The following is a 56,576-nucleotide window of genomic DNA, read 5'->3' as shown; positions in this document are numbered from 1 at the left end:
GGACCGTCGTCCCGGCACGGCCTCCCGATTGCCTCGCCGCATCCAGCGCGGCCTGGTCCGGCTGGGCCAGAGGCCCGGCTGTTGCCGCCAGGACCATCCCCGGCAGCAGGACATTAACCGTGGCGGCGATACTTCTCCACCATCGCCTGGATCGCCTCGACATAACTCAACCCTCCCTTCACCATCATCTCGATTTCGGCAATCTCGTCCGCATCGGACGTGTAGGCGTAATAACTGAACGGATCGACCACCAGCCGGCTCACGCCGCAGCCGAAGGGCGTGTCCATGAAAATCTCCGAATAGACCTTCTTCCGGCTCCTGATCCCCTTCAGCATGTTCATCGTGAAGGAGTCGTAGGTGATCAGCTTTTCCGATTCCGCCCGGCTGAAATCACCCGACTCCAGGAAGAACTTGAAGGCGCTGTTCGCCCAGATGACATCCCCGACCGGACCGAACTGCTTGATGTCCAGAATCGACTGGGTGACGATGTTGAACGACCCCTTGAACTTCCGGGCACGGCGGTAGCCCTCCTCGATCACCTCCCGCAGATGGGCCGACCTGCCGAGAAACTTCCACGCCTCGTCGAAGATGATGAAGCGCGGGTCCTGGCGGTTGGAGAGGTAGAGGTCCTTGGTCACCGCGTTGATGATCTGCAGGGTGACCACCTTGAACAGCTCCTTTTTCTGCTCCAGGTGTTCCAGTTCAAGGACCACGAAATCGTCGTCGGAGATATTGAAGGTCGAAGGACCGTTGAAGAACCGTCCGTAGGGTCCTTTGCTGGTGAAGTCGGTGATGTTGAAGGCCAGTTTCTCCGCAGCCTGGGCAATCTCTCCGTTGGTCCTGCCAATCTGTTTGAAGTGAGCGAGGTAATGGTGGATCTGGTCCACGCCCGCCCCTGTACCCTCCTGCTGCCAGGCCCAGTTCACGGCGTTTTTCAGCAGGCTCATCTCCGTTTCGGTCGGTTCCTCGTCGGTCGAGGAATAGACCATCTGCGCGATGATCGGTGCGATCACCGGGATGTCGTTCTCCGGTTCGATGATGTTGGTGAACGGGTTGATGCAGATATTCGTCTCGTCGGAGAAATCAAGGAACCGCGCCCCGGCCAGGCGGGTCATCTTCTTGTAGGAAAAACCGATGTCGATAATGCGGATCTTTGCCCCGCTGGCGAAATAGTTGGTGACCAGGTAGTTGATGAGGAACGACTTCCCCCCGCCGGAAGTCGCGGCCAGGTAGGCGTTGTGGTTGGTGGCCCCCGGGTCGAACATGTCCAGGGCGGCCACCTGCCCCTTGCGGGCGAGAAAGAGCATTTCCGGCCTGCCCATGCCGGAAAAATCCCCCTGGTTCGGCACGACCACCGAGATCGTGTCCACGGGCACAATGTAATCCCGCTCCAGCTGATCCACGTTCTTGCCGGTATCGTAGAGACCGAAAGGCAGTGACGAGATCAGCAGGATGGGAAGAATCCCCCGGTCCTCCTGCATCAGGTAGTTCTGGTCCTCCCACAACCGGCGGGCACGGTCGAGAGAGCGCCGGCACCTCGAAGGCTCGTCGTAGACCCACAGCACGGGGATGATCCGGAAAAACCGGGTGCCCTTGTCGGCCTCGCCCGTCGCCCAGGTATACTCCTCCTTCTTCCGGGCCAGGGACGGGGCGAAAGACCCGGCCCCCTGCTGGATCAGGATGGCGTTGCACTTGGCGTGAAGTTTTGTCTTCTGGTCCTCTAGCAGGACCGTCAGGGAATAGAGAAACGGGCTGGGAATCTGGTCGGCGTCACTCGAAGCCCCTTCCACACCACCGAACAGCCTGTTGGTCCGCAGCGGACCGACCTCCTGCGGATAGCTCTTCGGCGTCAGGCTCCGCCACTGTTTTTTCCCGATCCGCAGGTGGTCCATCCGTTTCTGGATGACTGTTTCGGACAGGATCGCCTGTTTGCGGATCGGCACCGTGTCGTCGTACAGGGACAGGTTGCCGGTCGGGTCATCGTTCAGCAGCCGTCGCAGCCATTCCAGCAGCTCCTCCGGCCTGACATCACGCGGGGCCAACCCCGCACCGGTCAGGGCCTCGGAACACATGCTGCCGATTTCCCCCAGGTTGCCACCGTTTTCACGCGGCCATTTGGCAGCCACGAACAGGCGGAAATTCCGTAGAATCTGGCCGGTGGCCCATTCCCCTTTCGCTCCCTGCCGGAAATGGTCCGTGAGCGACTGGGCGACTTTCCGGAACAACTCGCCGTCCCGTTTTTTTGTCTCCTGGAAGGCATCGAGAATCGGCTCGATGTACGGGTCGGCATGGAGGATGAACTGGAGGATGGCCCCCTTGGGAAACGCCACCCGCAGCAGCCCCTCCATCGACAGGATCGTTTTCTCCCCGGCAAAGACCGCCGGAACGCACTCCCAGAGCATCCCCACGGTGTCGTCACTGTTCAGGTAGAGCTTCGTCTCCGGGTCATAGGCAATGTAGGGGAGATAATCGGAGAGCTTGTTGCGCCGCGCGGCGGCCTCCACCTCCTTCTTCCGCAACCCGCCATCACCAAACAGAAGGGAGATCAGGGCCATGCTACTTCCTCCCCCGTGAAAGCGGATCGGTCAGGACCCAGCGCGGCCTGTCAACGAAGATGTAGGCGTAACGCAGCATGTAGAGCTCGTTGTCCTCGCCCTCGTAGGGAAGCATGAGAACCCGCATCACCCTGGGCGGGACAACGACGGGAGTGGACGGGGCCTGAAGCAGATCCCGCACCCGTCCATAAAGCGCCTCTTCGTAGTCCGAACTCGACGCGCTCGCCGTTTTTCCCGCCGGATTCCTGGCCTCCTCATAGGCCCCGGTGACATCGATGCACTTGCCGCTGTCTCCCCCCGGACAGCGGAAATTCTCTTCGTAGGGGTTCAGAACCGAGCAGCCCGACAGGGCCAGGGCCAGCGGAATCAGAATCAACAGTTTCTTCATTTCGTGCCCTCCTCGTTCGGATCACGCAGCACCAACATGGTTCCTTCCTCGACAACCAGCGTGACCTTCTTTGTCGGGCCGATTTCGATGACCGGAACAGCCTGCTTCGCCAGGTCCAGGTAGAACTTCTGGATGTCCTTGAATCCGCTCGAAAGACCGGCTCCAAGGCCGTATTTCGCCGCGTCGCCGGTATCTATGGTAGTCGTTGTGCCAAGGGCGCTGGTGGACGTGACCTGGTTCTGGGACGAGATGTAGTCGCCCATGCCGCCGAAGAACCCGGCGGTCATCGACCGGGCGATGGCCCCCCCCATGCGCGAAACCACCCGGCCTTTCAGTCCGATCTTGCCGTCCTGGTCGACCAGGAAACCCTTGATCTTCTGGTCGATAACCGCCTCCCCCCTGTTGGTCAGGCAGGACAGGGATACCGCCTGCATGTTGGCCCGCTCGGTCGCCAGGTTGCCGTAGCCCGACACGATGGCGAAGCAGCCTTTCAGGTCGGCTTTTACGTCGTTCGGGAGAACGGCCAGGTCCTGGATGCGCAGCAGGGCCGGAACCGGGTTCCCTTTGCCCATTTCAGCGGTAGGCGCGTCCAGGCCGGAAAGAAGGGTCGCCGCCATGAACGAGGGAGGGAGATAAATCCGCCGGTTCCTGTCTTTTTTTTTATCCTGGCCAGGTGCGGCTTCCGCCGGCGCGGACACGGTACCGATCTCTCCGATCAGCACCACTTCTTCCGGAGCCGGAGGCGGCCCCGGAGGACCGGGAGGCGTCTGCCCGGTGATGCCCCGGGAAGGATAGACAGATCCGGGCGGTGGCGGCGGATAGGCCGGCAGCACCGGCAACTCATTGTCCGGGCCGGACACCTTCCCGCCGGGAGTCTTTTCACCGTCTGGCTTCGACAGGGCCGCATCCCCGCTCCTTTTCTCCTCTTCTTCCTTTTTCATCAGCGCATCAAGGCGCCTTTTCAGCTCGGCCATCTGCTGGTCCCTTTTTTTCAGTTCCCTCCTGCTCTCCTGATAGAGGGATTTCTGCAGGGTCCTGGTGTCGTCCAGCAGATCAACCGGCTTGCCCTTCCTGGCCGGCGCCGGGGCCGGCTTCGTGCGGACCTGATAGGCAAACAGGGCGAAGACGAGAACCCCGGCGATGCACAGCGCCCTGACCGCCTTTTTCTTCTTCGCCGGGTCCAGGTTTTTCCAGGTGTCCTTGAAACTCATCGTTCCTCCTCGCCGGTGAACCGGTCTTCCGCCACCTTTTCTCCCGCCGGTTCCTGTTCCAGCTGGACAGGTTCGGTGACCAGGGGGTTGCGCCGCCCGTCCGGATTGCGCCGCTCGACGATGAACACGCGGGTGATGTCCCCTGGTTTCAGCAGCGGCTCCTCGATGGCAACCGCCAGGGGAGCGTGGGTCAATCGGGGATTCAGAAAGTCCGCTTCGGACAACCGCCATTCCTTCTGGCCCGCCTTGAGGGAAACGACATATTCGCGGACCCCAAGCCCCTCCCCTTCAACTTCGATGTCACGCTTGGCGGTCAGCCAAAGCTGGTCGAAGATGTTGACCTGTTTCCATACCGGGCGCACGGTGTAACTCTCCGGAAGGTCCCCGGTGTACACCTGCCTGATGAGCTTCAGGACCTTCTTCTCCAGCGGCAGACCGTCGAAGATGGACAGGTTCTTTTCGATCTTCTTCTTCCGCCCGCTGGAGAGATGGAGCGTCTGGGCCGGAATCTGCTTCGGCATCCCGATCATCGAGTAGACATCGCCGTCGCAGATGACGTAGAACTCCGAAGGGGTCCTGGTGTACTGGATCTCCTGCCCCTTCTTCAGCGCCTGGAACTTCACAAAGGCATTCTCCCCGGAGAGCTTGACCTTGATCCCCTTGTCCTGACTGAACACCACGTCCTTGATCGGTCCCGGGCAGACAAAACGGTTCACGTCCGTGCTGGACAGGTTGACCCTGGTCGTGTGCTCCGGAAAAACCACCACCAGGGGATCTTCGTCCCTGTCCGCGGCCAGGACTGGAGCCGCCAGCAGCGCCGGCACCAGGGCCAGCAGCAATCCCTTCCGCACGTTCATCGCAAATCCCTCCCGCTGAGGCTGGTCACGTAAAACCGTCCGCCACGAACGGAGAACTCGATGCTGTAGAGCTTCTGCTTCTCCTCCGTCTTCTGGTCCTGAACGAAGGTCTTTTCGATCCCGGTCACCTCGATGATGTTGTCCGCCGGCCTGAGCCGCATCCCGGTCGTGTAGAAGACCTTGGAAACCGACGACAACTCGACCGTATCCACGGTTTCGAGAAGCCGGGACTGGAACTCCGAAATCTTTTCCGGGGCAATCAGCGTCAACGCCTCCTCGAACTGCTTGCGGACTGTTCCGGGGTTGTAGACCAGCAGCAGGTCGACCAGGTATCGCGCCATTTCACGGGCGTAGCTCTCGTCGATCGTCCCGGCGGTCAGACGGACCTTTTCCTTGAATCCCGGCGGCACCAGGATCACCGCCTGCCGGTTCAGGGCCGCCTGCAGCATGAGGGAATTGAACAGCGTCAGACCGCCGATCAGTGTCACGATCACCATCAGCAGCCGGTTCCTGGCGAACAGGTTGCTGGATTTCTGGACAAACAGGTCAAGCTTCACAACGCGCTCCTTTACTCGATGAATTCATCCTCGAAATAGTCCGGGTAGCCCTGCATGTCCGTCCATCCGAGCATGTAGAGGCTGTGACGGAGAAAGCCGCGAGGGTGGTTGCGTTTGAGCCGGGAGTAGATCGTCGGCAACACGATCAGCATCAACCACCAGAACCAGCCGCCGAAAATCATGGCCATCAGGTAGGCCAGTACCATGACGGCCATATCGTCCGGCTCGAACCAGAGAAGCTGATAGGGTTGGGTCAGGTATTGCGGCATCCGCCGCGTCGTCGTGTTCCGCATCGGGTCACCAGAAGGAAAAGCGGGGAGCGGGGGACTCCCCGGAAGGTCAGATCAGCATCCCGAAACCGGTGACGATCTTGTCGGCGGAGAGGATGACTCCGCCGGAGACAATGGTGATAAGGGCGGGGATGTATTTGCCGGCGGGCAGCATGGACGCTCCCCAGACCACGATGCACAGCCCGGCGACGAAGCCAATGGCTCCCTGGAGTCCCTTGACGACCACGTAGTCATAGAACAGGTAGCCGAAACTGTTGGGGTCGGTCGGGGCGGTGATTGCAAACGCGCTGCCGGCAACCATGAGCAGCGCCAGCACCATCATCAGAATAAAAACCCTTTTGTTCATTGGACTTCTCCCTTCTGGTTGTCGAGAAAGGTGGAGAGTGCTTTTGCGTCCCCCAGAAACCGCCTGCCATTGATCCAGATGGTCGGCGTCCCCCGCACGCCTACCGAACCCCCGGCTCGCAGGTTTTCATCAATCAGGGTGTCAGCTTCGCAATCTCCAGGTTGAGGTATGGGCCGGTTATCCAACCCTCCTTGGTAAACCTCCCGCATGGCCCTGTTCGGGTCCTCGTTGCACAGGATGTACTTGGCCTTGTCCCGTGCGGACCTGTGAATCGACTCCAGCGGGAAGAAAAAGATGTGACGGGTGATGTCTGCACGTTCTGCCAGGACCTGGTCGACCTGGCGGCAGAAGGGGCAGTCGGGGTCCGTGAATTCGACCACCTGGACCGGCCCGTTGCCGATGGTCAGGGCTTTGTCCATCGGCAGCCTGTCGAAGTTGGCCCGGATGATTTCCTCGCGGGCCTCGGCGGTCATGTTCCTGCCGTCCTGGCTCCAGATCTCTCCGAACACCAGGTAGCCCTTGGGCGAGAAGTAGAAAACCTCAGGGCCGGCTCCAACCTGGTACAGACCGGGAACCGGAGAGGGCTTGAAAGTGTCGATTCCTGTCTTCGGCAGGGTTTTGGAAAACTGCAGCAGGGCCTTGTTCAGAGCCTCCTTCGGCGTCTCATCCGCGAGGACCCGCACTGACAGGAAGACCAGAGCCAGCAGGGTCAGGACAATGCGGTTCATTTCGCGACCTCCGTTTCCACGACAACGGCCCGACGGTTCAGGGCCAGGTTCGTATCCGACACCGGGGCGTCCTCTCCATGCCCGGCCCGGGACAGGACGTTCACTCCTCGCTTTTCGAGGTAATCGGCAACAGCAGCGGCCCGACGCTCCGAAAGACCCTGGTTATAGGCTTCGGGACCGAGCCGGCAGGTGTAGCCGTCCACCCTGACCGTGATGTTCCGGGGCACCATGTCCAGAATCGACCTGTCCTGCCCATCCAGGTCCGACCTGTCCAGATCGAACAGAACCCTCCAATGGGCGGGAAGACCGGGGGCCGGTCTTTCATCGCCCGCCGTGAGCCGGATGGTCAGTGGAGGCCTGAGCCGCGCGACCGGATGGTTCTCCGGGCAGCCCTTCTGGATAAGAAACGCGTTGGCCGGCGGACTTGAGACAACTGAGCCGAAGTCGGCGACGGGGATCTCCCGGCAGACGGTAGACGCTATTGCGGGAGTTGCTGTGAGGATTGCCAGACAAAGCCAGGCCAGTTGACGCATAGGTGCGACCTCCGGGTATGGGTTTGTCTAGGAAATGTGGAAGGGGGGAATCTTGGCAGGAAAGAGTTGAACGCTCACAAAGTTGGCAGGCACCTACAAACTTGCGAATTTTTATCTAAAGGCTTTGGGAAGAAATCAAAAAAGTGATAATTCGTGACCGCGCCTACGTATTCAGCCTAGTAACACAGCACGCATGAGAATATCAAAGGATTCTTACGTTTCTACTTCCCCGAAGAAATGAACTTAAAACGAATATCGGAAAAGGCGTTGGCTAGAATGATCCATAAGATCAACAATCATCCAAAAAAGAGTCTCGGCTACCATACACCCCAAGGAGTTTCCGACTAGACTCTCAATTGTGTATTTGCAATTTGAATCTGCCCTCAAGCTAAAAAGACTCACCCAGAGCCCTCTAGCTTGAATGCAACCCTACCTTCCAACTCAGCAGGCAGGACAGAGCTTTTACCTTTAAGCTTCGGCCAGAATACTTCCTCGTAACCATACACGAGTCCGTCGAGTTCCTTCGCTAACTGCCAGATTAGCCCCCCGTCAGTGGTGAACCATGCAAGAACTACATCTTCCACCGCACGGTACGGATCGGCGCAGTCAAAGAAATTATCGGGCAAATTGAGACTAAGGCACACTGCTTCGGGGAAATGCCCCACGAACACGTCTTGGATTGCTTCGATCTTGCGCTGTAGCAACGAGTTGAAATGTTTTGTATCAGACGTATCAGAGAATGTGAACCGATTCTTCACGGCCCTGATTACTTGAGATTGCCCTTTGCTTAATTGTGCAAAAACTTCATTCTGAACCACGACAGCATCTACTAACACCTTACTGTTCCCAAGACCGATGTAGTTGTCTAGGAGATCAAGCGATAGGCAGTTATAGGGCGTTGTCTGCTCATTGAAACGTGCAGCCACCAGAAGTCTCACTGCACGAAGAGTTGACACCAAATTTAACAGGCGGTCGCGAACATCTGAAGACAGTCGGACCTTGAAATTAAAGAGCAGGGGGTCAGGTATGGCATCTATATAACGATTAACATCTGAGGCAAGTTCAGAGATACACTGAAGGTCGATGGCATTTTCTGAAATCGCTCTGGAAAGTTGATAGTCTAAAGCATGGCGAAGGTGATTCTCAACGACGTGAAGCTCAATTCGTTCAACACCACGTTGGATCTGATTCGCCTTATCCTTCAACTCATCTAATGTGGAAATTACCTGATCTAGTTTTCTCGCAATGCTCTTAACTTCAGATAGGATCTTTGCCGACACCGCGAGATTCACCACCGAAGCAATAAGTGTCAGTCCTGACATACCTAGGGCCAAGTCTGACATCGGTGCCTCTGCTAACTGAATCGGGGCTTCAGGTGCCATGTAGCGTATGTTTTGTGGATTAAATATAGGTCCATTTTTGCCGATCACTTGGTAAACCCACCGGCCCACCTGCCCAGGTCCCAACTGCTCAAATGGAACACCCATTGCGCCCTCCCAATCTATAACTTTTCGGATTGACCTTCCCCCGGTTTAGTGGACACCGGGTTAGGCTGCAAGTTTAAAATAGACCGCCTCGTATTCAGCCGGGCTTTTATAACCCAGTGTTGAGTGCAAACGGCGCCGGTTATAGAACCGCTCGATGTACTCAAAAATGCTCTGGCGAGCGTGGAAGCGGGTCGGATATCTCTGGTGAAATACCAGTTCCTGCTTCAGACTGCCAAAGAAACTTTCAACCGGGGCGTTGTCCCAGCAATCGCCCTTGCGGCTCATGCTGCAACGTATGCCATGCCTGGTCAGTAACGACTGGAAGTCTGCACTGGCATACTGTGAGCCGCGATCAGAGTGAAATATGAGCCCTGATGATGGCTGTCGCCTTTGCACCGCCATCGTCAGCGCATTCATAACCAGTTGTCGGGTCATGCGCTTGTCCATGGCCCAACCAACAACCGACCTGGAGAACAGGTCGATGACCACCGCCAGGTAAAGCCAGCCTTCGGTGGTCCAAATATAGGTGATGTCACCGGCCCAGACCTGATTGGGCTTTGCGGGAGAAAAATCCCGCTGCAGCAGGTTCGGTGCGACCGGAAAATCATGTTTTGAGTTCGTCGTTGCCTTGTAGCGCCGTTTCGTTTTCGCACGTAGGCCATCTTCCCGCATCAGGCGGGCGACGCGATTCTCACTGCAGGGAATATCCTGCTTTTTGAGTTCCCGATAAACGCGGGGACTCCCATAGGTGCCCCGGCTGTCGCGATGCGCCTTACGGATCGTCTCAAGCAGCTTGGCATTCGCCTGGCCCCGCTCGGATTCGGACTTTCTACGCCAGGCATAGTAGCCACTGCGGGAGACGTTCAGCACATCACACATGACCGCGATGGGAAATTTGGCTTCGTGTTGCTGCATAAAGCCAAAGATCACTTCGGGTCGTTGGAGAAGATGGCCATTGCTTTTTTTAAGATGTCACGCTCCATTTTCAGGCGTTGGTTTTCACGTCTGAGACGGCTGAGTTCCTCAGCTTCTGAGACCTGTTTTCCTTTGCCGGGAAAGGCCTCAACGGGATTCTCGCTGTATTGACGAATCCACTTGTAGAGCGTGTTGGGGTGGATCTCCAGATCTCTGGCCACCTCGGCAACAGACTGGTCGCTGCCGGTTATCAAGTTAACCGTCTCGACCTTGAATTCACGAGTGTACTTCCTTCTTTTCGAAACCATGCCAGTCCTCCTGACGCTGTTGTAGCAGCTTTTCGGACTGTCCACAATTTCGGGGGAAGGTCAGATCTATACTCCAAACAAAGGTAGATATCGATAATCTTCACAATTCCAAGAGGTTGTCAATTTCACCGAAAACCACCCCAGTCGCCTAACTGCCTGGAGTTTTGAATCACAATTCAACCTTCTTTTTGGTTATAGAACCGTGAAAATAAGGTGGTATCCTTCCGCGACTCAATCTGCAAGGTTCACCACAGCTGGGGCGACCAAGGGCACGACAATACGTATCACATAGTGACATCCACTTCAACACATCGACGGTCCAGACCGTATACCGTCCAACATGCTGGAAGGTCAGGTAATGTCACTTCCCTCTCAAGACCTCTAACAGGGGGGGGCACCGGGTGAATAAGACAGGAAAGCCTGATGGTTTGTCAGTCTGTTCCTGAAGAAGATTCAGAAAAAAGGAAAAAGGAAAGTATTGAACGAAGAGTGGAGGATGACCGAATCAACCTTACCGAAGTCGGCCACAAGTATTTTACGGCAAACAATTTTCTGCAAACGGTTACCGCCTTTGCAGGGGGGGGGACCCAAAAAAGTTGGCAGACAGCTACGAAATTGTGTACTTTATTTAAAGTATCTGAAAAGAACTCATTATAAGGTTTCCGGCTCAATTATTGATCTTCTAATGGAGGGATCATGTTTGACTTTCTGGAAAAAGCTGTTGATGCAATTTCTGATTATGGAGATATTTTTAACTCATTACAAAAATCATTCCTTAATGATGACTTTTTAGAAAATATAAAATCTGGTCGCCTTTTAATTCCTCATGAGGGTTTATATCTATCAATGAAAATGGCCATTGAGAAGGAAGAAGGCGTTTATTTGGAAAAGGCTAATTTCTACTCAAGCCATATCCGATTGGTTCTTTCTGTAATTAAACTCGGTGCAAAAATTGATTTGCCTTTAAAATTAACAATCACTTCTTTTGAAATTAACAAACGAAATCAAAATATTATTTTTGAATATGAATCCGACGAACCCATAGGTAAAAATCTTATTGGCCGCATTATCATTTCAATATCTAGAGGGTTAATTGACAGTATTTTGAAAGATAAAATTTCGAATATTAGTAATATTTCTACAACATATTCTGATGATAACAATATAATTTATGTCGACTTGAGAAATATTGAACAAATAAAATACTTATCTAAGCCTATCCCAGGAATCAATTACTGCATTCTTGATTTTTTAAAATTGACAGGAATTGAACACACTTGTGAAGGGGTTTTCTTGTTGGGGGAAGTATCTTCAATAACAGATTTATCCTTAGAACGATTAGGCTCTGGTGACATTGTCTCATAAAACAGAATGGCGTCTGAAAAGTAATTCGTTTCTAGGCCCCAAGAATCTCTCAAAAGGCTGGGAACTGTAAATTTGGAGGAACCATAAGCGCCCGGTCAAGATGCTCGCCCCCCCCTTAAGGACCATTTACCTAAAAATATCATCCAGATTCGATTTCCCTTTACGCTCATCAACCCTCCCCTGCCTCGGCTCCTCCTGGTCCAATGACTGAGGAATTTCTGATGCGGGAGACTCTGTCAGGGTAAGGTTTTTCAACAACTGCTGCCCCTCTTCCGTGCCCAGAAAGTGACGTAAGGCCTCCAGGACGAACATCGACTGCTTGCGTGCCTTGCTGAGGTCGTCCAGTACGGCCAGGGTCGCTTCGTCGTAAAGGGTCAGCCGGATCAATCGCTGTGCCATGACGCCCTCCTAGCCGTCCGACAGGGCAAACCCAAGAGCGTTTGCATATTCAGGTTCTGACAGAATTTCGATCGCGACCCTCTTGGAGTCAATGATATCCCTGATCAGAGTCGCCCCGCCGCCAAAGACCAGGACCGTCTCAAAGGACGCCTTCAGTCCAAGATGGGCCTGAAGCTCACCGTGAATATCCCGCAAGACATCCTCAATATATGCCTTGGCCGCCACCTCGATTTCACTGCTTATGTCATGGCGCTCGAACCCGTATTGAACATATCCCTGCTCGATCAGATAGCTGATCTCCACCGGTGTAAACGTCCTCGATGGCGCAAAGTCGCGAATGGCCGGAAGAAGGAGCTGCGTCGCCATCTGGTGAACTCCGCGTTTATAAAACGTGTCGCCATAGATGATGGAGCGTGATCCCCCGTCGACCAGGGTGAAGATAACGGTATTGAAGCCGATATCAACCGCCAGAATGTTTCCCGATCGCCCCGGGAGCCGATCCAGGAAAAGGCGGACACCTCCAAGGCCCTGCGGAAGAATCCTCACATCGGGCCACCCCGATCCATTGAGGATTTTCGTCAGGGTCGTTACCACCCCTGCGGGCTTGTCCTTTTCGGCAACCCAGGCCCCGTAGGGAAGACCAATCACCAGGGGAGTTTTTTCAGGGACACGCGCAACCGCCGCCGCCTCATCCACAAAAGCCGGATAGTGATGCACCAGGTCTTCCAGCGTTTTGAGATAACTTGAACCTGCCGTCAGCAGAGCGTCCTCACCGACCACCAGTCCATCATGGCTCCGCCTGAAAGCCGAGACGATCCGCCCCTTGTTTTCCCCATAGACCCACTTCAACGAAGAGAACCCCAGATCACAGACAAATACCATTGTGTAGCTCCTTTCGTAGCCAATGTTGGCTACGTTGCCTTTTTCGTCTACGCCATCGTCGACAACCAAGGCGACAACTTCGACGATCTGTAGCCCAATAAGGCAACGTTGCCCGTTTTGTTTACTTGCTGTTTCTAGGGATATGCGGGAGGGGGGAATTTTTATTCTGATTTTTCAACCCGGAACAGGTTGCAGGCAGGCCGTCAATGTCTCATCATCCATTCGATTTCTCGGCCCGTTTCCGGCGCAGTTCATAAGCAATGGATCGGATTTTTATCACCTGTTTTCTTGTCACCTTTGCCCCCAGGAAATGGTTTACCCTCTGCATCACGTCATCGACAGAGACGCGCTGTCCAGGCCGGGCATTCATGTAGCAGGACAGAATATAACTCTCCACGCGGGTCAAATGGCTTTCTCCCGCTATTTTCCGCCTTACTCTCTTCGGCAAACGTGCCATGAGTCGCTTCAGGTACCAAACCCGGCCTCGAATGAAAGCAACTATCACAAGGCCCTTCAGGTCATGGTCGGTGACCGGATTGTCTATGATGCCATCCTGATGCAATCTCTCGACGATGGACCGAGGAAGGCCGACAAGTTCAGCAGCTTCTTTCAGCGTCACCTTTTGCCTCCTGTCTCAACAGGCAATCTGAGAGAGGGGATCGTCAAGGCTCTCTGGACGTTCCAGTTCTTCGCTTTCACAGCCATCCAGGAATTCCAGAAGGTCACGGACTATTTCTTCCACCTGTCTCCGACCCGCATTTGTCATAACCGCCCGTTCATAGGCCAGAGTCAGAAGCTTTCCCATTTTGGGTCCGACCTGAAAAGTCGCCCTTCTTGCCGTCTCGGCAGCCACCATTTCCAGAACATGTCTTTTATAGGTCACGCTCTCATCCCCAGCGTCCTTGAACCCAAGGAGCCAGTTCGGCTCAACACCCTCCCTTTCGCACAGGCGCATCAGGAATGCCGCGTCCGGTCGCCTTCTATCAGCCTCATAATTCATCAAGGTATTGGGGCAAATGCCGTACCCTTCAATGAAAGCGGAAATTTTCCTGTTTCCACGAACCTGCCGTATTCTTTTCCCTAGCGTCATCTCTGCCTCATCGGACTCATGCAGCCTTGGGTTCCTCGGTTTCCACCTTTCTTCTCCGCCTGGGAGAATGCGGAAAACGACGGGCCTCAATGTCCCGTATCTCCAGAATCAACTCACCGCTCGCAACCAGTTGGGACAATCGCCGATAGGACCGGTTCAACGTCTGGCGGACGTTTGCCGGCGTGCAGCCAATCTCTCTGGCGATCTCCTTGATTCCCTTGCGCCCGGAATCGAGACCCAGAGCCAGACCCAGAACCCTTCTTTCCGTCCTGGTGAGATACGCGCTGACCATCCAGTACAGACGGTCCACGTCAATCAGATCCACCAGGGCTGGTGTTTTTTCATCGCATCCGAAGTATTCCGACGGCCAGCATTTGTTTGAAGGTGGAGAGACTGACCCCGCGTGGCATTTCGATTCCGGGTAGGGCGTTACTTCGGAGATCCTGTTTTTCAGCGTCATCCAGAAGCAGGCCGCGAAAGGCAGGTTTTTTCTTTCCGCAACCCGAACTGCGAGCAACGCCGCCTCGCGGGCATCCTGCAGAAAGTCCTCCTGATCATAAGGAACGAAGGGGAGATATCTCCTCGTGTGTACCTTGATCTGTCTGGCATTTTTTTCAACCCAGGCGATGGCCTCTTCGGCAGTCATCATCATTCAGCCCTTCCCCCTATTAACGGTTAAATAATGGTTAGCCTTTTATTGGCAGCAATTCCCAAATATTGGTCGTGCAACAGACTGTAATTACAGAAGAAATTATCCACAAAAGTTATCCACAACCAAAGACGTGTGCCCCATCCAGCGATAGTTTTGTGCCCCATTCAGCGAGGGTGCGTGCCCCATTCAGCGATACTTTGTGCCCCATACAGCGACAGTTCGTGCCCCATTCAGCGATAGCCGAAACCAGTCAGCCGCGTCCCGCTCAGCCATTTGCAGCGTTTTCCAGATCATGGGACGCCCTAACCATCCGTTTTCCTGCAGGAAAACGTTATCCACAGGCCCCTGTCTCCCAAACTATGTGCCCCATTCAGCGACACCCCGTTGAACGATGGCCAATCACTTCCTGACGACACGCACCATCCCGTCCACAATCAGCCACTCTTCCAGAAATCCGACCCGCACCAGGTGCTGGAGTGCCTGCTTGAGCTTTCGCTTGAAAAAACGGAGTTCGTTGTCGCTGCCGCAGAGTTTTTGCAGGGTTTCGATCCTGACGGGATAAGGTTCCCTATGGCTGGACCAATAGCTGTGCAGTTTGGTGGCAATACCCTCCGGAAGAGCCTTGCGCTGCTCCAGGTCGATCAGGGTAAATTCCTGGTCTACGAACAACTTGCTCAGGACTGGCGAAAGCTGGACTTCCCACATGGACAGCGGAGAATGCGTGTCAGGGTCCCAGTACCTGAAGAAATCGATCAGGCCGACAACAACGGTTCCAAGACGGTCTGAAGAGAGATGGACGGCGGTTGCCTTCATTCGGGAGAGGCTTGTCTTGAGGTGCCGGTAGCCCCAATTGTTGACCCGCCAGCCAATCGACTTCAGAAAGGAGTAGGGAGTGAAATGGATCAACTCCCCAAGAGGTTGGCCCTTGCCCATCTGCAGCAGCCGAAACCAGACCAGTTCGTCGTCCTGCCGCAACTCTTCACCGCGATAGGAAATGGAACCGCTCCCGGTCACAACGATCGGCTCGTCCTTGAAATAGATCCGGGACTGATTCCTGTTCCGGGCCGTGAAAAGCGCCGATCGGACAATCTCGTTTGGAGTCGCCCCCCTGGTGTTTTCCGAGTCGGCCCAGTCCGGGAGATATTTGGGACCATCTTCCATTTCGGCTTTCAGCCGGTTCAGAATGGTATGGATATCCCCGTCCAGAACAGACGTAGGCGTTGGGGGGTCGATCTGAATTTTTTCGATGAAATCATCCATGACTCACCGTCAATCCTTCATTCTCCGCTCAATCTAGCGGCATGACACCTCAGAAAAGTTCTCCATAATGCGAGGGTGTTTGATGTTTGCTAAATTCGGAAATGCCTCCTCAGAGTCCACAAGAGACTTTGGAGACACAAATTTTTGTGTTATTTTCGAAAACAACACTCATTTTTGTTAAGGAGATGACTTTTTTTGTAAAAATATCGTCCATCGCAGACACGAAAAGTAATTATAAGCACACGTTTGTGTGATTAAGCACACGTTTGTGTGCTCAGGCACACGAAAACTTTTCTAAATCATACATACGTGTATGTCAACACAATTTTGTGTGATCAGGCACACGTATGTGGAGGAGAGAATGAGAACCCTAGGCGAAAGAATCAGGGAAATGCGAGGGGGGATGCAGTTGTCGGAACTTGCAGGAAGGCTTGGCATTCACAAGAACACCATGATGAATTACGAGAAGGGAGGCAGGGCTCCCGACGCGGACCTGCTCCTGAAATTTCTCGAAATTTTCCCACAAACTAGCCCTGCATGGCTTTTGACGGGAGAGGGGCCAATGAAAAAGTCCGACCCGCTCCCTGATGGATTTATCATGCTTCCCAGATACGAACTTTCTGCGGAAACGGGCCATGGACGGTATGTCGAAAGCGAGCAGATCGTGGACTTCGTATCTTTCAAGGACGACTGGGTACACAACTATCTGCGAGTCCCTACCAAGGATCTCGCCCTCATCACGGTAAAGGGGGACAGCATGGCCCCCACACTGAACGCCGGGGACCTCATCCTGGTTGACCTCCGCGTATCCCGGATTGAAGACAGCGCTGTTTATGTGATCGAGTTTGACGATGCCCTTCTGGTGAAGCGAGTCCAAAGGAAACTGGACGGGTCCATCGTCATCAAAAACGACAACCCGTTTTATGAGCCCGAAATCCTTTCAAATGACCAGGTGGCAGCCTTGAGAATCGTTGGACGGGTCATCTGGACGGGGAAGAAGATGTGAGGAGCATGTACGAGGCGGACCTCACTTCGCCGCCCAGTCGGTTTCGGCCCATGGGCCAATACTGCCAGATAGATGGAGGGTCACTACATCTGACCCCAGACACCCATGGTCATGAGAATCTAGGCATCAAGAATTATGTCAACTACAGGCGAGAGCTCTTCAGAGAGGGGACGCTGTCCATCCACCTGATTCCACTCGGTCAATTCCTGCAGTCAAGTCTGTTTTCATGGTGATGGCCTCCTCTAGCACAAAGACCAAGAAAGACTAGCATGGGTCAATCAAGAGACCTTCTCACTACCCCGCAGGAATTCGAGGACTTCTTCATACAACCAGCCGGTGCAGCCCGGCCCAATCTTCCGACGCTTGGGGAACTGACCCTGCTGCTCAAGCCGCCAGACCGTCGAGGGAGAGAGTCCAGTCAACTCCTTTATCCGGTTACGACGCACGAAGATGGGCTTGGTTTCTAACTCTTTCATCGTTGCAATCTCCTTTCTTCACTATCCAGGCGTCAGCCAGCACGACTGACTGCTACATACCAGACTGGAAACACTCATGGACTTTCACTACCATCCAGGAAATGAGGGTGGGGGGAAGGCAATCATGAAAGAATTTTCCGACAACTGACTGAATTACAACGTGGGATGCAATCCCGTCTGGTTAAAAACCGGTCGGGCACAACTGGAGACCAGACCACCAAAAGAAGAGACGGCAAAAAATAACAGCCTACCTGCCGCTCAAAAAGAAAACCCCAACCTCTGCCACATGAAGAAGCAGAGACAGGGGTTTCTATGTAACAAGAAGGGACGATGGCCGGGACGGCTCACACCCCGGCTCGGATGCAGCCTCGTGACAGGGTGCCCCCCTAGCCGCATACGAACCCTTCTCAGTAAGAGTAGCACTGCCAGGTATTGAAATCAAAGGGGGGCGGGAAACCGGTTTAGTTATTAGCAAAATTATTAGCAAAACCCGAAAAAAACGAAAGGGCTACAGGATCAAATCCTGTAACCCTTTGTTTTTATTGGCGCGCCGCGGAAGATTCGAACTCCCGACCTTCTGATCCGTAGTCAGACGCTCTATCCAGCTGAGCTAGCGGCGCAGGGAAGTGCGTTATCTCTCAAATTCCCGTTCTTGTCAACCCTTTTTTCCCTTTTCTCCGTTCGTCGGCACATAACCGACCAGGCTGAAGCCGTAGCGCGGATGCTGAAAAGCATGGGTATTGGGATAGAGACTGAACAGCCAGCCCTTGAAAACCGGCTTGCCCTTTTCGGTGATTACGATCTGTGCGGCCGGATTTTTGGGATCGTTGCTCAGGGACGTCAGAGTCATGCCGTCCATGACGAAATGCGGCAGAAAGTTGGTCACCTTCAGACGGAGATCAGAATCACCGAGTTTGAATGAATAGCCGATATCGACGGTGTAAATATCCTCGCTGCTCTTTTCCTTGTCCTGAACAGCGATCTTGACGGCCTTCCAGTGACCGGCCACCGACTCGGGGACAACAACCTTGGCTTCCTGCTTGGTAATATTCCCGTGGGGAGATGGCTTCTTGGCCGGTTCTTCCTCCTGCTTGCTGCAACCGACAACAAGCAGCAGCAGAAGGGACAACAGAAGAGTGGACCTGAACAAAGTCTTCACGATCACAGGACCTCACTGATGACGACGGACTGACCGCCTGGGGGACAAGCAATCGACACGGGAAAAACCGGTTTCACGTATCAACCGACCTGTTTGAAACTGGCGGAGAGGGAGGGATTCGAACCCTCGGTACAGTTGCCCGTACAACACCTTAGCAGGGTGCCGCCTTCAGCCGCTCGGCCACCTCTCCGTATTTGTATTCAGTTGCTCGTTTCGCTTCGAATCCTGCCGCGACCGTCCGAGTTTGATTTGAATGGCGGAGGAGGTAGGATTCGGTCACTTCGTCACCGCCATCACGGCGGCTCCTGCGTAACCTCCCCTCAACTCGCTGCCGCCGGCCTCCTGCCGGCTCTTCAGCCCAAGGGCTGCGCTCGTTTCGCTTCGAATCCTACCGCGACCATCCGAGCTTGATTTGAATGGCGGAGGAGGTAGGATTCGAACCCACGGAGCTTTCGCTCAACGGTTTTCAAGACCGCCGCCTTCGACCGCTCGGCCACTCCTCCGCAGCAGACTCTTTATCGGGCGTCAAGAACCTCCAGGCCGCCCATATAGGGCCGCAGGGCGGCGGGGATAACCACCGAACCATCGGCCTGCTGGTAATTCTCGAGAATCGCTACCAATGTCCGTCCGACCGCCAGCGCTGAACCGTTAAGGGTATGAACCAGTTCCGGCTTGGCGCCGGCCTCACGCCGGAAACGGATACCTGCCCGACGGGCCTGAAAATCGGTGAAGGTCGAACAGGAGGAAATCTCCCGATAACAATCCTGCCCCGGCAGCCAGACCTCGATATCAAAGGTACGGGCCGCGGAAAAACCGAGATCGCCGGTACACAGGTCCATCACCCGGTAGGGAAGTTCCAGCAGTTGCAGAACCTTTTCGGCGTTGCCGAGCAGTTTCTCCAGCTCCGCATCCGAATCCTCCGGCCGAACGAATTTCACCAGCTCAACTTTGTTGAACTGGTGCTGGCGGATCAGGCCGCGGGTATCCCGCCCATGTGACCCGGCCTCCTTGCGAAAGCAGGGAGTATAGGCGGCATAGCAGAGCGGCAGTTGGTCGCCGGCGAGAATCTCGTCCCGGTGAATATTGGTCACCGGCACCTCGGCCGTCGGGATCAGAAACAGGTCTGCGCCCTCGGTATGAAAAAGATCGTCTTCGAATTTGGGGAGCTGTCCGGTCCCCGTCATCGTCGCCCTGTTTACCATAAAGGGCGGCAATATTTCAATATAATTGTGCTCGCCGGTGTGCAGGTCGAGCATGAAGTTGATCAGTGCGCGTTCAAGCCGGGCTCCGCCCCCCCGGGCCAGAGAAAAGCGCGCCCCGGAGAGCTTTCCGGCCCGCTCGAAATCGAGAATACCGAGCCCTTCGCCAAGGTCGACATGATCGCGGATTTCAAAATCGAACTGCCGCGGGGTCCCCCAGCGTCGGATCTCGACGTTCTCCTCCTCGGCGGCGCCGACCGGTGTAGCCGGATGAGGCAGATTGGGGATGGTCAGCAGCAGCGCCTGCAATTCCTCTTCGACCTGGCGCAGCGCCTCGTCAAGTTGCTTGATCCGTGCCGAGACCTCCTTCATGCGGGAGATCTCACCCTGCACCTGGCTCTTGTCCCGGGTCTTGCCGATCAGCGCCGAAACCTGGTTGCGCTCGGCCTTGAGACCCTCGGCCTCGCCGAGCAGGCCGCGCCGTTTCTCGTCCAGGCCACAAAAAGCGGACAGATCAACATCACCGCCGCGCGTTGCCAGGCGGCGTTCGGCTTCTTTCAGATTGTCCCGCAGGTAGCGGCTGTCCAGCATAACTGAAATCCCCGTTCTGTAACACCTGCATCAGTGAGCCCCTTGTCGGCGGATAACACAAGTCATTGCCCTCTCCATCCGACAGGAACTCACTGATTCAGGTAACAATTTTCAAGCGGACACTTGTAACACTAAAGCCCGACAGCGTCAAGCAGGACCCCGCTCTCCCTTCACCCACCACTGGTGATCATCATCGAACCACCACTTGCTCGAATCGGTCTCCCAGATGGTCTCCGCCAGCTGCCGCGCCGCGTCGGTCCGCAACCGCTCAACCAAATAAGGATACCACTCGTCGGCGTAACGGTTGCCGAGATCCTTGTATTCCTTCAAGGCCAGGATCATCTCCAGCTGATCGGCATCATGTGCCAGCTGCGCCTCAAGGCTCTCGCGGGCATCAAATTCCTGCCACAGGTCACGGTAGTCATCGCCGAACGGCAGGTTCCGGGCCAGGTCCTCGACCGCTTTTTTTTCATCCGTGCGAACGTACTTCTTGTTGACGTAATTCTGATCGCCGGTCCGCGCCTCGGGCAGGTCATGAAAGAGGCATATCTGCACCACCCGGCCGACATCGGCCCGCCCATCCAGATGAGCCAGGGTGTAACCGATCATGGCAGTGCGGAAGGAATGTTCGGCCACCGACTCGGCGCCGGAGCCGAGGAACTGGAAGCCGCTGCGCGGGGTGCGTTTGAGCATCCCCACCTCGAACAGAAAATTGGCCAGGTTTTTCATCAGAGAGCCCTCGGAAAACGGAAATTCTGTACCGCCTGTTTATAGCACAGCCCGGGGCACCCGGCCCAGCTTCAACCCAAATCCACCGGCAGTTTTGCGGACCGAGGGTGGCGGGACGGGTGGAGATGCGAGGCGCCGTTCCGCTTCGGGCGCAAACGCAGCCGGGCTGCGTTGAGCACCGATGCGGTGAAGGCAACGAAGCAGATTCAACCGTAATGACAGCCGAATCCCGAAATTGCCGGCGGATTTGGGTTCAACCGAAACGGACCAGGCAGACTCCGGCGAGAATCAGCAGAGTGGCGCCGAACCGGATGCGACCGGCCCGTTCACCGAGAAAAACCACTCCGATCAAAACGGCGATCAACAGCGAAGCCTGGCGCACCGGCACCGCGTAGCTCATCGGCGCCAGCTGCAGTCCGTAACGGAAGCTGAGAAAGGAACAGAGCATCACCGGTCCGGCGCAGAGGACCAGACGCGGATGACGGCGCCATTCAGCCGGGATCCGTCCCCTGTTGCCCGACCGCAACAGGTTGAGCGACATCAGCAACAGCATCCAGACAACCAGCAGGTAAGTGAAATGCAGCGGATCGTAACGGGTCACCCCGCTCTTGTCGATCACCGCGCCGAAGGAATAGACCAGTCCCGCGGCGAGCGCGAAGCGTACCGAAGAACTGCCCAGGTAGTGAAACGGGCGCAGCACCTCGGACATCCTCAGAGTGCGCAGCTGCACGGCATAGGCCCCCATGGCAATCAACAGGATGCCGGCCACCCCAAGCGGCGACAGATGTTCCTTGAGCAGCAGCACCCCCCAGAGGGGAACATAGAGCATCGCCGTCTGCGCCAGCGGGTAGGTCATCGACAGGTCCCCTTCACGGTAGGCGCGACCGGTGAAGAGGTGGTAGAGGACGAAACAGACCGCCCCGCCGGCGGTCAGCAGCAGCAGACGGGGCGACAGCGGTGGAAAGGGCCCGGCCGCCAGCAGCATGATCAGGCTGAAGAGGATCCCGGACTGCAGGAACATCCACCAGATATAGGCGGTCTTGTCCCCGCTCTGCTTGACCAGCAGGTTCCACAGGGCGTGCATCAGCGCCGAGAGCAGGATGAGGGCAAAGGCGAGGGAACTCACCGGACCATTCTACATGAAGGCGCGACAGCGGCGAAGCAGTATTTTTAGCCAGAGTAAAATTTGTCCTGATCCAGGCCATTGACAGCCATGACGGGATTGATAAGCTGGCTGCAAAAGGAGAATGCCGATGAACCGAGAGCAACAACGCACCGAAACCGATTCGATGGGCAGCATGCAGGTCCCCGCCGCGGCCCTCTACGGCGCCCAGACCGCGCGTGCGGTCAACAACTTCCCGGTCTCCGGCCGGCCCCTGCCGCGGGCAATGATCCGCGCCCTGGGCCTGATCAAGCAGTACGCGGCCCGGGTCAATGCCGAACTGGGACTGCTGCCGGCAGACCTGGCCGAAGCGATAGCACAGGCCGCCGCCGAGGTGGCCAACGGGGATCTTGATGAACATTTCCCGATCGATATCTTCCAGACCGGTTCCGGAACCAGCAGCAACATGAACGCCAACGAGGTGATCGCCAACCGTGCCGCCGCCATCCTCGGCCACAACCTCGGCGACAAGGCGGTCCATCCCAACGATCATGTCAATCTCGGCCAGTCGAGCAACGACGTCTTTCCCAGCGCCATCCACCTGGCGGCCGCCGAAGAACTGCACCGGCATCTGCTGCCGGCCCTGGAGCTGCTGCAGAAGAGCCTGCAGGACAAGGCGGAAGAATTCGATCCGATTGTCAAGCTGGGACGCACCCATCTCCAGGACGCGGTGCCGATCCGTCTCGGCCAGGTCTTTTCCGGCTATGCCCGCCAGCTCGAACTGGCCCGGCAGAGACTTCAGCTGAGCGCTGCAGGGCTGCTGGAACTGCCCCTGGGGGGCACCGCCGTCGGCACCGGGCTGAATACCCACCCGGAATTTGCCGCTCGTGTCTGCTCAGGGCTGACAAAGGAGACCGGGCTGGAATTCAGCGAGGCGCGCAATCATTTCGAGGCCCAGGCGGCCAGGGACGCGATCGTCACCCTCAGCGGAACCCTGAAAAGCTGCGCCGCGGCCCTCTTCAAGATCGCCAACGATATCCGCCTTCTCGCCAGCGGACCACGCGGCGGCTATGGCGAACTGAGCCTGCCGGCCGTGCAGCCGGGCAGTTCCATCATGCCGGGCAAGGTCAATCCGGTGATGGCGGAGAGCCTGATCCAGGTCTGCGCCCAGGTGATCGGCAATGACGCCGCCATCACCCTCGGCGGGCTGGCGGGCAATTTCGAACTCAACGTGATGCTGCCGCTGCTGGCCCGCAACCTGCTGGAGAGCATCGAACTGACAGCCAACGCCGCGCGGCTGTTCGCCGAGAAGTGCGTGACCGGACTGCAGGCCAACGCCGAACGCTGTGCCGAACTGGTCGAACAGAGTCTGGCCATGGTCACCGCCCTGGCGCCGCGCATCGGCTATGACCGGGCTTCGGAACTGGCCAAACAGGCCTTCCGCGAAGGAACAACGATCCGCGCCCTCTGCCTGCGGGAAAAAGTCCTGCCGGAAAAAGAATTAAACGCATTGCTGGACCCGCTGCCGCAGACAGGAAGATAAACCCAAAAGCAAACGCGCGGGTTACAACCCGCGCGTTTGCTTCAGAATGAAATCTCCACCGTCCCAATCAGCGTCATCCGTGGTCAAGCACCTGGAGGATCTGCGCTCCGAACTCCTGCCGCTGCCAGTTGCGCATGGCTTCAAACCGGGCGAAGTCATCAGAACTTCCCGGAGGCTGGTAGGCAATCGCTTCGAGCAGGGCATTGTTGATCATCACCCCGGGATCGAGCTGCAGCCGCTCCGCCTGCTGCCGGCGCCACTGCTTCAGGCGCTCGAAACGCTTGTCCGCTTCAGGGTCACGCAGGCGCCGTTCGCCGCGCGGGAAGGCCGGCAACTCCTTTTCCGGAATCGCCAACCCCGCACTCACGCACTCCAGCAGTTCACGGCCGAATCTTTCGACCAGGCGCGGAAACATCCCCTCCAGGCGGCCGAGAGCCCTGGCGGTCTGCGGCGCGGCGGTGGCGACGGCCAGCAGCGGCTTGTTGCCGATGATCTTGAACGGCGGCACGTCCCGTTTGCGGGCACGGCGGATGCGCCACTGCAGCAACTGTTCAAGAATGGCCAGCTGGCGACGGTCGAGACGCCCGGCCCCCTTGAAACGCAGAAACAGCGGACCGCCGTTCTCTTCGAAGGCCACCTCCTGCAGCAGGGCGCATTCCTCGGCGTGCCACGCGGTTCGTCCGAGCTCTTCCAGACGCTGCTCAAGCACCCCGGCCAACCGCTCCAGATCAGCGGTATCCCCGGCCGCGTAGGCGATCATCTCGCCCGGCAGGGGCCGAATCGTCCAGTCGGCACGCTGGTATTTCTTGTCGATCCGCAGGTCAAAATACTTGCCGAGCAGATCAGCGAGGCCGATCTTCTGCTCACCGCACAACTGGGCGGCGATCATGCTGTCGAACAGGCCGTCGATCCGCAGGTCGAAATCGCGCCGCAGACAGCGCAGGTCGTAATCGGCAGCGTGGAACAGCTTGCGTTGCCGCGGATTGGCAAAAATCGCCCGCAGCGGCTCGAGATCGGGCAGCGCCAGCGGATCGAGCAGCATGGTCCGCCCGGCAGCGGTGAACTGCAGCAGGCAAACCTGCTCGGTGAAATGGTGCATGCTGTCGGCTTCGAGATCAACGGCGATCACCGGCTGATCCGCCAGAAAGCGGGCGAACTCCGCCAGTTCGGCGGCATCTTCAATAATCGGTGTCTTGTTCATAAGTTCGCCATGGTGACAGATTCAGGCTGGCGAGTCCAGCAACTTCGCCGCCTTCAGGTGGGCACCATGCAGCGGTGTCCGGGCCAGCGCGGCCGGATCGACCCAGCGCCACTCCCCCCGTTCCGCAACCCTGCAGCGTTCCGCAAACGGCGCGGACCAGACCTCCAGTTCGAGCCGGAAGTGGGAATAGGCGTGGCGGATTTCGCCGACCCGCCGCGGTTCACTCACCCCTCCCTGCTCCGCCAGCAACCGACGGGCGGCGTCTCCGCCCCCTTCATGGACAAGCAGATCGGTCGCCGGGAATTCCCACAGCCCCTGCAGCATGCCGGCAAAGGGGCGGCGGCGTACCAGCAGCCGGCCGTCGCGCCACAACAACAGCGCCACCTGCCGGACAGTCGGCACCGTCTTCGTTGCAGCCTTCAGCGGCAGCTCCCGTTCCAGTCCCCGGCGGCGCGCCTGGCAGAGGCCGGTCAGCGGACAGGAGGGACAGACGGGCTGCTTCGGAAGACAGACCGTCGCCCCGAGATCCATGATCGCCTGCGCGTAATCGTGTGGCCGGCCGGTCGGGGTCAGGGCCTCCGCCCAACTCCAGAGCAACTTTTCCGCCTCGCTGGAACGCGGAGGCAATTGCAGAGCAAACAGCCGGCAGAGCACCCGCCGTACGTTGCCATCGAGAATCGGTGCCGGCTTATCAAAGGCGATGGAGAGAATCGCCCCGGCGGTCGAGCGGCCGACACCGGGCAGGGAAAGGATCTCCTCCGGGCTCGCGGGAAAGCTGCCGCCGAAGTCTTCCACCACCTTCACCGCCGCGGCGTGCAGATGACGGGCGCGACGGTAGTAACCGAGCCCCGCCCAGAGCTCGATGACCGCCTCCACCGGAGCCGCCGCCAGCGCTTCGATATCGGGAAAGGCCGCCAGAAATTTTTCGTAGTAGGGGACCACCGCGGCCACGGTGGTCTGCTGCAGCATGATTTCGGACAGCCAGATACGATAGGGGTTACGGGTGTGCCGCCAGGGCAGGTCGCGCCCCTCATCGGCGTACCAGGCCAGCAGGCGCTCGGCAACCTCGGCGGGGTTGAAAGGATAATCGTCGGGCATGAAAATCAGATCTCACCACGAAGATACGGAAAATTCATTCAAGCAATCTCGCGCAGAGGCGCGGAGGTAAGACCCAGGCTGAGAAAAAATGTCCAGCGGCAAGGCGTCCATAACTCCGCAAGGGACATCGTTGACGCGGGGGGAGGACCAACGAGCAGATGGCCGCTTTATCAGCCCGTCAGCCGATTTCCCGTAATGCCGCAAGGGCCTGATCCATCTCCTCATCGGTGCCGATCGAAATTCGCAGCCCATGGGCGAGCAGCGGGTCGGAGAAGTGGCGAACCAGAATCCGGCGCTGGAAAAGCGCCTCATAAACCCGCTTGCCGTCCCGGTCCGGCGGCGCAGCGAACACGTAGTTGGCGCAGGAATCGAGTACCTGGTAACCGAGACTTTCCAATACGGCGGCAAAACGACCCCGGGTGCTGCAGATCTTCGCGACCATTTCCCTGAGATAGTTCTGGTCACGCAACGCGGCACTCGCCGCGACCAGCGCCAGGCGATCAAGGTGGTAGTGGTCACGAATCTTGTCGAGGGCGGCAATCATCTCGGGACGCGCCACCGCCAGGCCGAGCCGCATTCCGGCCAGGGAATAGCTCTTCGACAGGGTGCGGGTCACAACGACATTCCGGCACTCCCTGACCAGCTCCAGGGCATTTTCTTCGGCGAAATCGGCATAGGCCTCATCAACCACCAGGATCCCGGCACAGCGACCGGCGAGTTCCCTGATGTAGGCTTTGTCAAAAGCAATCCCCAGCGGGGCGTTGGGGCTGGTGAGAAAAAAGATTTTCCCTGGATACCGTGCCGGGAAGTCGGCAATCCGGCCCGCTTCCGTCAACCCGAAGGTCTTCACCTTCGCGCCCTGGATTGCGGCCAGGGTCGCGTAGTAGGAATAGGACGGATGGACATAGGCGATCTCTTCCCCTTCCCCGGCACAGGCGCGGATCAGATTGTTGAGCAGTTCATCCGAACCGTTGGCGCTGATCACCCAGTCGGCATCAAAACCGTACAGTTCCGCCGCCACCCGTCGGAACTCCCGGCTGGCCGCATCCGGGTACTTGCGCAGGTTGCCGCCATCACTGCCGAGTTCGGCCAGAATCGCTTCACGCACCTTAGGCGAGGGTGGGTAGGGATTCTCGTTGGTGTTGAGCTTGATCCACTCCGCCTCGTTTTCGGGCTGGAAACCGGGCACGTAGCCGGCCATCTCGGCGATATTTTTGCGTAGATAGGTCATGAACCCCCCTTAAGAGCCCGGCCACCCGCTCACTGATGTTCGCTCAAGCCGCCAAGAGACCCCATGAATTTGAAATGCCTTCTTGGCGTCCTTGGTGTCTTGGCGGCCCCGGGATTTTAATAAACTTCCAGAATCTCATACTCCGTGGTCCGTCGTGCCGGAATAAAACCGGCCCCACGCGCCAGTTCGATGATCTCTTCCTTCGACATGCGGAAGGTGACGCCGGCGGCGGCGACGACGTTCTCTTCAAGCATGGTGCCGCCGAGGTCATTGGCGCCGAAGAAGAGCGCCACCTGCGCCATGCGCGCACCCTGGGTTACCCAACTGGCCTGGATATTATCGATATTGTCGAGGACGATCCGTGACAGCGCCAGCACCTTCAGGTAGTCAACCCCGGTCGCCGTTTCCCCGCCAAGTTCAGTGTTGTGCGGTTGAAAAGTCCAGGGGATAAACGCGGTAAAACCGCCGGTCCGGGCCTGGATTTCACGGATACGAAACAGGTGTTCGACAATATCTTCCGGTCCTTCGCCGCTGCCGAACATCATCGTCGCGGTGGTACGCATCCCCAGTCCGTGGGCCAGCTCCATCACCTCGCCCCACTGTTGCCAACTGATCTTGTTGGGTGAGATCCGTTGCCGCACCGCATCGACCAGCACCTCGGCACCAGCGCCGGGCAGCGATTTCAACCCCGCCGCCTGCAGCCGCCTTAGGCACTCGGCGACGCTCAGGTTCGAGAGCCGGGCGATGTGGACGATCTCGGCCGCCGACAGGGAATGGATCTGCACCTGCGGAAAACGCCGCGAGAGCTGACGGAACAACTCCTCGAACCATTCGATTTTCAACTCCGGATGCAGCCCGCCCTGCATCAGCAGCTGGGTGCCGCCATGCTCGACCAGCTCCTGAACCTTGGCAAAGATCGTTTCGTAGTCGAGCAGATAGGCCCGATCTGAATCGGCATCGCAGTAGAACGCGCAGAACTTGCATTTCGACTCGCAGACGTTGCTGTAATTGACGTTGCGGTCGACCACGAAGGTCACCCGGTTCTCCGGGTGCTTACGCCGCCGCCCCCCGTCGCCCAGCTTGCCGAGCTGCAGCAGCTCGGCCTCGGTGAGCAGCCAGAGTGCCTCGTCGCGGTCGACCGGCTGCCCGGCATTCAATTTATCTTGAATTTTTTTGAACATATGTATTTTTGAACATAAAACCCTATCAGCCACCAAGACACAAAGGACACCAAGAAGGCAAAGTCTCTTTAACGACAGGTGAGAAAAAAAACCGGGCAAAAAGAACATCTGAACATCGCGTGAGATCCAAAACAAAGCTCTTTGCTTTTTACTGCAGACTCTTCCGCTCTGCGGCCCCGCGTTATGAAAAGGTTTCTTGGTGCTCTTGGTGGCTTGGTGGCTATCCCGGATTTTCAGATTTCGTTATACAGCGTATCACGCTCGACCGGCACCCGTCCGGCCTGGCGAATCAGTTTCTGGATATCGCCCCTGCTCATGGCCTGCGGCGCATCAGCACCGGCGTCGTGACCGATCTTTTCCTCGACGACGGTGCCGTCAAGATCGTTGACCCCGAAACAGAGAGCGGTCTGGGCGATCTTCACGCCCAACATCACCCAGTAGGCCTTGATGTGCTTAAAGTTGTCCAGGTAGAGGCGGCTGATCGCCAGGGTCTTGAGAGCATCCACGCCACCGACCCCTTTGGCCCCCGGCACCCGGGTGTTGTCGGGCTGGAAGGCGAGGGGGATGAACGCCTGGAAGCCGCCGGACCGATCCTGCAGCTCGCGCAGCAGGCGCAGATGTTCGACCCGGTCGGGATAGGCTTCGAGATGGCCGAAGAGCATGGTGGCGTTGGACTTGAACCCGGCGCGATGAACCTTTTCGGTCACCTCCAGCCAGCGCTCGCCGCTGATTTTTTCCGGACAGATCCGCTCGCGGACCTCCTGTCCGAGGATTTCCGCGCCGCCTCCGGGCAGGGACCCGAGCCCCGCCTCCCCGAGCGTGGCGATGACTTCCTCAACGGTCAAGCCTGAAATCTGGCTGAAATAATCGATCTCGACAGCGGTAAAAGCCTTGATGTGCAGCTTCGGTTCAACCTTTTTGATGGTCTGCAGCATCTCCAGGTAAAATTCAAACGGCAGATCGGGATGCAGGCCGCCAACGGTATGGATCTCGGTCGCTCCGACGGCAGCCGCTTCCCGGGCCTTGGCGGCGATCTGCTCCAGCGCCAGGGTGTACTCTCCCGCCTCCCCCGCCTCTTTCGAGAAAGCGCAGAACCGGCAGCGGTTGACGCAGAGATTGGTGTAATTGATGTGGCGGTTGACGTTGAAGTAGACCCGGTCACCATTTTTCCGCCGGTTGGCTTCCGCCGCCAGCTCGCCGATGGCGAGCAGGTCGGGCGACTCGAAGAGCGCCAGCGCCTCATCGTCGCTGATGCGGGTGTTCGAAGCGACTTTTTCTTTTATCGATGCAAACAGACTGTTCATCCGTATTCAAACCTTCGAAACCGGCCTCGCACGAAAGACACAGAGGCGCGGAGAAAACCCTGTCAATGTTTGTATTTACTCTGCGTCCTTGGCGAACCCTGCGCGAAATCGTCTTTTATCCCCCCCAGCGTTTGAACAGCTGATGTTCAACGCCGAGTTGATCCAGCACCTTCCCCACCACGAAATCGACCATTTCCTCGACCGACTCCGGCTGCTGGTAGAAACCCGGCATCGCCGGCAGGATCTGCCCGCCCGCCCGTGAGATGCGCAGCATATTTTCAAGGTGAATCTGGTTGAAGGGAGTCTCGCGCGGCACCAGCAACAGCTTGCGGCCTTCCTTCAACGCCACATCCGCGACCCGTTCAAGCAGGTTGTCGGAGAATCCGGCAGCGATGCGACCAAGGGTGCCCATCGAGCAGGGGCAGATGACCACCGCATCCGGCGCGCTGGAGCCGCTGGCGATCGGGGCGAAAAAGTCACTCATACCGTAAACCTGCAGTGACTTACCGGCCGGAAAATGCCCGCGCAACTGTGTTTCGCAGACCGCTGGATCGTCATCAAGCTGCAACCCCGTCTCGAAGCCGAGCACCTGGCGGCCGGCATCACTCAACAGCAGGCTGACCTGGATCCGCGCACGCAGCAACTCCTCGATCAGGCGCAGTCCGTAGATGGAACCGGAGGCCCCGGTGATGCCGACGACTATCTTCTGCATAGGCTTCATTCTTCAAAAATCGTTAAAATCGATCCCACGCCAAGAAAACTTCTTTTGCTTTCTGATCCGCAGATTACGCAGATGGACGCAGATTAGGGTCAAAACCTCAAGGGAAAGTCTTTGCTTTTCATCTGCGGAAATCTGCGTAATCTGCGGATAATCAGCTTTCGCCTTTCTCTGTGATTTTCTCTAAGTTTCCGTGTTTCCGTGGTACATGCCCTACAAAAATACCGCATCTCCCAGCGCGAAAACAAATATCGTCACGCTGATATAGCCGTTCATGTTGAAGAATGCCGCGTCCAGCCTGGAAAGATCGTCCGGTTTGACCAGGCGGTGTTCGTAGAGCAACATTCCGGCAACGATGACCACCCCGATGACATAGATCCAGCCCAGGCCGCTGCCCGGCAGCACCAGCAGCAGGAACAGCAGCATCAGCCCATGGAAAACGCGCACCAGCAGGAAGGACTTGTCAATGCCGAGCCGGGATGGGATCGAATGCAGGCCGTGCTCGACATCGAATTCATAATCCTGAAGGGCATAGAAGATATCGAACCCGGCGACCCAGAACAGGACGGCCAGTGCCAGCGCCGTTACCGGCCAATCCAGGGTGCCGCGCAGGGCGATATAGGCACCGATCGGCGCCGCGGCGAGGCAGATGCCAAGGACGATGTGGGCATAGTGGCTGAAGCGCTTGCAGTAGGCGTAGAGAACGAAAAAGCCGATGGCTACCGGGGCCAGTCGGAAACAGAGCGGATTGAGCATCCAGGCGGCGAAGAGAAAAATGGCCAGCGAGACAACAATAAACAACCAGGCCTCAGCCACCGAAACCCGTCCGGATGGAATATGACGATCGGCGGTTCGCGGATTTTCAGCGTCTATCCCGGCGTCAATCAGGCGGTTCAGCCCCATCGCTCCACTGCGCGCCCCGACCATCGCCAGGCAGATCCACAAAACCTGTCCGGCTCCGGGCAGAGCGTTGCCGGCGAGACTTGCCAGCACCACCCCCATCAGGGCAAACGGGAAGGCAAACACGGTGTGGGAGAACTTGATCATCTCCAGCAGGGTGCTGGTCTTTTCGGCGATGGCGGCAAACGACATACGTATCCTCTGGTGAAAAGCGGCTCCAGCACGGCAGTTTACACCCAGACCTTTCCAGCGACAAGCGTTCTCCAGCTTTCGTTCCGAATGGGAGGCAGACGGGGAAACCAAAAAACAACTATACTGGTAGAAAGAGGCCCTACTGAAGGCCGGGAGCAGAAAGGAGGTCCCATGGACAACATCGAAATCCGCTCGGCAATCGATCAGCGACGCACGGAATCGACCCGCTTTATCCGCTGGTGGCGCAAAGAGAATGATTTCGTCGATTTTGAACTGCTCAACAAGTTTCTTGACCGACTCAGCAGCGGTGAAGACTTCGCCGGTTTTGAACTGCTCGACACCGAACAGATGTGGCAGGCCCTGATGAATACCTGTCCGGGTTGCGCCTGTCGCGAAAATCGTGGCCGGGGCGCGGTCATTGTCTGGCATCCCGGAGGGGATAAACGCGATACGGTCGAACTGCCCTATACTGATGAATCGATTATGACCATTTTTGATGCCGAAACCCGCGGCAACACGTTGCAATGATCGACGGACAAAGCACGGCAGGAAGAAACAACAACCTCGCTCCGAAATCGGTGCGGTAACCACCTGAAGTCTCTGCCGGACAAGTCCGCATCCCTGATCATCAGCCATAAACCGGCACAGGCCCCCCGGTTATGCCGGGAGGCCTGTGCTGGTTCACACTATTTCAATTCCTGGTCAGAAGATAGCCAGTTTGGCCATTTCCATGATCTTGCCGGGAATGATACCGAGATAGAGCACGCCGACGATGGCGATGACGATGGAAACCACCGCGCCGGTGTGCATCGACACCCAGCTGTAATCTTCCTGCGGATCCTTGAAGTACATGTAGACAATCACCCGCAGGTAGTAATAGAGGGAAACCGCCGAGTTCAATACGCCGATAATCGCCAGCCAGATGTAACCGGACTTGATGGCACCGGCGAAGATATAGAATTTCCCGGCAAAACCGGCTGTCGGCGGGATCCCCATCAGCGACAACATGAAAATGGTCATCGCCACGCCGAGGAACGGACGTTTGAAACCGAACCCGGAGAAACCTTCAAGGGTCAGGTTCTCCTCGCCCTTCTTACCGGCCAGAACCAGCACCGCGAAAGCCCCGAGGTTCATGAAGGTGTAGGCCAGCATGTAGAACAGGATGCCGGAAACACCGACCGCGTTGGCCGCCACCAGGCCGACCAGGGCATAACCGGCGTGGGCGATGGAAGAGTAGGCCAGCATCCGCTTGAGATTGGTCTGGTAGATGGCGGTCACGTTGCCGATGATCATGGTCAGGATAGCCAGGCCCCAGAGCAGGCTGGTCCACTCACTCTGCAGACCGGCCAGACCGAGAATGAAGACCCGCATCAGCGCGGCGAAGGCGGCGGCCTTGGGACCGGCACTCATGAAGGCAGTCACCGGAGTCGGCGCCCCCTGATAGACATCCGGAGTCCACATGTGGAACGGCGCGGCAGCGATCTTGAACAGGAAGCCGATGGACATCAGCAGCATCCCGGCCACGGTCATCGGGTTGCCGATCATCGCCGGATGGGCGGAAAGGTAGAGGCCGATATCGGCAACATTGGTCGTTCCGGCGACACCGTAGAGCAGGGCAATACCGTAGAGCAGAAACCCGGTCGAAAACGCGCCGAGCAAGAAGTATTTGAGTCCCGCCTCGTTCGACTGCAACTGGTGACGGAACAGGCCGGCGAGGATGTAGAGGGAGATCGACAGCACTTCCAGACCAAGAAAAATGGTCATCAGATCGGTCCCCGAGGCCATCCACATGGCACCCGCAGTCGAAAAGAGAATCAACGGATAATATTCACCGATCGGATACCCTTCCCGTCGCAGGTAGTCATCCGACATCAGAATCGTCAGACCGGCCGCCAGCAGAAAGGTCATATTGAAGAAGGTGGCGAAATTATCCAGGGCCACGTGACCGGCAAAGCCGAACTGGGGATTGTTCCATCCCTGCAGCGAAACAACGGCGGTTACCAGCAGGGCAATGATGCTGATCAGCGATGCGGACGTTGTTTTGCCCCGCGGCATGAAGACATTGATCAGCAGAATCGCCATGCCGAAACAGCACAACACCAACGACGGCATGATGGCCGCGAAATTGACGTTCTGCATGGCAAGTTGCACCAGATTTTCCATCGAAAGGCTCCTTCGGAAGCTTGTTTAACGGCAATACCGTGCTTAATCGATCTTGTGCTGTACCGGATTGATGGTCTCAACCACGGCCACCTGCTGCTTGCCCTTGATCTGATTGATCAGTTGGTCAAGAGCTGGATTCATCTTCTCGAAAAAGGTATTCGGGTAGACGCCGATCCAGAAAATGAACAACAACAGCGGCAACATCAGTACCACCTCCCGAACCGACAGATCCTTGAGCTTCTGGTTGGCAGGGTTCTTCAACTCCCCGAACATCACCCGCTGGAACATCCACAACATGTAGACGGCAGCAAAGATGACACCGGATGCGGCGACGATGGTGAACCAGCGCAGCTCACCTTCAAAAGCGCCGACCATGATCAGGAACTCACCGACGAAGCCATTGGTCCCGGGCAGACCGATGGAGGAGAGCATGGCGATCATGAAAATAGTGGTGAAGACCGGCATCTGCTTGGCCAGACCGCCGAAATCGGTGATCAGGCGGGTATGTCGCCGCTCGTAGATAAAACCGACGATAAGGAACAGCGCACCGGTCGAGATACCATGGTTGATCATCTGGATCATACCGCCCGACATGCCCTGGATATTGAGAGCGAAAACCCCGAGCATGACGAAACCGAGGTGGCTGACCGATGAATAGGCAACCAGACGCTTGACATCCTCCTGGACCATCGCCACCAGAGCTCCGTAGATAATGCCGATCACCGCCAGAGTGGCCAGGAAGGGGGTGAACTGATGAAGAGCTTCAGGAAACAGCGGCATGGCGAAACGCACGTAGCCATAAGTTCCCATCTTCAGCATGATGGCAGCCAGGATAACCGAACCGGCTGTAGGGGCATCGGTATGGGCATCCGGCAACCAGGTATGAACCGGAAACATCGGTACCTTGATGGCAAAGCTGAAGGCAAACGCCAAGAACAGCCAGGTCTGGTAGGCGGCCGGAATGTTCAACTGGTAGAAATGGCTGATACTGAAGCCCTGCTCGAAGGGCTGGCCGCTCTTCAGGGCATAGTAGTAGACAAAGATAATGGCAACCAGCATCAGCAGCGAGCCGACCGCGGTGTAGATAAAGAACTTGATCGCCGAGTAGATACGGCGCTTACCGCCCCAGATGCCGATCAGGAAGTACATCGGAATCAGCATCAGTTCCCAGAAGACATAGAACAGGAACAGGTCAAGCGCAAGGAACGCACCGAGCATGGCGGTTTCAAGCAGCAGCAGCAGCGCCATGAAACCTTTGGTATTTTTCTCAACCGCCTGCCAGGTCGACAGCACGGCAATCGGCATGATGAAAGTCGTCAGCAGCACCAGCCACAGGCTGATGCCGTCCACCCCCAGATTGTAGTTCATCTGGAAGTAGTCACCGATGCTGATCCATTTCACGAATTCGGTGTAATGCATCCCGCCGGATGTCTTGAAAACATCGTCAAAGGCCAGCGGCAGGCTGATAAAGAAGGTGATCAGGGTGATGACGAAGGTCAGGCCCTTGAGTACACCGTCATTCTCACGCGGAATGAAGAGGATAACGATCATCCCCAGCAGGGGGAAGAACGTCATCAGGCTGAGAAGATGCTCGGACATGTAACTCGCTCCTTGCGTTGCGCTATTCGAATATTCGCCAGGCGACAGTTATTTGAAAACGTAAACCGCGACAATAACCACCATGCCCAGAACCATGGTCATGGCATAACTGTGAATCTGTCCGTTCTGAATGAACCGCAAAACCCGGCTGGAACCCTGCACCAGCCAACCGACCCCGTTGACAATTCCGTCGATCACCGGAACGTCGAAACCTTTCCAGAAATAACGTCCGAGCCGCTTGGTGGCGTTGACAAACAGGCCGTCGTAGAGCTCATCGACAAACCATTTGTTGAAGATGGCGGTGTGCAGCCAGCGGAACCGGGCCACCAGCCTGCCGGGAAGCTCCGGGTTTTTGACGTACATGATCCAAGCCAGGAAAATGCCGACCAGGGCGATGCCGATGGAACAGCCCATCAGCGGAAACTCAAAGGCTTGCAGGGAATGCTGGGCATGAATCCCGTAGGTCTCCTGGGCATGCTCGAAAACCGGAGCCAGAAAATGCTCGAATCGATTGGCGCCACCCAGGGCCGCGGGAATACCGACCCAGCCGCCGACCAGAGCCAGCAGACCGAGAACCATCAGGGGAATGGTGATCACCAGCGGCGACTCGTGGACATGATCCTTAGCCCGGGCATCGGTTTTCTGTTTGCCGAAGAAGGTCATGAAAACCAGGCGGAACATGTAGAAGGCGGTCATGCCGGCGGCAATGAAACCGATCAGCCAGAGAATCCATCCGCCGCGGGTCGAGGAGAAGGCCCACCAGAGAATTTCATCCTTGGAGAAGAAACCGGACAATCCTGGAATCCCGGAAATCGCCAGCGTCGAAACAAAGAAGGTGATAAAGGTGATCGGCATCTTTTTGGCCAGTCCACCCATGTTGCGCATATCCTGCGGATCATCATGCAGATGCGCCTTGTGATAGGCATGGTGCATGGCGTGGATGACTGAACCGGACCCGAGGAACAGGCAGGCCTTGAAGAAAGCGTGGGTCATCAGATGAAAAATCCCGGCGGAGAAGGCGCCGACACCCATGGCGAGGAACATGTAACCGAGCTGGGAAACCGTCGAATAGGCAAGCACCCGCTTGATATCGTTCTGCGCAAGGCCGATGGAGGCGGCAAAGATGGCGGTCGCCGCGCCGACGATGGCGATAACCATCATGGTGTCGGGAGCCATGGAAAAGAGGCCGTTCATCCGCCCGATCATATAGACACCGGCAGTAACCATGGTCGCCGCGTGGATCAGGGCTGAGACCGGGGTCGGGCCCTCCATGGCGTCAGGCAGCCAGGTGTAGAGCGGAATCTGCGCCGACTTGCCGGTGGCGCCGAGAAAGAAGCAGAGCGTCGCAACGGTCACCACCACACCACCGGCAGGCAGCAGGTGAGCGTTCTCGGCGATCTTGGTGAACTGGAAGGTCCAGACACCGTGCTCACCGAGGGCCCAGAAGAGGGTGAAGAGGCCGATCAGGAACCCGAAGTCGCCGACACGGTTGACGACGAAAGCCTTCTTGGCGGCATCCCCGGCGCTCTTCTTCTCGAAGTAGTAGCCGATCAACAGGTAGGAGCAGAGGCCGACTCCCTCCCAACCGACAAACATCACCAACGCGTTGTTGCCGAGAACCAGCATCAGCATCGAGAAACAGAACAGGTTCAGATAGGCAAAGTAGCGGTAGAACCCTTCTTCCCCGTGCATGTAGCCGTTGGAGTAGAGGTGAATCAGGGAACCGACCCCGGTGACGACCATGATCATCAGCGCCGACAGCGGGTCGAGCAGGAATCCCCAGTCGATCTGCAGCTGCCCGACACTCATCCAGGAGAACAGGATCACCTCATGGGTCTTTTCTACATCCCCCAGCAACTGGAAGAACATCTTGCAGGAAACCACGAACGAAGCCGCGATCGCCAGCGTGCCGATGGCTCCAATCACCTTCTCATTACCGATTTTCTTCCCCAGCAGGCCGTTGACAAGAAAACCGACCAGGGGGAAAAACGGAATGAGCCAAATCAAACTATAATCGTGCATTGACCTCTATCTCCTCTCGGATCAATAAGCTTAAAAAAGCGGATAATCCCTACCACTTGAGCATGCTGATATCGTCGACCTCGATACTCTCCCGATTGCGGAAGAAGGTGATCATCAGGGCCAGGCCAACGGCTGCCTCGGCAGCTGCCACGGTCATGACGAAGAAGACGAAGATCTGACCGTCAAGGTTGCCCAGGTGGTGCGACAGGGCAATGAATGAGAGGTTGACCGCGTTGAGCATCAGCTCGATGCACATGAAAATGACGATGGCGTTGCGCCGGGTAAGCACTCCGAAAGTGCCCAGGGCAAACAGAATCGCGCTCAATACCAGGTAATGATTTACGGTAATCATGATCTATCTCCCGTGTCTGCTACGCACTCAAACTTCTTTTTTAGCCAGGATCACCGCGCCGATAATGGCCACCAGCAGCAGGATCGAGGTAATTTCGAAGGGGAGCAGGAAATTGACGAACAAGCTCTTGCCGATCAGTTCGGTATGCCCCTCCTTGAGAATGACATCACGGGTTATGGCGCCGACAACCTTGGTCGGCTGTCCCCGAGAAATGAAAAACAGGGTCAACATCAGCACCAGCGACCCGGCCACCACACCCCAGGTCACGTGGGTGAATTTCTTGAACGGTTCGACCCCCATATTCAGCAGCATGATGACAAACAGGATCAGGACCATGATGGCTCCGGCATAGACCATGATCTGTATCGCGGCCATGAAGGGCGCACTGAGCATGACGTAGAAAACCGCCAGGCAGAAAAAGGTGTTGACCAGAGCGAGAGCGCTGTTCACCGGACTTTTGGCGGCGACGACAATCACACCGGAAATAACGGTAACCAGGGCCACGAGATAAAAGAAAAGTACTTGCATGGGTCAACGCTCCTATTTCGTATTGAGCAGGCGCTGTTTGTCGAACACGAAGTCGTCGCGGTGGTAATTGGCGAGTTCGTAATTCCCGGTCATCTCAATCGCCTCGACCGGGCAGGCCTCGACACAGTAACCGCAGAAGATGCAGCGCAGCAGATCGATCTGGTAGACACGCGGATATTTCTCACCCTTCTCGTTTTCCGCGGACTCGACGGTGATGCATTTCGCCGGGCAAACGGTCGGGCAGAGATAGCAGGCCACACACTTGGCGCGGTCGTGGCTCGGCACCAGGCGGTGCAGACCGCGGAAACGGTCGGAAGGCTGGAGTTTCACCTTCGGGTACTGCACGGTGGTCGAATGGCCGGGCAAAAGATGTTTGAAGGTAATGCTGAGGCCTTGAATAAGCTCTTTGATCATCGGTTTAACCTCTTAAACAAAAGGGTTGCTTACTGCGCCAGGACAACGACCAGGCCGGTCACAACGATATTGGCCAGAGCCAGCGGCAGCAGTACCTTCCAGCCCAACTTCATCAACTGGTCGTAACGCACACGCGGGAAGGTGGCACGAATCCACATCAGGAAGAACATGAAACCGAATATCTTGCCGAGCAGGTTGACCGGACCCCAGGGAGTCGGCCCTGACCAGCCGCCGAGAAACAGGGTGGCGATGATGCCGGCAATGACCACCATGTTGGCGTATTCCGCCATAAAGAACAGGGCATACTTCATCGACGAATATTCGGTACAGAAACCGGATACCAACTCCGATTCGGCCTCCGGCATATCGAACGGGGTCCGGTTGATTTCAGCAGTCCCGGTAATCATGAAAAGCAGAAATGCCAGCGGCTGCTTCCAGACATACCAGTCAAAAATCGAGCCACTCTGCTGAGCAACAATCTCGCGCATGCTCAAGGTTTCAGAGAGCATGAAGACGGCAATGATGGAGAGTCCGGCGGCCAGTTCATAGGAAATCATCTGCGCCGAAGCACGGATTCCGCCGATCAGGGAATACTTGCTGTTGGACGACCAGCCGGCAAGCGTAATGCCGTAAACTCCGAGCCCGGACATAGCAAGAATATATAGGATACCGATATTCAGATCGGTGATCTGCAGCGGGATAATGTAGGTCTTGCCGCCGGCGGTAAACTGCATGTCACTGCCGAACGGAATGACCGCCATCGTAATCAGTGAAGGAATCAGGATCATCATCGGAGCCAGTACGAAGGGGATCTTGCTGGCCTCGGTGGGGATGATATCCTCCTTGAAAAACAGCTTGATGCCGTCGGCAATCGGCTGCAAAAGCCCCATCGGGCCGGTCAGGGTCGGCCCAAGCCGGGTCTGCATGTGGCCGATGACCTTACGCTCAACCCAGGTCGCGTAGGCCACAATACCCATGGTCACCCCGAAGACCACCAGGATTTTGATCATCATGGCGGCAATAAACAGCAGCGGTGCGTTCGATAGGCTCAACAGTTCCATGTGTCTTCCTCTTTTATGCTATATGGCTCGGGTTACCGTCGGTTCCTGAAATTCAGTCTTTTTTCCTGTCGGGCGCAATATCGTTCCGGCGACCGATCTCCTCAAGCAGTCGGGCGGCTCCCTGATGTCCTGGAACCATCCGCAGCAACTCCAGAAGAACCGTCCGGGCCTCCCGGCATTGCTTGAGTTCGTTGTAGCATTCCGCTTGTTTAAAGAGAGTTTCCGCATCCTTGGGATTGATGCGAAGCACCTCGCCATAGGCCGCAACGGCCTCATTCAATTGTCCGACCCGACGTCGACATTCACCGAGCATGAAATATCCCGGTGCGAAATTTCTATTCTGGGCAACGGCCCGGTCAAACTCCTCGGCAGCTTCTTTGATGGCCCCATTTTTGAAAAGGGCCATACCGAGTTCAAAACGAGCCCCGGTATAGTCGGGATTGATCTCGACAACGCGACGAAAACTCCCGGCAGCGGCATCCAGATCCCCCTGCTGCACCGCCGTCATGCCGATCATGTAGAGAGCCCGCACGTAATCGGGATTCAACTTGACCGCCTGCTGCAGCGCCGTGCGGGCCGCGGCAAACCGGCCGCTGCGTAACTGCGACAGTCCGATCCGATAGCAGGTTTCGGCGCTCTCCGGATTGAGTTCCAGGGCACGGGTAAAGCTTTTCAGGCTGCCGGCCAGATCACCCAGGCCGTAAAGGGCCATGCCTAGCTTGAAATGCACCCTGAAGCTGTCAGCCTGCTCAGCAAGCGCCCGTCGAAAAGCCCTGACCGACTGCAGCAGTTCACCACGGTCGTAGAGTACAAGACCCCGGTAATAATGCCCCATGCTGAAATCAGGAGCCGCCTGCAGGGCCAGGTCCCAGTTCCGCAGGGCCTCTTCACCCAAGCCGCGATGGTAACAGTCAAGCGCCTTCTGATGCAGAAACCCGGGATGCTCCGCCAGCCGCATTCCACACTGGTCACAGAACCTGGCCTGACGGCTCAATGGAGCACTGCACTCGGGACACTGCATGCCCTCTCCCGTCGTTGTCGTGCCTACTTGTTCAGTTCAACAACTACCGCGGCTTCTCCCTTGTACAGGCGGTTCAGACCGGTACCGGGGAAATGATTGGGGGCAAAGAGAACCCCCTTGGGCAGCCGGGCGCCGATCTTGGCCTTGAGACTGATCTCGGCCCCGTTCCCCTTGATTCTCAGCAGGTCACCTTCTGCCAGCTGCAATTCGGCGGCATCCTCACGACTCAGTTCGACGTACGGTTCCGGAACCGCTTCGAGAGGGCCCTTGGCGTGAGTCGTCGTGGTGCCCGAATGATAAAGAGCACTGCCGGTGATCAGCTGGAAACGCGTCGTGAGCGGGTCACAACCGCTGACCGGCACCAGGTTGCGCACCTTCGGCTGCAGATGCTCTCCACCCCAGACAACCCCCTGCGGACCGATGGCATTCAGATCGATACCGGCATAGGCTTCATTGAGCCTCCCGAGATTGTTAAAAGCATCGCTCGGGTTTGCTACGGGAGCTGTCGCACCCAGTTTTTCCAGCAGGGACACAAAAATGGCAAAATCCGTGAGCGCCTCACCGGGACTCTTGATACCGGCCCGCAGGCGCTGAATCCGCCGTTCGGCGTTGGTGAAGGTACCGTCCTTTTCTGCGAAGGAGGCAGCCGGCAGCACGACGTCGGCAGCCTGCGCGGTCGGTGACAGGAACAGGTCCTGAACAACCACGAACTCGGCCCCCTTGAGCGCCGCTTCAACCCTGGCACCATCCGGGAAACTGGTCAGCGGATCCTCGCCGACGATATACAGGGCACCGAGGCTCCCCTTGGCGGCGGCATCCAGCATCGCCTGAACACCGAGACCACCCTCCCCGGGGAGAATACCGAGATCGATGGCCCCCTGGCTGTTGGCCTTCTCGCCGCAGACGTAGAGACCCGCCTCGTCCTGGTCGGCGAGACCGGAGAGAAGCGCCAGGTTGGCAGCGGCAATTCCAAGTTCCCTGCTGTTTGCAGTATAAGACAGACCGTAACCAAGCAGGATGGCGCCCTTTTCAGCTGCGGCCAGCTGCTCGGCAGCAGCCTCGATCGCCTCGACCGAAACCCCGGTCTGCTCGGCGACTCTGGACGGCGCATAGTCAGTCAGTGCCTGCTTCAACTCATCCAGTCCGGCAACACCTTCAGTGACCGCCTTGCCCGACTCCAGCAGTGCCGCGCAGATGGCATTGAGGATATTGACCTCGGTACCCGGCTTGCCAAGCAGGGTTTCGGCATTCGGCAGTTTGGCGAACTTGCCCTTCTTGTCGCTCACCACCAGCAACTTGGCTCCGGCGCGCTTGACGGCCTGATTGACAACCATGCCGAACACCGGGTGGGTTTCATAGAAGTCGGAACGGATACTGAGAATGACATCGGCATCTTCGACCTGCGGGAAGGTGCCGGTCGAAGCACTGAGACCAAGAACCTGCTGTACCCCCTCGGTCAATCCCTTGTAGCATTCCCCGCCGGAATGATCGAGGTTGGTGGTGCCGGCGGCAGCGGCAACCTCTTTCAGCAGCAGGAACTCCTCGTTACTAAGACGCCCACCGGAAATAATCCCCGTCCCCCTGTCGCGGCTCATGCCCTCGGCAACCGCCGTCAGAGCTTCTTCCCAGTCAGCTTCAACCAGTTCGCCATTTTTGCGTACCAGAGGCCTGGTCAGGCGTTGATCGCTGTTGACATAGGAATAACCGAAGCGACCGCGAATACAGAGGTTACCGTCATTGACACCATTCTTGTCATTGAAGCGGATGGTCTGGACCTGGTTGTCCTTGACGCCGAGGGTGACAGTACAACCGTTACCGCAATAACCGCAGACCGAGTCGACGTGCTTGAGCTGCCAGGGACGCGCCTTGAACTTGAAAGGCCGCGGCAACAGCGCACCGACCGGACACATCGAAACGCACTGACCACAGAATTCGCAATCCAGTCCACGATCAAAAGCAGTAGCGATTTTGGTTTCGAACCCACGCTCGACAAAGGAGTAGGACCCGTAGGAAACGATCTCATCGCAAACCCGCACGCAACGACCGCAGAGGACACAACGGTTCATATTGCGTTCAATGAAGGGGTTGCTTTCATCCGTCGGATGATCGAATTTTTCCCCGACAAAACGATTGGTGACAACCTCGAGTTCGTAGGTCAGATCCTGCAGTTCACACTCACCACCCTTGTCGCAAACCGGGCATTCAATCACATGGTTGACCAGCAGGAACTCGAGCACCGTCTTGCGGACCTTGAGGATTTCATCCGAACTGGTCGTCACCACCATCCCCTCGGTAACCGGTGTCGTGCAGGAGGGGATAAGGCGTCCCTTCATCTGCTCAACCTCGACCAGACAAACCCGGCAGGCCCCGAAGGGGAGTAATTTCTTGGCATAGCAGAGCACCGGGATTTTGATCCCGATCTGTTCGGCGGCCTGGTAGATGGTGAAGCTCTTCGGAACCGTGACCTGCGTACCGTCGATTGTCAGATTAACCATCGTTTCCTCGTATCCGTTTCAGCACTGATGCTGCAGTGATTTAATCAATTGCCATGAAGCGGCAGGCGTCGTAGCAGGAAGTGCACTGCGTACACTTGTCCTGATCAATGATCGCAATCTCACCCTTTTCCCAGGTGATGGCGTCCACCGGACAGACCCGCTTGCACATGCCGCACTTCTTGCACGCTTCGTCGATGACCTTGAAATGCAGAAGCGACTTGCAGGCATGAGCGGGACACTCCTTTTCCTTGATGTGGGCCTCGTACTCATGGCGGAAATAGCGGATGGTCGACAACACCGGGTTCGGCGCCGTCTGGCCGAGACCACAGAGAGATGATTTCTTGATATCGTAGGCCATGTCCTCCAGCAGTTCGATATCCCCTTCACGGCCTTCACCGGAACAGATCCGTTCGAGAATCTCCAGCATGATCTTCAGACCGATGCGACAGGGGATACACTTGCCGCAGGACTCGCGTCGGGTGAACGTGAGGAAGAAGCGGGCGATATCGACCATGCAGGTGGTCTCGTCCATGACCACCAGACCACCGGAGCCCATCATCGCCCCGGCCTTGATCAGTGAATCGTAATCGACCTGAGCGTCGATCGCCTCAACCGGCAGACAACCGCCGGACGGGCCGCCGGCCTGAACCGCCTTGAACTTGCGATTATTGAGGATGCCGCCGCAGACATCGTAGAGAACCTCGCGCATGGTGACCCCGGCCGGAACCTCGACCAGGCCGGTATGCTTGACCTTGCCGGTGACGGCGAAGATCTTGGTCCCCTTGGTGCCCTCGGTACCGATGGAGGCATACCAGTCGGCGCCGCGCTCGAGGATATAGGTGACGTTGGCGTAGGTTTCAACGTTGTTGATATTGGTCGGCTTGCCCCACAGGCCCCTTACCGCCGGGAAGGGCGGGCGGGGACGGGACATGCCGCGATGGCCCTCGATGGACGCCATCAGGGCGGTTTCCTCGCCGCAGACGAAAGCGCCGGCGCCGGCCTTGATGCGCAGGTTGAACTTGAACCCGAGCCCCATGCAGTTGTCGCCGAGAATTCCCCGTTCGACACAGGTGTCGATCGCCATCTGCAGGCGCTTGATGGCCAGCGGATACTCGGCACGGACATAGACATAGCCGTAGGTACAGCCGATGGCATAGGCTGCCACCATCATCCCCTCGATGATGCAGTAGGGATCACCTTCCAGCAGGGAACGGTCCATGAAGGCCCCGGGATCGCCCTCGTCAGCGTTGCAGATCAGGTATTTCAACTCGCCGGGAGAACCCTTGGCGAAGGACCACTTGACACCGGTCGGAAACCCGCCGCCGCCGCGACCGCGCAAGCCCGACTTCTTGACTTCCTCGATCACCTCTTCCGGCTTCATGGTGACAGCCCGCTTGATGCCCTTGAAACCGTGATTGGCAATATAATCATCGATGCTTTCGGCATCGATATGTCCGCAACGGGAGAAAATGGTACGGTGCTGTTTCTCCAGAAACTTGGCGTAGTAAGCTCCGGCGGTCTTCTTCGGCACCGGTTCGCCGCCGACGATATGTTCCTCGACGATCTGCGGCACCAGTTCCGGGGTGACAAAGTCGTAGGTCACGCCTTCCTTGCCCGGAACCATGATATCGACCAGCACGTCATTGGCGCAGAGTCCGCGACAACCGGTTTTCTTCACCTCACACCGCTTGCCGACCTTCGCCTCAATGCCGTGTTTCTTGAATTCTTCTTCAAACGCCTCGGCAACCTTGAGCGACCCGGAAGCGATTCCGCCGGTGCCGGTACAGATGAGAACTTCGATATTCTGAGCGTTTTCAGCCATGGGATACCCCTAAAAAAGCGCGGACCTGTTTCAGTCCATCTTCTGGTATTTCTCGATGACCTCGTTCAGCTTCTGCACTGACATGGAGCCATAGGTCGCATCATTGACCATGATGACCGGAGCCATGCCGCAGGCCCCGATACAGGCGACGTATTCGCAGGTGAACTTGACATCCTCGGTAGTTTCGGCATGAGAGATGCCGAGCAGCTCCTTGACACGATCGCCCAGGCGGCCCGCCCCCTTGACGTGGCAGGCCGTGCCCATGCAGACCCTGACGATATACTTGCCACGCGGTTCCAGGTGGAACTGGGCGTAAAAGGTCAGCACGCCGTAAATCTGGCTGGCATAGATGTTGAGACGGTCAGCCGTCAGGTGAACCGTTTCTTCCGGAATATAGCCGTAGTGATCCTGAATCGCCTGCAGCACCGGCATCAGCGCGCCCTGCATGTCCTGGTACTGATCCAGGATCTCGTTGCAGGCCGTCAGGTCGACTTCCTGCTCGGCAGCCTTTTCAGCAGTCTCGCTCATTGATTGAATCCTCGTTGATTCTCGTTAACGGTCGATTTCGCCGAGAACGACGTCAAGAGTACCGATGATGGCGATAACGTCCGCAATCATCGCGCCCTCAGCCATCTGCGGCAGGGCCTGCAGATTGACAAAGGAGGCGGGCCGGATCTTCATCCGATAGGGGTGCGGGGAACCATCCGAAACCAGGTAATAGCCAACCTCACCCTTGGGGTTCTCCACCCCGACATAGACTTCACCCGGTTCCGGCTTGAAACCCTCGGTAATGATCTTGAAGTGGTGAATCAGGCCCTCAATGGTATTGACGACATCCTTCTTCGGCGGCAGGCAGACCTTCGGACAGTCGGCGAGTATCGGCCCCGGCTTGAGACCGTCGAGAACCTGGCGAACAATTTTGCATGATTCACGGATCTCATCAAGCCGACACTTGTACCGGGTCCAGGTGTCCCCGTCCTTGCCGGTGATAACCTGAAAATCATACTTGTCATAATCACAGTAGCTCTGATCACGACGCAGATCCCAATCGACACCCGAGGCACGCAGCGCCGGACCAGTCAGGCCGATATCGATGGCATCCTTGGCTTCGATCACACCGACGCCCATGACACGTTTCTGCCAGATTACGTTGCCGGAAAGCAGCCCTTCATAGGTATCGACATGACCCGGCATCTCATCGATGAAGGCCCGTATCTCCTTCTCGATTCCGTCCGGAAGGTCGCTGGAGAGGCCGCCGACGCGAAAATAGTTCGACGTCATCCGGGCGCCGGAAATTTTCTCGTAGAAATCCATGATCCGCTCCCGCTCGCGGAAGCAATAGAGAAACACGGTCATGGCTCCGATATCGAGAGCGTGGGTCGCAAGCCAGACGAGATGGCTCTTGATACGGGTCAACTCAGCCATCAACACGCGCACCGCATTGGCCCGCTCGGGAATCTGATCATCGATGCCGAGCAGCTTTTCAACCGCCAGGACATAACCGAGGTTGTTGTGCATCGGAGCCAGATAATCAAGCCGGTCAGTAAGGGGCAGCACCTGATGATAGGTACGATGTTCCGCCAGTTTTTCGACCCCGCGATGCAGAAAGCCGATATGCGGAGTTATCTTGCGGACAATTTCGCCATCCAACTCAAGCACCAGCTGCAACACGCCGTGAGTCGACGGATGCTGAGGGCCCATATTGATGGTCATTGTTTCGGTTTTCGCCATGTTTGCCTCGTCTAGATTGATCTACGCTTAAGTGAATACCGGATGACTTGACTCTCAGGAAAGACGGCCCTGATAGGGCTCACGATCCGGCCCCTGAACCGGGTAATCCTTGCGCAGCGGATGACCACTCCAATCCTCGGGGAGCAGAATGCGACGCAGGTCGGGATGACCGACGAAATCAATTCCCATAAGATCCCAGCACTCACGTTCAAACCAGTTGGCGGTGGACCAGACACCGGTCACAGTATCAATACGACAGTCGCCCTCCTCAACCTCAGCCTTCAGACGCAGGCGGGTATGGGCACCGATGTTGTAGAGTTGATAGACAACGGTAAACCGGGGCGTCCGACCAAGATAATCGACACCGCACAGATCGGTCAGAAAATTGTATCCGCAACTGTCTCGCAGAAAGGTGCAGACCGCCACAATCTCTTCCTTCGGTACCGTCACCGAGGTTTGCCCCCGGAACTCCTCGACCTTGAGAACCTTGTCCCCGAACTGACCCTTCAGCTGGGCTACTGCAGGATGTTCACTCATGATTTCATTCATCCTCTAAATTCAAAGGTGGCAACACGCAGCAGACCTTCAGGCCTGACTGATCCGCTCACCGACACCGATGGCTTCGCCGAAGGAATTGCGCTCCTTCATGATCTTGTCCTGGAGCTTCATGATGCCATACAGCAACCCCTCAGGACGCGGGGGACATCCAGGCACATAGACGTCAACCGGCAGGGCGGTATCAATTCCCTGCACCGTACTGTAGGTATCAAAAATACCTCCGGAACAGGCACAGGCACCCATGGCGATAACATATTTCGGCTCAGGCATCTGCTCATAGACCGTCTTGATAACCGGCAGCATCTTCTGGGTCACCGTACCGGCGATAATGATACAGTCGGACTGCCGGGGCGAAGCCCGGAACAGAACCCCGAAACGGTCAAGGTCAAAACGGGCCGCGCCGGCCGCCATCATCTCAATCGCACAACAGGCCAGACCGAAGGTCATCGGCCACAGCGACTTGGCGCGCGACCAGTTGACCAACTTATCCAACGAGGTGGTGATAACGTTATTGCCGAGAGTCTGCTCTACTCCCATTCCAAAGCTCCTTTTTTCCAGACATAGACGTAGCCGACCAGCAGGATGAAAATAAAAACACCCATCTCAGCAAACCCGAACATCCCGAGCCTCTTGAAGACCACCGCCCAGGGATAGAGAAAAACCGCCTCGATATCAAAAACGATAAAAAGCATCGCAATGATGTAGAACTTGATCGAGAGGCGCTCCCGAGCGCTGCCCACCAGAGGCATGCCGCACTCGTACGGCGCAAGCTTGACAGCGCTCGGCTTCCTGTGGCCGATCAGGTGCGACATAACGATCGTCCCGACGGCAAAAGCCAGAGCAATGACAATAAGAACAATAATCGGTAAATAACTGTCCAACATAGAAGAAGCTCCTCCCAACAGCACGCGGCTAGCTGAAGTTTAGGCAAGAAGGCGCAAAGATGCCGTTTACGGCTTTTAAGCGTGTGCAAGGTAGGACAAAACCCGCCCATTGTCAAGCAAAAAATACAGTATACTGTATGCAGAGTTTTTTATAAAAAGTAGTTGTTTTTCAAGATGTTACATGTCTCTCAATACGTCTGCGAGATCGGGTTGAGGGCATACCTGAAAAAGGATGAACTTTCTTTTATTTCCGGGCCGACAAGAGCCAGGAATTGCTCCCGAAAACAGTTTTCAATGTCCGACATCTCCATCCCATACCTGTTCTTTCAGGCAGAAGCCCGAAACCCTTATCATTTTTCACCCTCTAACCGATAAGATGAGAAACCTCTCCCAAGGATCTGCCAGATGCTGTACCAGCCACAGTCCGCTGTTGCCACCGGACCTGAACCATTCCCGCGTCCTGCTTCAACCTCCTTCGCCGCGATGCTGAATGCCGCCAGTCTGGCATTCCTGCAGCATGGTGATCTTCCCAATATGGCCGTCAGCCTGCTTAATGCCGCGACAGACCTGCTCGAAACTGATGGCGGACTGATCTACGACCTGACAGACAACAAGGAACCACGGTTGCTCGCCGCCTGTGGGAACGTCTGGCATTGCGACCTGACACCCTCGCCGCTCGTGCCGGACAGTTGGACCGAAGGCTTCCCGCAGCAATGCTGGCGACTGCCGGTCGACCGTGGTGAATCCCTGCTGCTCAGCCCGGACCGGGGAGACTTCCAACAGCTGCGGCGCGCCTTTCCGACTTCTATCCAGTCGATGCTGGCCCTGCCCCTGCAAACCGATGGCAGTGCTATCGGCGCCTTGTTTCTCTTTAATCGCCGACAGGGGTTCAATGCTGAGATATGCGGGGAGATAGAGGCCATAGGACACACCATCGCTCTCGGCATCGCCGCCGCCCGCGACCGCCTGGCCCGGCAACAGGCCGAAAACGAATTGCGCCAGGCACAGAAGATGGAAGCCCTCGGACAGCTTGCCGCCGGGGTCGCTCACGACTTCAACAATATGCTGACAGTCATCAATGGCTACACCTCGCTGGTCAGAAAAAATCTTCCAGAAAAAACCTCCGCCCATCAGGATCTCGGCATCGTACTGGATGCCGGCCGGAAGGCGGCAGAACTCTCACGACAATTGCTCGCCTTCAGTCGTCGACAGATGCTGCAGCCGCAGGTTCTCGATCTCAATTCGCGCATCGACAATCTGCAGAAAATGCTGCGCCGGCTGATCAGAGAAGATATCACCTTCGAGGTCGAACTCGCGGACTCCCTGCCCTACATCAAGGCTGACCCCGGCCAGCTTGAACAGATACTGATGAACCTGGTGATCAATGCCCGTGACGCCATGCCCAACGGTGGCCGCATTATCATCCGCAGCGGCTGCCGGGAATTCGACCGGCCGTTCACCCTCCTTCATCCCGGCTCAAAAAAAGGACACTATGTCTGGTTCAGCATCAGGGACACCGGCAACGGCATCAGTCCCGAAGACCAGAAGAAAATTTTTCAGCCTTTTTTCACGACCAAGGAAAAGGGCAAGGGAACCGGACTCGGACTGGCCACGGTCTATGGCATTGTCAAGCAGAGCGGCGGCTATATCACTGTGGAGAGCGCCCCGAACCAGGGCTGCTGCTTCACCATCTATCTGCCCCGAACTGACGACGGCCCCGAGGTTGACCTGCCGGCAACGGCCACCCCCAACCTCTGCCGCATGGGTAAATTACTGCTGGTGGAAGATGACCCGGAGGTTCTCAAGTTCGCCACCAAGGCCTTGCTGGAAAGCGGATTCCAGGTCATCCCGGCCGGGGACGTCGAACTTGCCCAGGAATTATTTGACCATCATCACAGCGAAATCTCTCTGCTGGTGACAGACATGGTCATGCCGACACTGAGCGGACCGCTGCTGGCGCGCAACCTGAGACGCCTGCAACCTGACCTTCAGGTCCTGTTCCTGTCCGGCTATGGACAGGTCACTTTCAGCTCTGATTTTCTCAGCGGACAAGCGGGAGCCTTTCTCGCCAAACCCTTTACCGGAGAGGGACTGGTCGGCAAGGTCCAGGAGGTTCTGAGTGAAGGAAGCTTACGCCTGAACCAATGAGTCCGCGGGTCCAGGTTGTACAGACAGCGGGATCGATGTTTTAATGAACAAACTGGAGGGAATCCCATGCCGCTGCAGATCGATTTCTACAAACGGATGGTCGACCATCTGGCCGAGGGGGTCTACTTCGTCGGCCAGCAACGCCGGATCCTCTACTAGAATCCGGCCGCCGAACGACTGACCGGCTTCAAGGCCGATCAAATTCTCGGTTACTGTTGCAACTCCGGCGGTGGGGGGGGAAGAGTTTCTGATCCTGCTGCCGGCAACACCATGTCGCAAAACGTGCGTCACCGCGGAAAACTCAGCCGACGCATTGCTGCGACTCCGTGCCCGGAAACCGGCGCCCCCCCCTGACCGCCAGTTCCGGTGTCGCGGCGATTACCCTCAAGGACAGCGGTGAAAACCTTGTTGAAAGGGCCGACCGCGGACTCTACAGATCAAAAAAAGACGGCCGCAACCGGGTTACCTCTCTCGATCCGATCAGCGACGAGTCGGTCAATCCTGCTCTCGAACCTCCCCCGGACAACCTGTCCCAAACGGCAGCGGACCTGGAGAAATAAACACTCCGGTAGCGGAATCAGCGGCCGGACTCAACAGCAATGGCCGCCTTTATTTTCACCGGACGCCCCCGTGCGGGCCTCAAGCCGATTGATCCCGGCCAGCAGAAAACCGAGGGTAATAAACGCGCCGGGCGGAAGGATCATCAGGATCACCGGCTTGTAGGCGGGAAACAGTGACAACAGCGGCATACCGAAAACCGCGCCGGAGCCGAACAGTTCCCGCACCGCACCGATCACCGTCAGACTCAGGGCAAAGCCGAGCCCCATCCCCAAGCCGTCGATCAGAGAGGCAAAGATACCGTTTTTCGAGGCAAAGGCCTCGGCGCGGCCGAGGATCAGGCAGTTGACGACAATCAATGGAATGAAAATGCCGAGGGCCTTGAACAGGTCATAGGCATAAGCTTCCATCAGCATCTGCACCACGGTGACGAAGGAGGCGATAACGACGATGAAGGCCGGGATGCGCACCCCGCCCGGAATCAATTTGCGCAACAGGGCGATGGTGATATTGGCACAGACCAGCACGAAGGTGGTCGCCAGACCCATCCCCAACCCGTTTTCGGCCGAGGTGGTCACCGCCAGGGTCGGGCACATGCCGAGGACCAGTTTGAAAACCGGATTTTCCTGCCACAACCCCTTGAGAAATTCCTTGCCGAGATTCATTGTTTCACCTCCCGGTCGGCCACGACCTGCGACTCATGATCACGCAGGAATTCGAGTCCCTGTTTGACCGCCTTGACTACCGCACGCGGCGAGATAGTCGCCCCGGTGATCTGGTCGAACTGGCCGCCATCCTTCTTCACCCGCCAATCGGCATTGTCCAGTCCCTTGCCCTTGAACTGATCGCGGAACTGCGGTTCGATAATCTTCGCTCCCAGGCCCGGAGTCTCCGCATGGCTGAGAATGGCGATGCCGCTTACCAGCCTCTCCGGTGTCACCCCGACCATGATCTCGATATTGCCGCTATAGCCCTCGGGGGCGATGACCTTGAAGGCGATACCCGTCAACCTGCCCCCCTTGCGGCCACGGTAGAAGGTACGCTCGACCGGCCTGCCCTTCTTGTCGGTACCGACCGGCAGAACCACCGTATCGGCATCGGGAGCATTATCCAGATCAGGGAGGACCGCCTTCAGAGCCCGAACCGTTTCGAGGCGGCGCTGCTCGGCAATCGGCGCCCGGGTCACCGACTCGACCACGGAGAGGATCAAGCCGGCCAGAGCGGTAATCAGGGTCAGAACAATGGCAAGACGCAGGGTCGTATTCATTCGTCAGGCCTTCTCAGGGACAAAGCCGAACTTCTTCGGCTGAGTATAGCGATCGATCAGCGGCGTGGCCGCGTTCATCAGCAAAATGGCAAAGGAAACCCCCTCGGGGTAACCGCCGAAAAGCCTGATCAGCACCGTCAGCAGACCACAACCAACGCCGAAAACCAGCATCCCGCGCGGGGTCACCGGGGTGGTGACCATGTCGGTCGCCATGAAAAACGCACCGAGCAGCAGACCGCCGGTCAGCAGATGAAAGAGGGGGTCGGGATAGCGGGTCCCGTCTACCAGCCAGAAAATGCCGGAAAAGACAACCACCGTGGCCAGGTAACTGACCGGAGTATGCCAGGTGATGACCTTCTTCCAGATCAGGTAGAGACCGCCGAGCAGCAACGCCAGGGCGGAAACCTCGCCGAGACTGCCGCCCATCCGACCGAGAAAGAAATCACCGAAGCCTGCCGCCAGATCTGCCGGCAGGGCGCCGTGCAGCATCACCGCCTCCTTGGCCTGCCCCAGCGGCGTGGCACTGGTCACGGAGTCGAAACTGAGCGAAAGCGGCGCCGGCGCGGTCCAGCGGGTCATCTGCACCGGGAAGGAGATCAGCAGCACCACCCGTGCCACCAGGGCGGGGTTGAAGGGATTGTACCCCAACCCCCCATAGATCTGCTTGGCGATGACGATCGCCACGAAGGCGCCGATCAGGCTCATCCACCAGGGGCTTGAAGCCGGCAGGTTGAGCGCCAGCAGAATGCCGGTTAAAGCAGCGCTGCCGTCGCCGAGAGTCCGGGGGCGGCCCATCAGTTTCTGACAAACGGCCTCGAAGCCGATACTGGCCAGAGTGCAAATCAGCAGAGTCACCAGGGCCGGCAGACCGAACATGTAGACCGAGACCGCAGCAGCGGGCAACAGGGCATAGATGACCTGACGCATGAGGCGGTCGGTGCTCTCACCGGAACTGAAGTGCGGGGAGCTTGACAGATAGAGCTGGTTGGCCACGGTTACACCTTCCTTCGCTTGGCCAGGATGGCGTTTTTGGCATAACGGATCGACTGCACCAGCGGCAGCGCCGCCGGACAGGAATAGGTACAGCATCCGCACTCGATGCAGTCGAGGGCATTGTAAGCTTCCGCCTCTTCGAAGAGGTCGAGGCGGGCATAGGCGGCAATGGTGGTCGGCAGGATATGCGCCGGACAGGCTCGGACGCAGCGGCCACAACGGATACAGGGCCCTTCGGGACGCGTCGAAACCTGGTCGGCGGTGAACAGCAGCAGGCCGGATGTGCCGCGAATTGCCGGAACCTCCAGGGAGAGCTGGGTCATGCCCATCATCGGTCCCCCCATGATGATCTTGGCCGGCTCGACCCTGGTGCCGCCGCAGACCTCCACCAGTTTCCGCAGCGGGGTACCGATCCGCACCCGCAGATTCTTCGGCTCGACAAGAGCCGGACCGGAGATGGTGGCGATGCGTTCAATCAGGGGGATGCCGCGCAACACCGCGTCGGCAATCGCGGCACAGGTACCGACATTCTGCACCACCACGCCGACATCCATCGGCAATCCCCCGGAAGGAACTTCACGGTCGACACAGGCCAGGATCAGCTGCTTCTCCGCTCCCTGAGGATATTTGACTTCCAGCGGGGTCACTTCGACAGACAGGTCGGCGCAGGCCCGGGACAGCAACTCGATGGCATCCGGCTTGTTGGCCTCGATACCGATAAAGGTCTGCCTGACACCGAGAATCTTCTGCAACACCGCGATTCCGGAAAGAATACGCTCGCTCTCTTCGAGCATCAGTCGATGGTCGGCGGTCAGAAACGGCTCGCATTCGACGCCGTTGAGAATCAGGGTGTCGATCGGCTTTTCATCCGGGGGGGAGAGCTTGACATGGGCCGGGAAGGTTGCACCGCCCATGCCGACAATACCGCAGGAAAGGATCCGCTGACGCAACTCATCAATCGTCGCGGCGGCAATGTCGAGGGGTGCCGGCAGGTCTCCCCAGGCGTCCTCGCCGTCAGCCCTGATCACCACGGCCGGCAGATCCCTGCCCATCGGGTGAGGACGATCCTCGACGGCGATCACTTCCCCGGAGGTCGGAGCATGAACCGGAACCGAGACAAAACCTTTCGCCTCACCGATGACCTGCCCCCTTTTGACCAGATCGCCGACCGCGACACAGGGAACGGCCGGGGCGCCGATATGCTGGCCGAGAGGGACGATCAGTTCCTCGGGCAGCGGACAATCCTCGATCGGCTTGTGTGCCGACCACTGTTTGTTGTCTGGCGGATGCAGCCCGCCGGGAAATGTCTTCAGTTGCATGTGTCTACCTGGGATCATCCTGAATCATGGACTCAGGCCGCATGTTCCGGTTCGGGCCTGGATTCCGCTGCCTTGAAACTGCTCCCCTCCGGATAGCCGAGCGCAAAATCACGGATGCACTTGGTGGGGCACTTCTCAATGCCCGGGGCCGCATCCTGCTCCTCTTCATAGACCACCCGGGCGAGAAAATCCTCGATGAGATAGGCTCCCGGTGCCGTCTTCTTGCAGATCTGGCAGCCGATGCAGCCGACCTCGCAATACTTGCGCACCACGGCACCCTTGTCATGGCTGTTGCAGAGGACATGGACCGTCGCCGTACGGGGGGTCATGGCGATGACGTTGCGCGGGCAGGCGGCAACACACTTCTTGCAGCCGGTACACTTGTCGCGGCTGATCACGGCAATGCCGTCAGCGGTCATTTCAATCGCACCGAAGGGGCAGACCCGCTCACAGCCGCCGAGGCCGAGGCATCCGCCCGGACAGGCCTTCGGGCCGTCTGCAATACGCTGGGCGGCATTGCAATCCTGCAGACCGAGATAATGAAACTTGTTTTTGGCCTTGCGGTTGTCCCCCTGACAGCGTACCACCGCCACCTGCGGCACCATCGCCTCGGCGGCAACCCCCATGATCGCAGCAATCGCTTCAATGGTCGCCTGACCACCGGGACTGCAGAGATTGGCGGGAACCCCCTCTTCAACAACGGCCTTGGCATAAGCACTGCAGCCGGGCAGACCACAGGCCCCGCAATTGGCTCCGGAGAGAACCTCGAGAATCGCCGCTTCGCGCGGGTCAACCTCGACGGCAAACTTTTTCGCCGCCACCCCCAGGGCGACTGCTGCCGCCAGGCCGATGCCACCCAGACTGATAACTGCTGCAATCATCTTGTCTCGTCCCTTATCCCTTGACCAGACCGGCAAAACCCATGAACGCCAGCGAGAGCAATCCCGCCGTGACCAAAGCGATCGCCGTACCACGAAAACTTTTCGGCACCGGACAAAGGTCGATCCGCTCTCGCAAACCGGCAAAGAGAACCATGGCGAGGGTAAAACCGAGGGCCGCGCCGATCGCAAAGACAACACTCTCCAGGAAACTGTAACCCTTCTGGATATTAAGTACTGCCAAACCGAGAACGGCGCAATTTGTTGTAATCAGGGGCAAAAAAATGCCGAGAGACTGGTAAAGAACCGGGCTTACCTTCTGAATGACCATCTCCACCAGCTGCACCAGGGAGGCAATCACGAGTATAAAGGCAATGGTCTGCAGATACTCGATATTGAAGGGAATCAGAATGAAGTACTGGATCAGCCAGGTCACCACGGCCGCAACGGTCATGACGAAGGTCACCGCCATCCCCATGCCAAGCGCCGTCTCAACCTTCTTCGACACCCCGAGGAAGGGACAAATACCGAGAAACCGCGCCAGAACAAAGTTGTTGACGAAGATCGCGCTGATCAGAATAAGGATCAGTTCAACCATAACTATGCACACTCCTGAAAAATGGCCAGACCAGACCTTATAAAACAGCGGACCGGCAACTGTCAAATGAATACTTATTCCATCTGACCAAACCCAGAAATGTAAATTGTCGTTACGTTCCAGGGTCTTGCATAAATACACCCGGGGGTGTTCCCCTCCTGGAAACACCCCCGCCGACAATGCTCTTTTCGATCTTGCACCGAGACCGCACCTGACGCCGGGAGATTATACCGGGCACCGGGCGCAACTGCCTGGCGCGAATGCTTTTTTCAAAACCTCAGGCGCTCCGCACGACCCAACGGCAAAGGGTTTACTGTCGCGGGGTTCAAATCTTTCCACAGGCTTTCAACAAGTCCTGCAGGGCCGCCGGATTATTTGACTTGATCGAACCTGAAAGAAAATCCTTTACTCCCGGTACATAACCTTCATGCCAGATCCTGGTCAGAAACGTGTAACTGGTCTTGCAGACGCAATCCGCCGTCTCCGTCGCCTTACCATCCACAACCCGGCAACCGTCGGCCGACAGAAAAACCGTCTTTCTGGCCTCGTCGACGGAAAAATAGTAGCTGGTTTCCTTTGCTACCTTCGTCGTGTCGCACTGCTGTTCCATGTCATGAAATAACTGGTCAATCATAAATCTACCCCTTAAATTCCAGGATCGGCCAAGGGCTAAAGGTAAAGGCACAAGCGGCCAGGGGACTCCCTTTCGCCT

Annotated in this window: 59 protein-coding genes and 3 tRNA genes (1 of these 62 running past the window's edge); 7 read left to right on the top strand and 55 right to left on the bottom strand. The window is 57.2% G+C overall.

Annotated elements, in window-relative coordinates:
* The 12 genes from B5V00_RS13700 to B5V00_RS13645 all read right to left on the bottom strand — a co-directional run.
* Positions 1-163, bottom strand: the beginning of a protein-coding gene (locus B5V00_RS13700; protein WP_139800784.1) for a hypothetical protein. It extends 2,096 nt beyond the left edge of the window; only the first 163 of its 2,259 coding nucleotides appear in the window; it begins with the start codon at positions 161-163; the stop codon falls past the left edge of the window.
* Positions 114-2,555, bottom strand: coding sequence for a TraC family protein (locus B5V00_RS13695; RefSeq protein ID WP_085011378.1), 2,442 nt, complete (start codon positions 2,553-2,555; stop codon positions 114-116). Before B5V00_RS13695 ends, B5V00_RS13700 begins: the two co-directional genes overlap by 50 nt.
* A gap of 1 nt (position 2,556) precedes the next feature.
* Positions 2,557-2,943 (bottom strand): TraV family lipoprotein, encoded by a 387-nt coding sequence (locus B5V00_RS13690; RefSeq protein WP_085011377.1) that lies wholly within the window; start codon positions 2,941-2,943, stop codon positions 2,557-2,559.
* A complete protein-coding gene (locus tag B5V00_RS13685; RefSeq protein WP_085011376.1) occupies positions 2,940-4,154 on the bottom strand; it encodes a TraB/VirB10 family protein in 1,215 nt (404 codons plus the stop codon). Before B5V00_RS13685 ends, B5V00_RS13690 begins: the two co-directional genes overlap by 4 nt.
* Positions 4,151-5,011 (bottom strand): type-F conjugative transfer system secretin TraK, encoded by an 861-nt coding sequence (locus tag B5V00_RS13680; protein ID WP_085011375.1) that lies wholly within the window; start codon positions 5,009-5,011, stop codon positions 4,151-4,153. Before B5V00_RS13680 ends, B5V00_RS13685 begins: the two co-directional genes overlap by 4 nt.
* A complete protein-coding gene (locus tag B5V00_RS13675; protein ID WP_172399758.1) occupies positions 5,008-5,568 on the bottom strand; it encodes a type IV conjugative transfer system protein TraE in 561 nt (186 codons plus the stop codon). Before B5V00_RS13675 ends, B5V00_RS13680 begins: the two co-directional genes overlap by 4 nt.
* 11 nt (positions 5,569-5,579) lie before the next feature.
* Positions 5,580-5,861 (bottom strand): type IV conjugative transfer system protein TraL, encoded by a 282-nt coding sequence (locus B5V00_RS13670; protein ID WP_085011373.1) that lies wholly within the window; start codon positions 5,859-5,861, stop codon positions 5,580-5,582.
* Positions 5,862-5,907: 46 nt separating this feature from the next.
* On the bottom strand, positions 5,908-6,204 hold the full coding sequence (locus tag B5V00_RS13665) for a hypothetical protein (RefSeq protein WP_085011372.1): 297 nt from the start codon (positions 6,202-6,204) through the stop codon (positions 5,908-5,910).
* Positions 6,201-6,932, bottom strand: coding sequence for a DsbC family protein (locus B5V00_RS13660; RefSeq protein WP_085011371.1), 732 nt, complete (start codon positions 6,930-6,932; stop codon positions 6,201-6,203). Before B5V00_RS13660 ends, B5V00_RS13665 begins: the two co-directional genes overlap by 4 nt.
* Entirely contained in the window at positions 6,929-7,465 is a 537-nt protein-coding gene (locus B5V00_RS13655; RefSeq protein ID WP_085011370.1) for an OmpA family protein, read from the bottom strand. The genes B5V00_RS13660 and B5V00_RS13655 overlap by 4 nt, the downstream gene beginning before the upstream one ends.
* Before the next feature lie 398 nt (positions 7,466-7,863).
* Positions 7,864-8,952 carry a hypothetical protein gene (locus B5V00_RS13650; protein ID WP_085011369.1) on the bottom strand — a complete coding sequence of 363 codons (1,089 nt, stop codon included), beginning with the start codon at positions 8,950-8,952 and terminating at the stop codon, positions 7,864-7,866.
* 60 nt (positions 8,953-9,012) lie between these two features.
* Positions 9,013-10,175, bottom strand: a protein-coding gene (locus B5V00_RS13645; protein WP_139800782.1) for an IS3 family transposase whose coding sequence is annotated in 2 segments (ribosomal slippage) — positions 9,013-9,909 and positions 9,912-10,175 — 1,161 coding nt in all. Because the reading frame shifts where the segments join, the coding sequence is not laid out codon by codon here.
* A gap of 423 nt (positions 10,176-10,598) precedes the next feature.
* Between B5V00_RS13645 and B5V00_RS13635 the strand changes: the two genes are divergently transcribed.
* Both B5V00_RS13635 and B5V00_RS13630 read left to right on the top strand, forming a co-directional pair.
* Entirely contained in the window at positions 10,599-10,832 is a 234-nt protein-coding gene (locus B5V00_RS13635) for a hypothetical protein (protein ID WP_085011366.1), read from the top strand.
* Positions 10,833-10,871: 39 nt separating this feature from the next.
* Positions 10,872-11,540, top strand: coding sequence for a hypothetical protein (locus B5V00_RS13630; protein ID WP_085011365.1), 669 nt, complete (start codon positions 10,872-10,874; stop codon positions 11,538-11,540).
* A 126-nt stretch (positions 11,541-11,666) separates the two neighbouring features.
* Here the strand turns inward: B5V00_RS13630 and B5V00_RS13625 are convergent, their stop codons facing one another.
* From B5V00_RS13625 to trfA, 6 genes are all read right to left on the bottom strand, one after another.
* Positions 11,667-11,939 carry a hypothetical protein gene (locus B5V00_RS13625; RefSeq protein WP_085011364.1) on the bottom strand — a complete coding sequence of 91 codons (273 nt, stop codon included), beginning with the start codon at positions 11,937-11,939 and terminating at the stop codon, positions 11,667-11,669.
* A gap of 9 nt (positions 11,940-11,948) precedes the next feature.
* Entirely contained in the window at positions 11,949-12,890 is a 942-nt protein-coding gene (locus B5V00_RS13620) for a ParM/StbA family protein (RefSeq protein ID WP_245803983.1), read from the bottom strand.
* A 145-nt stretch (positions 12,891-13,035) separates the two neighbouring features.
* Positions 13,036-13,440 carry a hypothetical protein gene (locus B5V00_RS13615; protein WP_085011362.1) on the bottom strand — a complete coding sequence of 135 codons (405 nt, stop codon included), beginning with the start codon at positions 13,438-13,440 and terminating at the stop codon, positions 13,036-13,038.
* A gap of 15 nt (positions 13,441-13,455) precedes the next feature.
* Positions 13,456-13,911, bottom strand: a complete 456-nt coding sequence (locus tag B5V00_RS13610) for a helix-turn-helix domain-containing protein (RefSeq protein WP_085011361.1) — start codon at positions 13,909-13,911, stop codon at positions 13,456-13,458.
* Positions 13,912-13,927: 16 nt separating this feature from the next.
* A complete protein-coding gene (locus tag B5V00_RS13605) occupies positions 13,928-14,563 on the bottom strand; it encodes a helix-turn-helix domain-containing protein (RefSeq protein ID WP_085011360.1) in 636 nt (211 codons plus the stop codon).
* Between the two features lie 399 nt (positions 14,564-14,962).
* Complete coding sequence (gene trfA / locus B5V00_RS13600; RefSeq protein WP_245803982.1) at positions 14,963-15,823, bottom strand: plasmid replication initiator TrfA; 861 nt, start codon at positions 15,821-15,823, stop codon at positions 14,963-14,965.
* 361 nt (positions 15,824-16,184) lie between these two features.
* Here trfA and B5V00_RS13595 point away from each other — a divergent pair, with 361 nt between their 5' ends.
* Positions 16,185-16,829 carry an XRE family transcriptional regulator gene (locus B5V00_RS13595; protein ID WP_172399757.1) on the top strand — a complete coding sequence of 215 codons (645 nt, stop codon included), beginning with the start codon at positions 16,185-16,187 and terminating at the stop codon, positions 16,827-16,829.
* 278 nt (positions 16,830-17,107) lie between these two features.
* Here B5V00_RS13595 and B5V00_RS13585 read toward each other — a convergent pair whose 3' ends face one another.
* From B5V00_RS13585 to B5V00_RS13550, 8 genes are all read right to left on the bottom strand, one after another.
* Entirely contained in the window at positions 17,108-17,305 is a 198-nt protein-coding gene (locus tag B5V00_RS13585) for a helix-turn-helix transcriptional regulator (protein WP_085011357.1), read from the bottom strand.
* Positions 17,306-17,848: 543 nt separating this feature from the next.
* Positions 17,849-17,925: transfer RNA gene (locus B5V00_RS13580), tRNA-Arg, on the bottom strand.
* A gap of 35 nt (positions 17,926-17,960) precedes the next feature.
* The gene (locus B5V00_RS13575) at positions 17,961-18,434 is read right to left on the bottom strand and encodes a DUF2155 domain-containing protein (protein WP_245803981.1); all 474 of its coding nucleotides are present in this window, start codon (positions 18,432-18,434) and stop codon (positions 17,961-17,963) included.
* Positions 18,435-18,564: 130 nt separating this feature from the next.
* A tRNA-Ser gene (locus B5V00_RS13570) sits at positions 18,565-18,654 on the bottom strand.
* Between the two features lie 227 nt (positions 18,655-18,881).
* A tRNA-Ser gene (locus B5V00_RS13565) sits at positions 18,882-18,967 on the bottom strand.
* Positions 18,968-18,979: 12 nt separating this feature from the next.
* Complete coding sequence (gene serS, locus B5V00_RS13560; protein WP_085011356.1) at positions 18,980-20,254, bottom strand: serine--tRNA ligase; 1,275 nt, start codon at positions 20,252-20,254, stop codon at positions 18,980-18,982.
* Positions 20,255-20,401: 147 nt separating this feature from the next.
* Positions 20,402-20,983 (bottom strand): HD domain-containing protein, encoded by a 582-nt coding sequence (locus B5V00_RS13555; protein ID WP_085011355.1) that lies wholly within the window; start codon positions 20,981-20,983, stop codon positions 20,402-20,404.
* 253 nt (positions 20,984-21,236) lie between these two features.
* The gene (locus B5V00_RS13550; RefSeq protein ID WP_085011354.1) at positions 21,237-22,109 is read right to left on the bottom strand and encodes an EamA family transporter; all 873 of its coding nucleotides are present in this window, start codon (positions 22,107-22,109) and stop codon (positions 21,237-21,239) included.
* 127 nt (positions 22,110-22,236) lie between these two features.
* On the opposite strand from B5V00_RS13550, the gene B5V00_RS13545 reads away from it, so the two are divergent.
* Positions 22,237-23,628, top strand: a complete 1,392-nt coding sequence (locus B5V00_RS13545) for a class II fumarate hydratase (protein WP_085011353.1) — start codon at positions 22,237-22,239, stop codon at positions 23,626-23,628.
* Between the two features lie 73 nt (positions 23,629-23,701).
* On the opposite strand, the gene B5V00_RS13540 is transcribed toward B5V00_RS13545, so the two are convergent.
* The 7 genes from B5V00_RS13540 to B5V00_RS13510 form a co-directional block, all read right to left on the bottom strand.
* Positions 23,702-24,829, bottom strand: coding sequence for a ribonuclease D (locus B5V00_RS13540; RefSeq protein WP_085011352.1), 1,128 nt, complete (start codon positions 24,827-24,829; stop codon positions 23,702-23,704).
* A gap of 21 nt (positions 24,830-24,850) precedes the next feature.
* Positions 24,851-25,927 (bottom strand): A/G-specific adenine glycosylase, encoded by a 1,077-nt coding sequence (mutY, locus tag B5V00_RS13535; RefSeq protein WP_085011351.1) that lies wholly within the window; start codon positions 25,925-25,927, stop codon positions 24,851-24,853.
* Between the two features lie 178 nt (positions 25,928-26,105).
* Positions 26,106-27,158, bottom strand: coding sequence for a histidinol-phosphate transaminase (hisC, locus tag B5V00_RS13530; RefSeq protein ID WP_085011350.1), 1,053 nt, complete (start codon positions 27,156-27,158; stop codon positions 26,106-26,108).
* A gap of 116 nt (positions 27,159-27,274) precedes the next feature.
* Positions 27,275-28,339 carry a cyclic dehypoxanthinyl futalosine synthase gene (mqnC, locus tag B5V00_RS13525; protein WP_085011349.1) on the bottom strand — a complete coding sequence of 355 codons (1,065 nt, stop codon included), beginning with the start codon at positions 28,337-28,339 and terminating at the stop codon, positions 27,275-27,277.
* A 233-nt stretch (positions 28,340-28,572) separates the two neighbouring features.
* Positions 28,573-29,643 carry an aminofutalosine synthase MqnE gene (gene mqnE, locus B5V00_RS13520; protein WP_085011348.1) on the bottom strand — a complete coding sequence of 357 codons (1,071 nt, stop codon included), beginning with the start codon at positions 29,641-29,643 and terminating at the stop codon, positions 28,573-28,575.
* Positions 29,644-29,758: 115 nt separating this feature from the next.
* Complete coding sequence (locus B5V00_RS13515; protein ID WP_085011347.1) at positions 29,759-30,364, bottom strand: UbiX family flavin prenyltransferase; 606 nt, start codon at positions 30,362-30,364, stop codon at positions 29,759-29,761.
* Between the two features lie 210 nt (positions 30,365-30,574).
* Positions 30,575-31,453 carry a UbiA-like polyprenyltransferase gene (locus B5V00_RS13510; protein WP_085011346.1) on the bottom strand — a complete coding sequence of 293 codons (879 nt, stop codon included), beginning with the start codon at positions 31,451-31,453 and terminating at the stop codon, positions 30,575-30,577.
* A 171-nt stretch (positions 31,454-31,624) separates the two neighbouring features.
* On the opposite strand from B5V00_RS13510, the gene B5V00_RS13505 reads away from it, so the two are divergent.
* Positions 31,625-31,981, top strand: coding sequence for a hypothetical protein (locus B5V00_RS13505; protein WP_085011345.1), 357 nt, complete (start codon positions 31,625-31,627; stop codon positions 31,979-31,981).
* A 174-nt stretch (positions 31,982-32,155) separates the two neighbouring features.
* Here the strand turns inward: B5V00_RS13505 and B5V00_RS13500 are convergent, their stop codons facing one another.
* Genes B5V00_RS13500 through B5V00_RS13430 form a run of 15 tightly spaced genes read right to left on the bottom strand, consistent with a single transcriptional unit; the run spans position 32,156 to position 48,103 of the window.
* On the bottom strand, positions 32,156-33,616 hold the full coding sequence (locus tag B5V00_RS13500; protein WP_085011344.1) for an NADH-quinone oxidoreductase subunit N: 1,461 nt from the start codon (positions 33,614-33,616) through the stop codon (positions 32,156-32,158).
* Positions 33,617-33,658: 42 nt separating this feature from the next.
* A complete protein-coding gene (locus B5V00_RS13495; RefSeq protein WP_085011343.1) occupies positions 33,659-35,215 on the bottom strand; it encodes a complex I subunit 4 family protein in 1,557 nt (518 codons plus the stop codon).
* Between the two features lie 48 nt (positions 35,216-35,263).
* A complete protein-coding gene (nuoL, locus tag B5V00_RS13490) occupies positions 35,264-37,237 on the bottom strand; it encodes an NADH-quinone oxidoreductase subunit L (protein WP_085011342.1) in 1,974 nt (657 codons plus the stop codon).
* A 49-nt stretch (positions 37,238-37,286) separates the two neighbouring features.
* Positions 37,287-37,589: an NADH-quinone oxidoreductase subunit NuoK gene (gene nuoK, locus B5V00_RS13485; protein WP_085011341.1), complete on the bottom strand. Its 303-nt coding sequence runs from the start codon at positions 37,587-37,589 to the stop codon at positions 37,287-37,289.
* A 27-nt stretch (positions 37,590-37,616) separates the two neighbouring features.
* Positions 37,617-38,117, bottom strand: a complete 501-nt coding sequence (locus B5V00_RS13480; RefSeq protein WP_085011340.1) for an NADH-quinone oxidoreductase subunit J — start codon at positions 38,115-38,117, stop codon at positions 37,617-37,619.
* A gap of 12 nt (positions 38,118-38,129) precedes the next feature.
* Positions 38,130-38,531: a NuoI/complex I 23 kDa subunit family protein gene (locus tag B5V00_RS13475; protein ID WP_085011339.1), complete on the bottom strand. Its 402-nt coding sequence runs from the start codon at positions 38,529-38,531 to the stop codon at positions 38,130-38,132.
* Between the two features lie 29 nt (positions 38,532-38,560).
* On the bottom strand, positions 38,561-39,592 hold the full coding sequence (gene nuoH, locus B5V00_RS13470) for an NADH-quinone oxidoreductase subunit NuoH (RefSeq protein ID WP_085011338.1): 1,032 nt from the start codon (positions 39,590-39,592) through the stop codon (positions 38,561-38,563).
* Positions 39,593-39,644: 52 nt separating this feature from the next.
* Positions 39,645-40,613, bottom strand: a complete 969-nt coding sequence (locus B5V00_RS13465) for a tetratricopeptide repeat protein (RefSeq protein WP_085011337.1) — start codon at positions 40,611-40,613, stop codon at positions 39,645-39,647.
* A gap of 23 nt (positions 40,614-40,636) precedes the next feature.
* A complete protein-coding gene (gene nuoG / locus B5V00_RS13460) occupies positions 40,637-43,108 on the bottom strand; it encodes an NADH-quinone oxidoreductase subunit NuoG (RefSeq protein WP_085011336.1) in 2,472 nt (823 codons plus the stop codon).
* Between the two features lie 40 nt (positions 43,109-43,148).
* Entirely contained in the window at positions 43,149-44,930 is a 1,782-nt protein-coding gene (gene nuoF, locus B5V00_RS13455) for an NADH-quinone oxidoreductase subunit NuoF (RefSeq protein ID WP_085011335.1), read from the bottom strand.
* Between the two features lie 30 nt (positions 44,931-44,960).
* Positions 44,961-45,458 carry an NADH-quinone oxidoreductase subunit NuoE gene (gene nuoE / locus B5V00_RS13450; RefSeq protein ID WP_085011334.1) on the bottom strand — a complete coding sequence of 166 codons (498 nt, stop codon included), beginning with the start codon at positions 45,456-45,458 and terminating at the stop codon, positions 44,961-44,963.
* A 24-nt stretch (positions 45,459-45,482) separates the two neighbouring features.
* Positions 45,483-46,661 carry an NADH dehydrogenase (quinone) subunit D gene (gene nuoD / locus B5V00_RS13445; protein ID WP_085011333.1) on the bottom strand — a complete coding sequence of 393 codons (1,179 nt, stop codon included), beginning with the start codon at positions 46,659-46,661 and terminating at the stop codon, positions 45,483-45,485.
* 54 nt (positions 46,662-46,715) lie between these two features.
* On the bottom strand, positions 46,716-47,198 hold the full coding sequence (locus B5V00_RS13440; RefSeq protein WP_085011332.1) for an NADH-quinone oxidoreductase subunit C: 483 nt from the start codon (positions 47,196-47,198) through the stop codon (positions 46,716-46,718).
* A 48-nt stretch (positions 47,199-47,246) separates the two neighbouring features.
* The gene (locus B5V00_RS13435; protein WP_085011331.1) at positions 47,247-47,756 is read right to left on the bottom strand and encodes an NADH-quinone oxidoreductase subunit B; all 510 of its coding nucleotides are present in this window, start codon (positions 47,754-47,756) and stop codon (positions 47,247-47,249) included.
* Complete coding sequence (locus tag B5V00_RS13430) at positions 47,747-48,103, bottom strand: NADH-quinone oxidoreductase subunit A (RefSeq protein ID WP_085011330.1); 357 nt, start codon at positions 48,101-48,103, stop codon at positions 47,747-47,749. Before B5V00_RS13430 ends, B5V00_RS13435 begins: the two co-directional genes overlap by 10 nt.
* Before the next feature lie 405 nt (positions 48,104-48,508).
* Between B5V00_RS13430 and B5V00_RS13425 the strand changes: the two genes are divergently transcribed.
* Complete coding sequence (locus B5V00_RS13425) at positions 48,509-50,251, top strand: GAF domain-containing hybrid sensor histidine kinase/response regulator (RefSeq protein ID WP_085011329.1); 1,743 nt, start codon at positions 48,509-48,511, stop codon at positions 50,249-50,251.
* Between the two features lie 326 nt (positions 50,252-50,577).
* Positions 50,578-50,811, top strand: a complete 234-nt coding sequence (locus B5V00_RS13420; protein ID WP_085011328.1) for a diguanylate cyclase — start codon at positions 50,578-50,580, stop codon at positions 50,809-50,811.
* A gap of 30 nt (positions 50,812-50,841) precedes the next feature.
* Here the strand turns inward: B5V00_RS13420 and rsxE are convergent, their stop codons facing one another.
* The 7 genes from rsxE to B5V00_RS13385 all read right to left on the bottom strand — a co-directional run.
* Positions 50,842-51,474 carry an electron transport complex subunit RsxE gene (rsxE, locus tag B5V00_RS13415; RefSeq protein ID WP_085011327.1) on the bottom strand — a complete coding sequence of 211 codons (633 nt, stop codon included), beginning with the start codon at positions 51,472-51,474 and terminating at the stop codon, positions 50,842-50,844.
* A complete protein-coding gene (locus B5V00_RS13410) occupies positions 51,471-52,076 on the bottom strand; it encodes an RnfABCDGE type electron transport complex subunit G (protein ID WP_085011326.1) in 606 nt (201 codons plus the stop codon). Before B5V00_RS13410 ends, rsxE begins: the two co-directional genes overlap by 4 nt.
* A 3-nt stretch (positions 52,077-52,079) precedes the next feature.
* Positions 52,080-53,069 (bottom strand): RnfABCDGE type electron transport complex subunit D, encoded by a 990-nt coding sequence (locus B5V00_RS13405; protein WP_085011325.1) that lies wholly within the window; start codon positions 53,067-53,069, stop codon positions 52,080-52,082.
* 2 nt (positions 53,070-53,071) lie between these two features.
* Complete coding sequence (gene rsxC, locus B5V00_RS13400) at positions 53,072-54,388, bottom strand: electron transport complex subunit RsxC (protein ID WP_085011324.1); 1,317 nt, start codon at positions 54,386-54,388, stop codon at positions 53,072-53,074.
* 32 nt (positions 54,389-54,420) lie between these two features.
* Positions 54,421-55,269, bottom strand: coding sequence for an RnfABCDGE type electron transport complex subunit B (locus B5V00_RS13395; RefSeq protein WP_085011323.1), 849 nt, complete (start codon positions 55,267-55,269; stop codon positions 54,421-54,423).
* Between the two features lie 13 nt (positions 55,270-55,282).
* Entirely contained in the window at positions 55,283-55,864 is a 582-nt protein-coding gene (rsxA, locus tag B5V00_RS13390; protein WP_085011322.1) for an electron transport complex subunit RsxA, read from the bottom strand.
* A gap of 325 nt (positions 55,865-56,189) precedes the next feature.
* On the bottom strand, positions 56,190-56,576 hold a 387-nt coding region (locus B5V00_RS13385), incomplete at its 5' end, for a hypothetical protein (protein WP_245803980.1).

Source organism: Geothermobacter hydrogeniphilus, from assembly GCF_002093115.1.
Classification (GTDB): Bacteria; Desulfobacterota; Desulfuromonadia; order Desulfuromonadales; family Geothermobacteraceae; genus Geothermobacter_A; species Geothermobacter_A hydrogeniphilus.
This window is presented reverse-complemented; position numbering and strand designations above follow the sequence as displayed.

Excerpts from the sequence above, each read along its gene's own strand:
- B5V00_RS13695 (WP_085011378.1), bottom strand. The coding sequence starts at position 2,555 with ATGGCCCTGATCTCCCTTCTGTTTGGTGATGGCGGGTTGCGGAAGAAG.
- B5V00_RS13690 (WP_085011377.1), bottom strand. The coding sequence starts at position 2,943 with ATGAAGAAACTGTTGATTCTGATTCCGCTGGCCCTGGCCCTGTCGGGC.
- B5V00_RS13685 (WP_085011376.1), bottom strand. The coding sequence starts at position 4,154 with ATGAGTTTCAAGGACACCTGGAAAAACCTGGACCCGGCGAAGAAGAAA.
- B5V00_RS13680 (WP_085011375.1), bottom strand. The coding sequence starts at position 5,011 with ATGAACGTGCGGAAGGGATTGCTGCTGGCCCTGGTGCCGGCGCTGCTG.
- B5V00_RS13670 (WP_085011373.1), bottom strand. The coding sequence starts at position 5,861 with ATGCGGAACACGACGACGCGGCGGATGCCGCAATACCTGACCCAACCC.
- B5V00_RS13665 (WP_085011372.1), bottom strand. The coding sequence starts at position 6,204 with ATGAACAAAAGGGTTTTTATTCTGATGATGGTGCTGGCGCTGCTCATG.
- B5V00_RS13660 (WP_085011371.1), bottom strand. The coding sequence starts at position 6,932 with ATGAACCGCATTGTCCTGACCCTGCTGGCTCTGGTCTTCCTGTCAGTG.
- B5V00_RS13655 (WP_085011370.1), bottom strand. The coding sequence starts at position 7,465 with ATGCGTCAACTGGCCTGGCTTTGTCTGGCAATCCTCACAGCAACTCCC.
- B5V00_RS13650 (WP_085011369.1), bottom strand. The coding sequence starts at position 8,952 with ATGGGTGTTCCATTTGAGCAGTTGGGACCTGGGCAGGTGGGCCGGTGG.
- B5V00_RS13635 (WP_085011366.1), top strand. The coding sequence starts at position 10,599 with ATGGTTTGTCAGTCTGTTCCTGAAGAAGATTCAGAAAAAAGGAAAAAG.
- B5V00_RS13630 (WP_085011365.1), top strand. The coding sequence starts at position 10,872 with ATGTTTGACTTTCTGGAAAAAGCTGTTGATGCAATTTCTGATTATGGA.
- B5V00_RS13625 (WP_085011364.1), bottom strand. The coding sequence starts at position 11,939 with ATGGCACAGCGATTGATCCGGCTGACCCTTTACGACGAAGCGACCCTG.
- B5V00_RS13610 (WP_085011361.1), bottom strand. The coding sequence starts at position 13,911 with ATGACGCTAGGGAAAAGAATACGGCAGGTTCGTGGAAACAGGAAAATT.
- B5V00_RS13605 (WP_085011360.1), bottom strand. The coding sequence starts at position 14,563 with ATGATGATGACTGCCGAAGAGGCCATCGCCTGGGTTGAAAAAAATGCC.
- trfA (WP_245803982.1), bottom strand. The coding sequence starts at position 15,823 with ATGGATGATTTCATCGAAAAAATTCAGATCGACCCCCCAACGCCTACG.
- B5V00_RS13595 (WP_172399757.1), top strand. The coding sequence starts at position 16,185 with ATGAGAACCCTAGGCGAAAGAATCAGGGAAATGCGAGGGGGGATGCAG.
- B5V00_RS13585 (WP_085011357.1), bottom strand. The coding sequence starts at position 17,305 with ATGAAAGAGTTAGAAACCAAGCCCATCTTCGTGCGTCGTAACCGGATA.
- serS (WP_085011356.1), bottom strand. The coding sequence starts at position 20,254 with ATGCTGGACAGCCGCTACCTGCGGGACAATCTGAAAGAAGCCGAACGC.
- B5V00_RS13555 (WP_085011355.1), bottom strand. The coding sequence starts at position 20,983 with ATGAAAAACCTGGCCAATTTTCTGTTCGAGGTGGGGATGCTCAAACGC.
- B5V00_RS13545 (WP_085011353.1), top strand. The coding sequence starts at position 22,237 with ATGAACCGAGAGCAACAACGCACCGAAACCGATTCGATGGGCAGCATG.
- B5V00_RS13540 (WP_085011352.1), bottom strand. The coding sequence starts at position 24,829 with ATGAACAAGACACCGATTATTGAAGATGCCGCCGAACTGGCGGAGTTC.
- mutY (WP_085011351.1), bottom strand. The coding sequence starts at position 25,927 with ATGCCCGACGATTATCCTTTCAACCCCGCCGAGGTTGCCGAGCGCCTG.
- hisC (WP_085011350.1), bottom strand. The coding sequence starts at position 27,158 with ATGACCTATCTACGCAAAAATATCGCCGAGATGGCCGGCTACGTGCCC.
- mqnC (WP_085011349.1), bottom strand. The coding sequence starts at position 28,339 with ATGTTCAAAAAAATTCAAGATAAATTGAATGCCGGGCAGCCGGTCGAC.
- mqnE (WP_085011348.1), bottom strand. The coding sequence starts at position 29,643 with ATGAACAGTCTGTTTGCATCGATAAAAGAAAAAGTCGCTTCGAACACC.
- B5V00_RS13515 (WP_085011347.1), bottom strand. The coding sequence starts at position 30,364 with ATGAAGCCTATGCAGAAGATAGTCGTCGGCATCACCGGGGCCTCCGGT.
- B5V00_RS13510 (WP_085011346.1), bottom strand. The coding sequence starts at position 31,453 with ATGTCGTTTGCCGCCATCGCCGAAAAGACCAGCACCCTGCTGGAGATG.
- B5V00_RS13505 (WP_085011345.1), top strand. The coding sequence starts at position 31,625 with ATGGACAACATCGAAATCCGCTCGGCAATCGATCAGCGACGCACGGAA.
- B5V00_RS13500 (WP_085011344.1), bottom strand. The coding sequence starts at position 33,616 with ATGGAAAATCTGGTGCAACTTGCCATGCAGAACGTCAATTTCGCGGCC.
- B5V00_RS13495 (WP_085011343.1), bottom strand. The coding sequence starts at position 35,215 with ATGTCCGAGCATCTTCTCAGCCTGATGACGTTCTTCCCCCTGCTGGGG.
- nuoL (WP_085011342.1), bottom strand. The coding sequence starts at position 37,237 with ATGCACGATTATAGTTTGATTTGGCTCATTCCGTTTTTCCCCCTGGTC.
- nuoK (WP_085011341.1), bottom strand. The coding sequence starts at position 37,589 with ATGATTACCGTAAATCATTACCTGGTATTGAGCGCGATTCTGTTTGCC.
- B5V00_RS13480 (WP_085011340.1), bottom strand. The coding sequence starts at position 38,117 with ATGCAAGTACTTTTCTTTTATCTCGTGGCCCTGGTTACCGTTATTTCC.
- B5V00_RS13475 (WP_085011339.1), bottom strand. The coding sequence starts at position 38,531 with ATGATCAAAGAGCTTATTCAAGGCCTCAGCATTACCTTCAAACATCTT.
- nuoH (WP_085011338.1), bottom strand. The coding sequence starts at position 39,592 with ATGGAACTGTTGAGCCTATCGAACGCACCGCTGCTGTTTATTGCCGCC.
- B5V00_RS13465 (WP_085011337.1), bottom strand. The coding sequence starts at position 40,613 with ATGCAGTGTCCCGAGTGCAGTGCTCCATTGAGCCGTCAGGCCAGGTTC.
- nuoG (WP_085011336.1), bottom strand. The coding sequence starts at position 43,108 with ATGGTTAATCTGACAATCGACGGTACGCAGGTCACGGTTCCGAAGAGC.
- nuoF (WP_085011335.1), bottom strand. The coding sequence starts at position 44,930 with ATGGCTGAAAACGCTCAGAATATCGAAGTTCTCATCTGTACCGGCACC.
- nuoE (WP_085011334.1), bottom strand. The coding sequence starts at position 45,458 with ATGAGCGAGACTGCTGAAAAGGCTGCCGAGCAGGAAGTCGACCTGACG.
- nuoD (WP_085011333.1), bottom strand. The coding sequence starts at position 46,661 with ATGGCGAAAACCGAAACAATGACCATCAATATGGGCCCTCAGCATCCG.
- B5V00_RS13440 (WP_085011332.1), bottom strand. The coding sequence starts at position 47,198 with ATGAGTGAACATCCTGCAGTAGCCCAGCTGAAGGGTCAGTTCGGGGAC.
- B5V00_RS13435 (WP_085011331.1), bottom strand. The coding sequence starts at position 47,756 with ATGGGAGTAGAGCAGACTCTCGGCAATAACGTTATCACCACCTCGTTG.
- B5V00_RS13430 (WP_085011330.1), bottom strand. The coding sequence starts at position 48,103 with ATGTTGGACAGTTATTTACCGATTATTGTTCTTATTGTCATTGCTCTG.
- B5V00_RS13425 (WP_085011329.1), top strand. The coding sequence starts at position 48,509 with ATGCTGTACCAGCCACAGTCCGCTGTTGCCACCGGACCTGAACCATTC.
- rsxE (WP_085011327.1), bottom strand. The coding sequence starts at position 51,474 with ATGAATCTCGGCAAGGAATTTCTCAAGGGGTTGTGGCAGGAAAATCCG.
- B5V00_RS13410 (WP_085011326.1), bottom strand. The coding sequence starts at position 52,076 with ATGAATACGACCCTGCGTCTTGCCATTGTTCTGACCCTGATTACCGCT.
- rsxC (WP_085011324.1), bottom strand. The coding sequence starts at position 54,388 with ATGCAACTGAAGACATTTCCCGGCGGGCTGCATCCGCCAGACAACAAA.
- B5V00_RS13395 (WP_085011323.1), bottom strand. The coding sequence starts at position 55,269 with ATGATTGCAGCAGTTATCAGTCTGGGTGGCATCGGCCTGGCGGCAGCA.
- rsxA (WP_085011322.1), bottom strand. The coding sequence starts at position 55,864 with ATGGTTGAACTGATCCTTATTCTGATCAGCGCGATCTTCGTCAACAAC.